This window comes from Streptantibioticus rubrisoli, assembly GCF_024436055.1.
Lineage (GTDB): Bacteria > Actinomycetota > Actinomycetes > Streptomycetales > Streptomycetaceae > Streptantibioticus_A > Streptantibioticus_A rubrisoli.
Genome location: NZ_JANFNH010000042.1, coordinates 1 through 57,356, shown reverse-complemented (window position 1 = coordinate 57,356; position 57,356 = coordinate 1). Strand labels below are relative to the sequence as shown.

The 57,356-nt window shown below is 70.6% G+C and carries 54 protein-coding genes and 1 tRNA gene; 28 read left to right on the top strand and 27 right to left on the bottom strand.

Annotated elements, in window-relative coordinates; all coding sequences use genetic code 11:
- Positions 1–156: 156 nt before the first annotated feature.
- Positions 157–396 (bottom strand): Imm32 family immunity protein, encoded by a 240-nt coding sequence (locus tag NON19_RS26430; protein WP_255931592.1) that lies wholly within the window; start codon positions 394–396, stop codon positions 157–159.
- A gap of 1,041 nt (positions 397–1,437) precedes the next feature.
- Here NON19_RS26430 and NON19_RS26425 point away from each other — a divergent pair.
- The gene (locus NON19_RS26425; protein ID WP_255931591.1) at positions 1,438–2,004 is read left to right on the top strand and encodes a hypothetical protein; all 567 of its coding nucleotides are present in this window, start codon (positions 1,438–1,440) and stop codon (positions 2,002–2,004) included.
- A 202-nt stretch (positions 2,005–2,206) separates the two neighbouring features.
- Here NON19_RS26425 and NON19_RS26420 read toward each other — a convergent pair whose 3' ends face one another.
- From NON19_RS26420 to NON19_RS26410, 3 genes are all read right to left on the bottom strand, one after another.
- On the bottom strand, positions 2,207–2,434 hold the full coding sequence (locus NON19_RS26420) for a hypothetical protein (protein WP_255931590.1): 228 nt from the start codon (positions 2,432–2,434) through the stop codon (positions 2,207–2,209).
- Between the two features lie 565 nt (positions 2,435–2,999).
- The gene (locus NON19_RS26415) at positions 3,000–3,392 is read right to left on the bottom strand and encodes a hypothetical protein (RefSeq protein ID WP_255931589.1); all 393 of its coding nucleotides are present in this window, start codon (positions 3,390–3,392) and stop codon (positions 3,000–3,002) included.
- A gap of 1,337 nt (positions 3,393–4,729) precedes the next feature.
- Positions 4,730–5,194 carry an NUDIX hydrolase gene (locus tag NON19_RS26410; RefSeq protein WP_255931588.1) on the bottom strand — a complete coding sequence of 155 codons (465 nt, stop codon included), beginning with the start codon at positions 5,192–5,194 and terminating at the stop codon, positions 4,730–4,732.
- Positions 5,195–5,212: 18 nt separating this feature from the next.
- Here NON19_RS26410 and NON19_RS26405 point away from each other — a divergent pair, with 18 nt between their 5' ends.
- The 12 genes from NON19_RS26405 to NON19_RS26350 all read left to right on the top strand — a co-directional run bounded on the left by NON19_RS26405 (position 5,213) and on the right by NON19_RS26350 (position 12,792).
- Positions 5,213–5,992: a GntR family transcriptional regulator gene (locus NON19_RS26405; RefSeq protein WP_255931587.1), complete on the top strand. Its 780-nt coding sequence runs from the start codon at positions 5,213–5,215 to the stop codon at positions 5,990–5,992.
- Between the two features lie 138 nt (positions 5,993–6,130).
- The gene (locus NON19_RS26400; protein ID WP_255931586.1) at positions 6,131–6,487 is read left to right on the top strand and encodes an SCO3933 family regulatory protein; all 357 of its coding nucleotides are present in this window, start codon (positions 6,131–6,133) and stop codon (positions 6,485–6,487) included.
- A gap of 2 nt (positions 6,488–6,489) precedes the next feature.
- Positions 6,490–7,845, top strand: a complete 1,356-nt coding sequence (locus NON19_RS26395; protein WP_255931585.1) for an FtsK/SpoIIIE domain-containing protein — start codon at positions 6,490–6,492, stop codon at positions 7,843–7,845.
- A gap of 87 nt (positions 7,846–7,932) precedes the next feature.
- Entirely contained in the window at positions 7,933–8,109 is a 177-nt protein-coding gene (locus tag NON19_RS26390) for a hypothetical protein (protein WP_255931584.1), read from the top strand.
- Positions 8,109–8,783 (top strand): DUF2637 domain-containing protein, encoded by a 675-nt coding sequence (locus NON19_RS26385; protein ID WP_255931583.1) that lies wholly within the window; start codon positions 8,109–8,111, stop codon positions 8,781–8,783. Before NON19_RS26390 ends, NON19_RS26385 begins: the two co-directional genes overlap by 1 nt.
- Positions 8,784–8,803: 20 nt before the next feature.
- Positions 8,804–9,031 carry a hypothetical protein gene (locus NON19_RS26380; protein WP_255931582.1) on the top strand — a complete coding sequence of 76 codons (228 nt, stop codon included), beginning with the start codon at positions 8,804–8,806 and terminating at the stop codon, positions 9,029–9,031.
- Complete coding sequence (locus NON19_RS26375; protein WP_255931581.1) at positions 9,001–9,192, top strand: mobile element transfer protein; 192 nt, start codon at positions 9,001–9,003, stop codon at positions 9,190–9,192. Before NON19_RS26380 ends, NON19_RS26375 begins: the two co-directional genes overlap by 31 nt.
- 13 nt (positions 9,193–9,205) lie before the next feature.
- On the top strand, positions 9,206–9,361 hold the full coding sequence (locus tag NON19_RS26370; RefSeq protein ID WP_255931580.1) for a hypothetical protein: 156 nt from the start codon (positions 9,206–9,208) through the stop codon (positions 9,359–9,361).
- A 24-nt stretch (positions 9,362–9,385) separates the two neighbouring features.
- On the top strand, positions 9,386–9,700 hold the full coding sequence (locus tag NON19_RS26365) for a SpdD-like protein (RefSeq protein ID WP_255931579.1): 315 nt from the start codon (positions 9,386–9,388) through the stop codon (positions 9,698–9,700).
- Positions 9,701–9,827: 127 nt separating this feature from the next.
- Positions 9,828–11,195, top strand: a complete 1,368-nt coding sequence (repSA, locus tag NON19_RS26360) for a replication initiator protein RepSA (protein ID WP_255931578.1) — start codon at positions 9,828–9,830, stop codon at positions 11,193–11,195.
- Positions 11,192–11,392 carry a helix-turn-helix transcriptional regulator gene (locus NON19_RS26355; protein ID WP_255931577.1) on the top strand — a complete coding sequence of 67 codons (201 nt, stop codon included), beginning with the start codon at positions 11,192–11,194 and terminating at the stop codon, positions 11,390–11,392. The genes repSA and NON19_RS26355 overlap by 4 nt, the downstream gene beginning before the upstream one ends.
- Complete coding sequence (locus tag NON19_RS26350) at positions 11,392–12,792, top strand: tyrosine-type recombinase/integrase (protein ID WP_255931576.1); 1,401 nt, start codon at positions 11,392–11,394, stop codon at positions 12,790–12,792. Before NON19_RS26355 ends, NON19_RS26350 begins: the two co-directional genes overlap by 1 nt.
- Before the next feature lie 181 nt (positions 12,793–12,973).
- Here NON19_RS26350 and NON19_RS26345 read toward each other — a convergent pair.
- Positions 12,974–13,046 (bottom strand) — tRNA-Arg (locus tag NON19_RS26345).
- A gap of 363 nt (positions 13,047–13,409) precedes the next feature.
- Between NON19_RS26345 and NON19_RS26340 the strand changes: the two genes are divergently transcribed.
- From NON19_RS26340 to NON19_RS26305, 8 genes are all read left to right on the top strand, one after another.
- Positions 13,410–15,047: a dynamin family protein gene (locus NON19_RS26340; RefSeq protein WP_255931575.1), complete on the top strand. Its 1,638-nt coding sequence runs from the start codon at positions 13,410–13,412 to the stop codon at positions 15,045–15,047.
- A 5-nt stretch (positions 15,048–15,052) separates the two neighbouring features.
- Positions 15,053–16,657, top strand: a complete 1,605-nt coding sequence (locus NON19_RS26335) for a GTPase (protein WP_308213736.1) — start codon at positions 15,053–15,055, stop codon at positions 16,655–16,657.
- 173 nt (positions 16,658–16,830) lie between these two features.
- Positions 16,831–17,391, top strand: a complete 561-nt coding sequence (gene ssb / locus NON19_RS26330) for a single-stranded DNA-binding protein (protein WP_255931573.1) — start codon at positions 16,831–16,833, stop codon at positions 17,389–17,391.
- An 85-nt stretch (positions 17,392–17,476) separates the two neighbouring features.
- Positions 17,477–17,644: a hypothetical protein gene (locus NON19_RS26325; RefSeq protein WP_255931572.1), complete on the top strand. Its 168-nt coding sequence runs from the start codon at positions 17,477–17,479 to the stop codon at positions 17,642–17,644.
- Positions 17,645–17,728: 84 nt separating this feature from the next.
- On the top strand, positions 17,729–19,147 hold the full coding sequence (locus NON19_RS26320; protein ID WP_255931571.1) for a Cys-Gln thioester bond-forming surface protein: 1,419 nt from the start codon (positions 17,729–17,731) through the stop codon (positions 19,145–19,147).
- A 191-nt stretch (positions 19,148–19,338) separates the two neighbouring features.
- Positions 19,339–21,003, top strand: coding sequence for an energy-dependent translational throttle protein EttA (gene ettA / locus NON19_RS26315; RefSeq protein ID WP_255931570.1), 1,665 nt, complete (start codon positions 19,339–19,341; stop codon positions 21,001–21,003).
- Between the two features lie 17 nt (positions 21,004–21,020).
- The gene (locus NON19_RS26310) at positions 21,021–21,455 is read left to right on the top strand and encodes an acyl-CoA thioesterase (RefSeq protein WP_255931569.1); all 435 of its coding nucleotides are present in this window, start codon (positions 21,021–21,023) and stop codon (positions 21,453–21,455) included.
- Positions 21,452–22,147 carry a DUF8010 domain-containing protein gene (locus tag NON19_RS26305; RefSeq protein WP_255931568.1) on the top strand — a complete coding sequence of 232 codons (696 nt, stop codon included), beginning with the start codon at positions 21,452–21,454 and terminating at the stop codon, positions 22,145–22,147. Before NON19_RS26310 ends, NON19_RS26305 begins: the two co-directional genes overlap by 4 nt.
- A 259-nt stretch (positions 22,148–22,406) precedes the next feature.
- Here the strand turns inward: NON19_RS26305 and NON19_RS26300 are convergent, their stop codons facing one another.
- Positions 22,407–22,811: a globin gene (locus NON19_RS26300; protein WP_308213735.1), complete on the bottom strand. Its 405-nt coding sequence runs from the start codon at positions 22,809–22,811 to the stop codon at positions 22,407–22,409.
- A 106-nt stretch (positions 22,812–22,917) separates the two neighbouring features.
- On the opposite strand from NON19_RS26300, the gene NON19_RS26295 reads away from it, so the two are divergent.
- The gene (locus NON19_RS26295) at positions 22,918–24,051 is read left to right on the top strand and encodes a methyltransferase domain-containing protein (RefSeq protein ID WP_255931566.1); all 1,134 of its coding nucleotides are present in this window, start codon (positions 22,918–22,920) and stop codon (positions 24,049–24,051) included.
- Positions 24,052–24,227: 176 nt separating this feature from the next.
- Here the strand turns inward: NON19_RS26295 and NON19_RS26290 are convergent, their stop codons facing one another.
- The 14 genes from NON19_RS26290 to NON19_RS26225 form a co-directional block, all read right to left on the bottom strand.
- The gene (locus NON19_RS26290) at positions 24,228–25,145 is read right to left on the bottom strand and encodes an FHA domain-containing protein (RefSeq protein ID WP_255931565.1); all 918 of its coding nucleotides are present in this window, start codon (positions 25,143–25,145) and stop codon (positions 24,228–24,230) included.
- Between the two features lie 44 nt (positions 25,146–25,189).
- Entirely contained in the window at positions 25,190–26,515 is a 1,326-nt protein-coding gene (locus NON19_RS26285; RefSeq protein ID WP_255931564.1) for a vWA domain-containing protein, read from the bottom strand.
- 79 nt (positions 26,516–26,594) lie between these two features.
- A complete protein-coding gene (locus tag NON19_RS26280; RefSeq protein ID WP_255931563.1) occupies positions 26,595–27,875 on the bottom strand; it encodes a PP2C family protein-serine/threonine phosphatase in 1,281 nt (426 codons plus the stop codon).
- A gap of 3 nt (positions 27,876–27,878) precedes the next feature.
- A complete protein-coding gene (locus NON19_RS26275; protein WP_255931562.1) occupies positions 27,879–30,506 on the bottom strand; it encodes a serine/threonine-protein kinase in 2,628 nt (875 codons plus the stop codon).
- The gene (locus tag NON19_RS26270; protein WP_255931561.1) at positions 30,503–31,813 is read right to left on the bottom strand and encodes a hypothetical protein; all 1,311 of its coding nucleotides are present in this window, start codon (positions 31,811–31,813) and stop codon (positions 30,503–30,505) included. The genes NON19_RS26275 and NON19_RS26270 overlap by 4 nt, the downstream gene beginning before the upstream one ends.
- 50 nt (positions 31,814–31,863) lie before the next feature.
- Positions 31,864–32,889: a glutamate ABC transporter substrate-binding protein gene (locus NON19_RS26265; protein WP_255931560.1), complete on the bottom strand. Its 1,026-nt coding sequence runs from the start codon at positions 32,887–32,889 to the stop codon at positions 31,864–31,866.
- 38 nt (positions 32,890–32,927) lie between these two features.
- Positions 32,928–34,289, bottom strand: a complete 1,362-nt coding sequence (locus tag NON19_RS26260; protein WP_255931602.1) for a GlnX family signal transduction membrane protein — start codon at positions 34,287–34,289, stop codon at positions 32,928–32,930.
- A gap of 285 nt (positions 34,290–34,574) precedes the next feature.
- Entirely contained in the window at positions 34,575–35,621 is a 1,047-nt protein-coding gene (locus NON19_RS26255; protein WP_255931559.1) for an N-acetylglucosamine kinase, read from the bottom strand.
- Entirely contained in the window at positions 35,612–36,889 is a 1,278-nt protein-coding gene (locus NON19_RS26250; RefSeq protein ID WP_255931558.1) for a 6-phospho-beta-glucosidase, read from the bottom strand. The genes NON19_RS26255 and NON19_RS26250 overlap by 10 nt, the downstream gene beginning before the upstream one ends.
- 8 nt (positions 36,890–36,897) lie before the next feature.
- Positions 36,898–37,791, bottom strand: a complete 894-nt coding sequence (locus NON19_RS26245) for a carbohydrate ABC transporter permease (protein ID WP_255931557.1) — start codon at positions 37,789–37,791, stop codon at positions 36,898–36,900.
- Positions 37,792–37,797: 6 nt separating this feature from the next.
- Positions 37,798–38,739 carry a carbohydrate ABC transporter permease gene (locus NON19_RS26240; RefSeq protein WP_255931556.1) on the bottom strand — a complete coding sequence of 314 codons (942 nt, stop codon included), beginning with the start codon at positions 38,737–38,739 and terminating at the stop codon, positions 37,798–37,800.
- 5 nt (positions 38,740–38,744) lie between these two features.
- Complete coding sequence (locus NON19_RS26235) at positions 38,745–40,079, bottom strand: ABC transporter substrate-binding protein (protein WP_255931555.1); 1,335 nt, start codon at positions 40,077–40,079, stop codon at positions 38,745–38,747.
- Between the two features lie 65 nt (positions 40,080–40,144).
- Positions 40,145–41,341: an ROK family transcriptional regulator gene (locus tag NON19_RS26230; protein ID WP_255931554.1), complete on the bottom strand. Its 1,197-nt coding sequence runs from the start codon at positions 41,339–41,341 to the stop codon at positions 40,145–40,147.
- Between the two features lie 211 nt (positions 41,342–41,552).
- Complete coding sequence (locus NON19_RS26225; protein WP_255931553.1) at positions 41,553–42,635, bottom strand: mechanosensitive ion channel family protein; 1,083 nt, start codon at positions 42,633–42,635, stop codon at positions 41,553–41,555.
- Positions 42,636–42,933: 298 nt separating this feature from the next.
- Here NON19_RS26225 and NON19_RS26220 point away from each other — a divergent pair, with 298 nt between their 5' ends.
- The gene (locus tag NON19_RS26220; RefSeq protein ID WP_255931552.1) at positions 42,934–43,470 is read left to right on the top strand and encodes an HNH endonuclease; all 537 of its coding nucleotides are present in this window, start codon (positions 42,934–42,936) and stop codon (positions 43,468–43,470) included.
- 73 nt (positions 43,471–43,543) lie between these two features.
- Here NON19_RS26220 and NON19_RS26215 read toward each other — a convergent pair whose 3' ends face one another.
- The 3 genes from NON19_RS26215 to NON19_RS26205 are packed head-to-tail and all read right to left on the bottom strand — an operon-like array spanning position 43,544 to position 44,380.
- A complete protein-coding gene (locus tag NON19_RS26215) occupies positions 43,544–43,732 on the bottom strand; it encodes a hypothetical protein (RefSeq protein WP_255931551.1) in 189 nt (62 codons plus the stop codon).
- 13 nt (positions 43,733–43,745) lie between these two features.
- A complete protein-coding gene (locus NON19_RS26210; protein WP_255931550.1) occupies positions 43,746–44,126 on the bottom strand; it encodes a PIN domain-containing protein in 381 nt (126 codons plus the stop codon).
- Positions 44,123–44,380: a hypothetical protein gene (locus NON19_RS26205; RefSeq protein ID WP_255931549.1), complete on the bottom strand. Its 258-nt coding sequence runs from the start codon at positions 44,378–44,380 to the stop codon at positions 44,123–44,125. Before NON19_RS26205 ends, NON19_RS26210 begins: the two co-directional genes overlap by 4 nt.
- Positions 44,381–44,532: 152 nt before the next feature.
- Here NON19_RS26205 and NON19_RS26200 point away from each other — a divergent pair, with 152 nt between their 5' ends.
- Positions 44,533–44,691 (top strand): DUF397 domain-containing protein, encoded by a 159-nt coding sequence (locus NON19_RS26200; protein ID WP_255931548.1) that lies wholly within the window; start codon positions 44,533–44,535, stop codon positions 44,689–44,691.
- Here the strand turns inward: NON19_RS26200 and NON19_RS26195 are convergent.
- Entirely contained in the window at positions 44,648–45,154 is a 507-nt protein-coding gene (locus tag NON19_RS26195) for a hypothetical protein (RefSeq protein WP_255931547.1), read from the bottom strand. The two genes, NON19_RS26200 and NON19_RS26195, sit on opposite strands and share 44 nt — an antisense overlap.
- A 79-nt stretch (positions 45,155–45,233) precedes the next feature.
- Entirely contained in the window at positions 45,234–48,683 is a 3,450-nt protein-coding gene (locus tag NON19_RS26190; protein ID WP_255931546.1) for a beta-N-acetylglucosaminidase domain-containing protein, read from the bottom strand.
- 583 nt (positions 48,684–49,266) lie between these two features.
- Between NON19_RS26190 and NON19_RS26185 the strand changes: the two genes are divergently transcribed.
- The 4 genes from NON19_RS26185 to NON19_RS26170 all read left to right on the top strand — a co-directional run bounded on the left by NON19_RS26185 (position 49,267) and on the right by NON19_RS26170 (position 53,490).
- Positions 49,267–50,712, top strand: a complete 1,446-nt coding sequence (locus NON19_RS26185) for an amidase (protein ID WP_255931545.1) — start codon at positions 49,267–49,269, stop codon at positions 50,710–50,712.
- A 71-nt stretch (positions 50,713–50,783) separates the two neighbouring features.
- On the top strand, positions 50,784–50,987 hold the full coding sequence (locus NON19_RS26180; RefSeq protein ID WP_255931543.1) for a hypothetical protein: 204 nt from the start codon (positions 50,784–50,786) through the stop codon (positions 50,985–50,987).
- Positions 50,987–53,059: a 4-alpha-glucanotransferase gene (gene malQ, locus NON19_RS26175; protein ID WP_255931542.1), complete on the top strand. Its 2,073-nt coding sequence runs from the start codon at positions 50,987–50,989 to the stop codon at positions 53,057–53,059. Before NON19_RS26180 ends, malQ begins: the two co-directional genes overlap by 1 nt.
- Positions 53,060–53,256: 197 nt before the next feature.
- On the top strand, positions 53,257–53,490 hold the full coding sequence (locus tag NON19_RS26170) for a hypothetical protein (RefSeq protein WP_443729344.1): 234 nt from the start codon (positions 53,257–53,259) through the stop codon (positions 53,488–53,490).
- 67 nt (positions 53,491–53,557) lie between these two features.
- Here the strand turns inward: NON19_RS26170 and pepN are convergent, their stop codons facing one another.
- Positions 53,558–56,140, bottom strand: coding sequence for an aminopeptidase N (pepN, locus tag NON19_RS26165; RefSeq protein WP_255931541.1), 2,583 nt, complete (start codon positions 56,138–56,140; stop codon positions 53,558–53,560).
- 86 nt (positions 56,141–56,226) lie between these two features.
- Positions 56,227–57,231: a hypothetical protein gene (locus tag NON19_RS26160; protein ID WP_255931599.1), complete on the bottom strand. Its 1,005-nt coding sequence runs from the start codon at positions 57,229–57,231 to the stop codon at positions 56,227–56,229.
- Between the last annotated feature and the right edge of the window lie 125 nt (positions 57,232–57,356).

Sequence of the window (57,356 nt, the reverse complement as noted above, 5' to 3'; positions counted from 1 at the left end):
CGTTGGTGAAGCTCTCAGCTTGGGAAGCTAAGGACATCCAGGGCTGGCTCCGATCCTGACCTGCGGCGGAGAGACGTAGACGCTTGGTGGACGGCAGACGGGTTCCCCGCTGTTCCCCGTGGTTCCCCGCACGATCTGGCACGCGTCTGGCACGAGTCATTCGTCGTCGCATCGTTCCAGGACCAGGCTCGCGGACCCCTCTTCGAGTCCGTTGTTCTCCTCCAGGTGGAGGTGTGCGCCGTCCGGTGTGCCGTCCTGGGCGAGTGTGAGGAGATGGTCGGCCAGGGTCCTCAGCCCGGCGGCGTTGGCTTCGATGACGATCTCTCGGCCGAGGTTGCGGACCTCGATACGTGCGTCTTCCTCCCAGGCGAAGACTCTGGTGGTTCCGTCGGTCACCGCACTCACCTGAGTGGTCATCGACGGTGCGGCGCTAGGTTCAGGGGCCATACCCAAGCATCGCGTACTCAGGGACCGTCAGGCACCGAGGGCGCACGCTTTCCAAGTCTGTTGGTTGGCGGCGGGGCGCCGTACGGAGGCGTTCACCTGCGTTCATGGTTGGCTGGCCACCGCTGCGGGGACGGCTCGGGGTCCCGCATGAACGGCCGTGAACGGGGCTGAATGAGACGGAAACTGAGACGGCCCACGGCACGCCTCATTCGAGGAGCTCGGACCGCTCTCGAACCTGGTCGTCAAGCTTGCCTTCCTCGAGATCGCTAAGCGCGGCTGCGTACCCGGCCATGACTGCCTCGTGTACGACATCGTGGAGGTCTACGGGGATCGTGTCGAAGACGCCGGAGCAGATGTTCGCGGCTGCATCGTACGCAGGTCGGTAGTGCGGATCGCGTATGCCGGAGCCCAGCTGGCTGACGAGATCGCGTAGCTCTTTCCTCTGGTCATCGCTCAGGCCGACCTCACTACCCTCCTGCCTAAGCCGAGAACCGCGATTCCGTAAGCCTCAGCCGACGAAAGTCAGCCACGACGGCGCGTATGACGACCGATCAGGCGCGCGTATGCCTCGCGGTACCGACCACCGGCCTCAGCCACTCTGCCAGGTACTTGCCGTCGACCAGGCCAGCCCACGATGGCCAGCCCGGCGTCACGGGCCCGCAGTGCCTGCTTATCCGTTGCTGTAAGCCCTGAGCTTGGGAATCAGAGGTCCCAGCGGTCCAAAGTGAGGCGCGAGCTGGGAGGATGTGGCTAACCGATCTCCTTAGTACGGGTCGTTCGTCTCCGCCGTTTACCGCGATTGACCGCCCGATCTGGTGCGCATCTAGTGCGGCCGGAGGACCGCCCGGTAGTCGCACCGCCGCCCTCGAGGTTACGCACTTCGCCGAGGCGTCCGCGGTGTCAGCCTGAAGGTCGATCCGACCGTGGGATCTGTGGCCAAGTACCCAAAATCGGCTATGAGTTAGCGCGCACCGGACCCACACTGGGCGCATGGACGGACTGTACGTGGTGAGGCACGAGCCGACCTGGCGGGAGGAGCCAGAGCCGGAGCCGGACGACGGGTACGACAACGGCACAGACGAGAAGACCGTCTACGCCCTCTTTGGCCTGGCCATCTACCGGGCCAACTGCCTCGAACACTCGCTCGTCAACATCCTGGCCGCGGCGAAGCTCATCACGGCGCGAGAGCAGGGGGAACAGCTCATCCGTGACCCCTGGACTCAGGGCTTCAAGGACATGATGGGCAAGCTCATCAGGCGCGCCGAGGTCCACACCGGCGCCCACCCCGAAGTCGTCGCAGACCTGGCGCGGAGCCTTGAGAGGCGGAACTTCCTCGTTCACCACTTCTGGCGTGAGCGGATTCAGGACATGGTGACCGAGGCCGGCCGGGCGAAGATGTGCTCCGACCTGAAGGCGGACTGTCGGCTCCTCACGCAGGCCGACGAACGGCTGAGCGAACAGGTTGTGACCCCCATCCTGGAACGGCTCGGGGTCACGGCCGAGGCCATCCAAGCCCAGTACGCAGAGGAGAGGCGCAAGGCCATGAAGCGCAACTGAGGGAAGCCTCAGGGACTCCCTCGTCCTGGCCGACAGCTATAAGCCCCTTGACCCCCAGATCATGGGAGTAGGCGTTTCCACAGGTCAGAGAGCACGTGGTGCACGCAAGGCCGTTCTGGTGAGCTGGCGTTGTTCGCTCGCGTGCGTAGCGTGTGGTCCCAAAGTGGTCCCAGTCAGCACCATAGCGAGCCTGCGTGTGCGGCTACCTGGGAGAAGTGGGCTCCGGATCATCCAGCACCTGAGCCGCTGCTGCGAGGAACTCATCCGCTCCGCGGAAGACATCGCGCCACTCTGCGTCCACTCGATGGATTGCCTCCATTTCTGGCGTCGAGCTGGCTTTCAATTGCGCAACTTCGTCCAGCGCGATATGCACGGCCTGATCCAAAGCAGCTGCCAGCGCTCGCATCTCTTCCGGCCCTTCGACATACACGGCCCCTCGCGCTCGCCTAATGGGCTCAAACTCGGCACCCGCAATTTGTCTTGCTTCATGTAGAGATACGGGCACGTGAGGTGGCGTCAACGCCCCTTGGAGTGACATTTCTTCGAGTATGTCCCAGTTCCTGTTGTATGCATCCTCGACAAGGGCGTGAAAGGTCAGGTACGTGTCGCGCCGGACTTGCCGTCTCCACTGTGCATGCTCAGCCCTCGCTTGAATGCGGGCCTGCTTGATAGACGCCACGAAGGCGAGGCACGCCCCGATGCCGGTACCGACCGCTCCAACTGCCGCTCCCAGCAGGGCAGCAACTCCCCCATCCATGACATGGAGTCTAGGGAGTGGCGCCGGTCAGCGGGGCGGCTTCGTTAGGCGACCACGACGCCCGCTCGGTAGAAGGCGGCCAGGTATGGGTTGATCGCTGGGCTATGTCTTCTTGCCCTGGGTCTTACGGGCGCTGCGCGCGACCTGCGCTTTTGCTGGTCCAGACGCTGCGCACCGACAACTGAGTGGCCGTCATTTCTAGCGCATTCGGGCACGGCGTACCGCAACTGGGAGAGCGCTAACTTCCGCTGATTGCGAGTTCATGCACTGCTTGCGATGCCCGGTCTACGATCTCCCGACGACTCAGCGGCAAGTCCTGGTCACGAGCTAGCATCAGCGCTTCGAGCAAGAACCTGAGCAGCTCTTTCCTGAGCTGGGGGCGGCCGTGCCCCCCTGGCAACAGCCACTCACGCTCAAAGAACAGTCGGTTGTCCTCGGCTACACCCACCGTCACGTAGCGCTCTCGGTGCGAGTCGAAGATCAAACCCTCGAGAAGATCCGCTGGACTGCAATTGTCGAGGTGATCGACGTCGGCTGCGTTGAGTGGCACGTAGATCCACACTGCAATCCGGGCTGGCACGTACCCCATCGCCCGCCAGAACAGGTGGTCACTCCCCTGGACCTTGAGCACTCCAAGAGTGGGTACACCGTTGAATCTGTCTAGAATCTCGACTCGTTCAATGGCGGCATACGGAGCCCAAGCCAGGTTCCCCAATACGGGCATAAGGGACTCATCCACTCCAGTCACCTCCAGCTGCGTCCTCTTCAGTGAAGCATCCGTTGAACCGGTCGGCCATAGCTTCGTCCCAGTCGGCGGGCTCTCCCGGCCTGATGTCAGGCGGGAAGACGCTCACATGTAGAGGGTTCCCCCTGGTAGGTGAATGTACGACCTGAAAGTTACGTTCTCGTAACCGTCCGGCAGTTGTTACCCGTCGGTCCGCTCCAGGCTGGACCATTTTGGTTACGACGTATGACGCAGCCAGTGCGTCCAGATCGCCCCAGATCAGCGACATCTCCGTCTCGCCGATCTCTGGCCGCAGCTTGTCGCGAAACCCTTCTCCGAGTGGCGGCTTCTCACCGTACTGAGTGAGACGGGCGGTGTCTGGTATGTCCTGGGGTTCACGGCTCTGCGCCAACAAGCACCCCCCTGAGCGCTAGCCATCGTCTGGACTACAGCCGAGCAGCCGCGGCCGATCAGGACGCTAGGCTTTGGGGAGTGAATCCAGACTGTGGAACTGTATTTTTCACTCGTTCGAGGTACTGGCACAAGGGTGCTGCTGCACCTTGGTCCCAGTGATGCTGCGCTGCGGCTTCTTCGGCCGCGGAAAGCATGCAAGTGAAGGTCACTGGGAGTTTGGCCGGCGGCCAGCCCGTTCTGGGCTCGGAGCACCATCAGAAGTCGTCGCACCTGACGGCCGCTGGTCTCCGGCAGGAAGCACACCTGTCCCGGCTGCCATCCCGTCTGCCGTCGTCCCACACGTAGTGGAGCGGGCTTGCCCCCCGGGTGTCCAGGTGGAGCGCGCCACTGTACGAACGACCTGGACACCCGGGGGCAAGGCTGCTCGGCTTTGCCTTGGGCGTCGGCGGGCGGGATGGCAGCTCCCTACCTCAGCCACAAATTGGCTGGCAGTCGCCGACAAGATCGCCATCCCGGAGTCGGAGCTCCCCCGCCGGAGGCATGGTCTTTGACCTCAGAGTGGGCTGCGTGGCGTGCCGGGTGGGTCAGCCGTGGAAGCTGTGCTCCCCCAGCCCCGGCACGTGTTTCCGCCCCTTGTGGGCGTGCGCCGGACGCCGGCCGGCGCCGCCGCGCTGTGCGCGGCTCCTTTCGATCGACGTGAGAAGACTTCTCGAAGTCCTTGAGGTGCCGGGAACCGTAGGCGCTTGCGCCGTCGATGTGTTCTTCCCCTGCGGGGTCTGCCCGCCTGGTGCAGCGAGCGCAGCGAGCGACTTGATGAAGGAGAGAAGGTTTTATCCCGCTGGGATGAGGCGCTTGCCATCGTGGCTGCGTACGTGGGGGCCGTTGCCGTCCAAGGCGTCCAGGAGTCTGACTGCGAAGACCTCGGCCATGCGCTCGCTGACCTCGCCGGGTGTGAGCCAGGAGACGGCCGTGGACTCGCTTGAGGTGCGTTCGGTGCCGCCGGAGGGCTTGCAGCGGAAGACCAGGGCGACGATGCCGCGGGTCAAGTTCTTGTAGACGCCGGTCAGTTCGTCGACCTCAACGTGGATGCCTGTCTCCTCCAGGACCTCGCGGGCTACGCCGGCCTCGGGGGTCTCGTTGAGTTCGAGGATGCCGCCGGGGAGTTCCCAGGTGCCGTTGTCGGCTCGGCGGATCGCCAGGAGGCGGCCGTCCTCGCGCACCACCACTCCGGCCACGGATACGGAGTGCAGGGGAGACGGCGTCGCTTCCTGTGCTTGACTCATGTAGAGGAGCATAGGAGGCAGGGAAGGACTATGGGAACTGCGGCTGGAGGGGTCGGATCCGGGCCTCGGTACGTGCAGATCGCGGATGAGATCGTGCAGCAGATCCGGGCGGGGGTCCTGAAGCCTGGTGACATGGTGCCGAGTGAGTCTGAGCTGGTGGATCGCTATGGCGTGTCCGGCGGGACGATTCGTAAGGCCATGGTCGAGGTGCGGGCGAGTGGGCTGGTCGAGACTCGGCACGGCAAGGGCTCGATCGTGAAGAGTCGGCCTCCGGTGCGGCACCGTTCCTCCGATCGCTTCCGGCGTTCGCTCCGGCAGGGCGGTCAGGCGGCTTACCTGGCGGAGTCCGCGCAGTCCGGTGCGGCTGCCAAGGTCAGCGTTCTCTACATCGGGCCCATGGAAGCGCCCGAGGATGCCGCCCAGCGCCTGGGCGTCCCGGCCGGTGCGCAGGTGCTGGCTCGCCGGCGCCTCTACTTCCGTAACGGCACCCCGGTCGAGACCGCGACGTCGTACCTGCCCTGGGACGTCGTGAAGGAAATCCCGGAGCTGTTCACCGAGAACCCCGGCGGCGGTGGTATCTACGCCCGACTCGAAGACCACGGGCATGAGTTCGCGGAGTTCGTCGAGACGTTGCAGGCGCGGCCGGCCTCGAAGGCGGAGGCATCGGAGCTGGCGCTGAGTCCGGGTGCGCCGGTGGTTCATCTGATCCGTGAGGCCCGTACGACCGAGGGTCTCGTGGTCGAGGTGTGCGACACGCTCATGGCTGCTGACCAGTTCGTTTTCGAGTACAGGATCCCTGCCGCCGACTGACGCCCGCTCAACTTCCTGCAACCCGTCGGGAGTTCCTCTTCGCGGCGGGTTGACTCATGTACAGGAGTGAGGCACTCTTCTTCATGTCACTCATGTACATGAGTGACGGAGTTCGGCATCTATAGAGGAGTGATTTCTGTGCGTCAGATTCCCGTCGACACCGCCGGTGCGGTCGTGATGGTCGCCAAGTCTCCGCAGGTCAAGGTGCGTGACCGTCGTACCGGCGAGATCGCCACCGACACCGAGACCGGGGCGAAGCTGATAACGGTGGACGTGATGTTCGCGGCGAACGAGGAGGTGGAGATCCTCTCCATCACCGTCCCGGAGCCCGGCATCACCGGAGAGCTGGCCATGGGCACGCCGGTCGCGCTCACCGGGCTGATCGCCCGGCCCTGGGAGAACGACTTCAACGGCCAGAAGCGGCACGGCATCGCGTTCCGCGCGGTCGCGGTCACCTCGCTCGCCGATGCCGCCGCAAGGCCCAAGGCGGCCTGATCATGACCGGCTTCACGGTCTCCCTGGTGCTGGTCGTCGCCGCCGTAGGTCTTCTGCGGTGGCGGCGACCCGCCTGGTACTGGTTGACCTTCGGGGTCACGCTGGCCGTGGTGCGGGTCCTGGTCCGGTACAGCTCCGTCATGGACGCGTGCGGGTTAACCGTGCCGCCCGCGCGGTGGCGGCTCGCTCTCGCCCGTGCCACCAACCGGCCGATACCGGGGCCACGCGTCCCGCGCATCCTGCTGCTGCGGCCCACTCGCACTGGCTTGATCCTGCGGCTCAAGCTCCGTCCCGGGCAGGACGCCTTCGACATCGCCGCCGCCTCGGACCGGCTCCGGCACTCGTTCTCGATGTACGGCGTGACCTCGCGGGAGCTGCGCTCCGGTGTCGTAGAGGTGCGGATGACCGGCTACGACGTCCTCAAGCGGGTGCAGATGCCGGCCAAGACCGACACCCGGCCGATGCGGGTACCGGTCGCCCTGCGTCAGGACGGCTCGGTGCACTACCGCGACTACCGGGCGATACCCCACGCCCTCACCCTCGGGGCCACGGAGTCCGGCAAGTCCGTCTACCAGCGCAACTTGGTCGCCGGGCTCGCACCGATGGACGTCGCCCTCGTAGGCATCGACTGCAAGCAGGGGGTTGAACTGTTCCCGCTGGCCCGCCGGTTCTCCGCGCTGGCCGACGATCCCGACACCGCCGCCGAAGTACTCGACGCGCTCGTGGTTCGCATGGAGCGCACCTATCAGGTCATCCGGGCTCAGCAACGGATCGCTGCCGACGTGTCAGACGCCGAGATCGCCGCCGACATCTGGGATCTTCCCGATCAACTGCGCCCGGTCCCGGTCGTGGTCCTGGTCGACGAGGTGGCCGAACTCGCCCTGTACGCCAACAAGGAGGAGGAAAAGCGCCGGGACCGCATCATCACCGCCCTGGTCCGCCTCGCCCAGCTCGGCCGCGCGGCCGGCATCTACCTCGAAATCTGTGGGCAGCGCTTCGGCTCCGAACTCGGCAAGGGCATCACCATGCTCCGCGCCCAGCTCACCGGTCGCACGGCCCACCGCGTCAACGACGAGACATCCGCCAACATGGCCTTCGGCGACATTGCCCCGGACGCCGTCCTCGCCGCCATCCAGATCCCGGCTGAAATGCGAGGGCTGGCCATCTCGGGCGACTCCTCCGGCGGATGGCACCGCATCCGTGCCCCGCACACCTCGCTTCGCCAGGCCGTGAACATCTGCAACCGGCACGCCGACCGTACGCCGGACCTGCCCGAGCTGGCTCCGTTCCGGCCCGTCCTCTCCGCCACGGCTGCCGCTCCCGTGTCGCTGACTAAAGCTTCCTCAGCCGCCGTTTGAGCCCCTCGCGGATCCCCACCGGTCGGCGCGACCCGCCTTCGCGCCAAGTCCCTACCACCGCCATGCCCAAAGAAGGGAGACCCCGCCGTGTGCCCCAACTGCGAGGACTTCGCCCGGACCGTGCTCCTGCTCGGCCAACTCGCCTTGTACGCCGACATGGTTGGCGCCGACCTCGACTTCGTGGAAGCCGTCAGCGCGTCCCTCGCCGTCTCACTGCCCGAGCCCCCGCCCGACGGCGGCCCCGCCTACCCCGGTGACTCCTGATGGGTCCCCGTCACGGCCTCCGTGTCGATGCGGTCCTAGTTCAGGCTGTCATCGCCGGTGCCCTGTCCTTCGCCCACCTGCACGACCTGGCCTCCGCTGCGGGACAGAACGGCTGGAAGGCGCGGGCCTACCCGGTCAGTGTCGACCTGCTGTTGGTCGCTGCCTGGCGGCGCCTGCGCAGTGAGGGCCCGTCTCGGCTGGCCTGGTGCTGGTTCCTAGTCGCGCTGTTCGCCTCGCTCGGCGCCAACGTCGCCACGGCCGGGTTCCTGGATCTGGCCGACCCGCCCGCCCTGCTCCGCCTCGGCATCGCCGGATGGCCCGCGCTCGCCTTCCTCGGCGGAACGCTCCTCGCGCACTCGTCGGCTGCGGAGTCGGGGCCGGTGCCGCCGACATCCGTCGCGGACGTGGAGGAGGTCGTGTCTCCGGTCGAGCAGCCGGCCCCGGACGCCGAACGCGCATCGGCAACTGAGCCCGTGCCCGAGCCTGACGCGGCCCCCGCATCTCCGGCCCCGGCCCCCGCTCCTCCGGTCCCCGCCGTCCTGGTCGACCACGCCCGCAAGGTCGCCGACGAGTACCGCGCCCGTACCGGTGCCCCGATCGACGCGGACACCCTGCGCTCCCGCCTCGGCGTCCCGCCCCAACTCGCCGACGCCATCGCCGCCCACCTCACCTGATCAGCAAGAGAGGAAGCCCAGTGACCCGCGACCCGGCCGAACTGACCGCCTCCGACTACCTCGACGGCGCCCGCGAGATGGCCTCCGCCAACCGGTCCTTTCTCGCCCACCTACTTGCCGAGGAAGCGGCTCGCCTAACCGCCGACCCGGCCACCGCCGCCGGTATCCGGGCCAGCTTCCCCGCCCCGGCCACGACCCGAGAGGAAGACCAACCGACATGCCCGCCCGCGACCACTTCCACTCCGTGATGCGGATCGGCCCGGTGCAGATCGGCACGCACCGCGACCGCAACGGCCAGACCAAGCACGCAGCTGTTTGCACCTCCGACGACTGCGGCTGGTCCGCCGACTACTCCAGCCAGTCCGCGGCCCAGCTCGCCGCCCGCACCCACCGCTGCCGCGTCCGCTAGGAGACCCACCGCCATGCAGGTCCCGCTCTGGCTCGCCCTGCTCGTCGTCGGCTACCTCGGCGTCAAGCTCATCCGCCCGCCCGCCTGGCTCATCGCCGTACTCCTTCTCGGCGGCTTCCTCCTCGCCCACAGCGTCCTGGCCCCGGCCATCAACGCCCTCGTCCATTAGCCCGCCTGCGAGAGGAGACCACCCATGTTCCGCCCGAAGATCCCCACCATGCCGATGCCGACGGGCCTCACCACCCCGCCCGCTGTCATCAAGCCGACCACCGTCACCCGGAACGCAGGCATCTCCCCGGCCACCACGCCTACTCCGCCGTCCCGGCCCACGGCCCAGCTCACCCCCGGCGCCGCGCTCGCCCTCGTCGGCGGCGGCACGGCCGTCGTCCTGGTCCTCGGCGCCGTCCTGGCCTCCCTGCTCCTAGCGGTCGCCATCACCGGCGCCTCGGTCGCCGTCTGCGCGGTCGTCCTGCGCTCCCTGATCGCCTCCGACGCCAAGCGTCGCTGACCGGCACCCGGGCGGCCTCGATACCGCCAAGCATCCGCCGCCCGGGCGCAGTCCCTGTCCGATCTCGCAACCGGAAGGAACCCCAAGCATGGCCCACCGCGCCTCACCCGCGACACCGAGTGCGCCCATGCCCGACACATTGCTTGACCCGATCACCCTCGGGGACGTGCTCCGGGTGGCCTCGGCCTCCGACTACGCCCGCTGGGAAGACCAGATCCGCCGTACCGGTGGCTGCTCCGACCCGATCCACCTCACCGGCTGGGTCATCCACAAGGACAAGACCAGCGGCGAGACCCTGCACCACTACTCCACCGAGAACGAGCCGGGCGGACGCCTCCGCCTCGCCTGCGGCAACCGCCGCGCGTCGCGCTGCCCGTCCTGCGCCTGGACTTACGCGGGCGACACCTACCACCTGATCCGCGCCGGACTGGCCGGAGACGACCGCCGCGACATTCCCGCTACCGTCCGCGATCACCCGCGCGTCTTCGCCACCCTCACGGCCCCCTCGTTCGGCCCGGTACACAACCGCCCCGACCACGGCGCTTGCCGTTGCGGCACGCAGCACGCGCCCGACGCCCCGGAGCTGGGCACCGCCCTAGACGCGGACACCTACGACTACGCGGGCGCCGTGCTGTTCAACAACCACGCCGGACAGCTCTGGCAGCGCTTCACCACCCGACTCCGCCGCGAACTCGCCGCCCGCGCCGGCCTGCCTCGCCGGGAACTCACCGACCATCTTCGCGTCTCGTACGGCAAGGTCGCCGAGTTCCAGAAGCGCGGCGCCCTGCACTTCCATGCCGTCGTACGCCTCGACGGCCCGGAGGGGCCCGGGACACCCCCGCCCGCGTGGGCCGCGGTCGACCTCCTCACGGACGCCGTACGTGCCGCCGCAGCGCACTCGTACACGTCCGTCTCGGTCCCGGCTGCCGGTGACGAGCCCGCCCGTACCTTCCGCTGGGGCCGACAACTCGACGTCCGCCCGGTCAAGGCCTTCGGCGACGGCTCCGACATCACCGAACAGGCCGTCGCTTCGTACGTGGCCAAGTACGCCACCAAGGCCGCCGAGAACACTGGCACCCTCGACCGCCGCATCGGCGAACTCGCCGAACTCGACCGCCACCAAGTCCCCGACCACACCCGACGACTCATCACCGCGTGCCGCGACCTGGACAGCCTGTACCCGGACCGGCGCCTCTGGGTCTGGGCCCACATGCTCGGCTTCCGCGGGCACTTCTCGTCCAAGTCGCGCACCTACTCCACCACTCTCGGCGCCCTCCGCCAGGAACGCGCCGACTACCGCGCCGCTCAGGAGGCATCCGTCCTCGGCCTCGACGACCGCGAGCCGGACACCGTCCTCGTCCTGGCCGACTGGCAGTACGCCGGCCACGGCCACACCCCGGGCGAAGCCGCCCTCGCCGCGACCATCGCGCGTGGCCTCCAGACCAACCGCGAGACCGCGCGCGACGCCCTCCTGAACGAAGGGAGCACGGAATGACCACGGCCATCCGGCCACGACGCACCATGCTCACCCTCGCGGAGGTCTGCGAGGAACTGGCCATCTCCCGCTCGACCTTCTACGACTGGCGGGCCAAGCGCCGTGCGCCACGCTGCATCAAGCTCCCGAACGGCGACCTCCGGATCCGGCGGAGCGACCTCGATGACTGGCTCGACGACTGCGAGGACGCCGCCTGATGGAGACGACGTACGACGTGAAGATCTACAAGATCCTCACCTACAAGGGCGCCAGGAAGACGACTTACACCGTGCGTTGGGTGGTTGCGGGCAAGCGCTGGCGTGAGCCCTTCAACACCGTCGCGCTTGCCGAGGGCTTCCGTTCTGAACTCATCCGGGCCACGGGTAAGGGCGAGGCGTTCGTCGTCGCCACGGGTCTCCCGGTGTCTCATCGCTCCAAGTCGGCTGCCATGAGTTGGTACAAGTTCGCCGTCGAGTACGTGGACGCCCGTTGGTCTCAACTCGGCGGCAACAGCCGCAAGAACATCGCGAAGACCCTGACCGCGACCACCATCGCTCTGCTGCGGGCCAAGCCCACCCAGTTCGCGCCTGCGGCCGTGCGGGGGGCCCTCCGCGAATGGGCGTTCAATACCAACCGGCGCCCGGACGCGCCCCGAGACGTGGTGGCCATCCTCAAGTGGGTGGAGCGGAACTCCCTTCTCGTCTCGGCCTGGGAGGACCCCGAGAAGGTCGACCAGGTCCTGCTTGCCATCGACACCCGCCTCGACGGCAAGCAGGCGGCAGCCTGGTCCCGTAAGCGCAACCGCCGGATCCTCAACGTCGCCATGAAGTACGCGATCCGACGGCGCATCCTGCGGACCAACCCCCTTCCCAAGGGCAAGGATTCGACGGCGGCCACGAAGACCACGAATGCCGTCGACAAGCGGTCTTTGCTGAACCCCGAGCAGGCGGCGGCGATCCTCGAATGGATCCGGCGCCGGCCGCACGGCGGCAAGCGGCTCCACGCCTTCTTCGCCACGCTGTACTACTGCGGCCCGCGCCCCGAAGAAGCCGTAGCCATGCGGGTGGAGGACGTGACCCTGCCCGAGCCCGACGCCGACGACCAGTGGTGCGAGCTGCTGATCCACACAGCGACGCCGGAGATCGGGAAGCAGTGGACCGACACTGGGGAGATCCACGAACAACGCGACCTGAAGGGCCGTGCTGAGGGCGAGACACGCACGGTGCCGGGGCATCCGGCCCTCACGCGCATCCTGCGCCAACACATCGAGGACGAACAGCTTCAGCCGGGTGATCTCCTCTTCCAGGGGGAGACCGGTGGCATCCTCGCCGGCTCTGTCATCCGCCGGGCCTGGCGCACCGCACGTAAGGCCGTACTGCCTCCGCATGTCTACGACTCGCCCACCGGGCGCCGCGTGTACGACAACCGCAACACGCGCCTGACGAAGTGGCTCAACGACGGCATCCCACCCGCCCAGGTGGCCGAGTGGGCCGGGAACAGCGTCGCCGTGCTCCTGGCGACCTACGCTCGATGCATCGACGGGCAGCTGCCAGACCTCAAACGACGGCTGGAAGCCGCAGGCGATCTCTCGGAGCCGGAGATGCCGGGCGCTGGCTGATCCTTTTCGGGTCGAGAACTTCGACACGTATTCGACACGGCCACCCGCGAAAACCCGGTGACAGCCGGACAGCCCCGGAGTCTGCCCTTGATCATCATGGGGGCGTCCGGGGCTGCCTCGTGTCGACCGGAACCCGCCCTGACCAGCAAAAAGCCCTCCCAAGCGGGAGGGCGGAGACTTGTGCCCCCGGCAGGACTCGAACCTGCGGCCAAGCGCTTAGAAGGCGCCTGCTCTATCCGCTGAGCTACGGGGGCCGGGCTGCGGCCGCGGCTGTGTCCGTCCCCGGTGTGCCTGCGGTTCCGACCGTGCGGGCCGTGGTACTGGCGGGCTCGGTGGTTCCGTGACCTTGCCGGGGACAAGGATAGAGGGCTGCGGACCTCAGGCCGGTTGCTTCACGTCCACGACACGTTGTGTAGGTTCGGTGAAGCGATCTGATAATCGCAGGGTAGTCCGAATTTCGCAGCGTTTTTGACGTCTCGCGTGGCGGGTGTTGTGCACTCGTTATGCCGGCGCCCCAGGAGTCACCGGCGTGTCAAGGCTCGGCTGGGTGGGTCGAAGGGGGCGGACAGGGGCAAGACACGCTTCAAAAAGTGGACAAAATTGGGCATTCTTCGCATGTGGCGATCCTCGACGTACGGCCTGGACTGATCGAAGCGCTGTCGCTGATGCGCGACCACGTCGACGCCGCGCGATTTCCGCTGCCGCTGCCGGGCGCGTCGCGGGCACGGCGGGACCGGCAGGAACTGCTGGCGCAGCTGGACGACTACCTGATGCCGCGGCTGCGCGCGCCGCAGGCGCCACTGCTCGCGGTGGTCGGCGGATCGACTGGTGCCGGAAAGTCAACGCTGGTCAATTCCCTGGTGGGACGGCGGGTGAGTGAGGCCGGGGTCCTGCGCCCCACTACCCGCACGCCGGTGCTCGTATGCCATCCACGGGACCGGGAATGGTTCGCGGACCCCCGGATCCTGCCGGGCTTTGCGCGGGAGGGCGTAGCGGGTCTGCCGCGTCAGGACTGGTGGGACCCGGACCACCGGCACAAGCGGCAGGAAGCCGCGCGCCGCGCCGCCGGGCAGCCGTACCTGCGGCTGGAGACCGCCGATGCGCTGCCACCGGGGCTGGCCCTGCTCGACGCGCCCGACGTCGACTCGCTCGTCACCGCCAACCGCGAACTCGCCGCCCAGCTCATCTGCGCCGCCGACATCTGGATCCTCGTCACCACCGCCGCCCGCTACGCGGACGCGCTGCCCTGGCACCTGCTGCGGTCCGCCAAGGAGTACGACGTGGCTCTGGGCACCGTGCTCGACCGGGTGCCGCACCAGATCGCTGACGAAGTCTCACGGCACTACGCCGCGCTGTTGACGAAGGCCGGACTCGGCGACGTACCCCGCTTCACGGTCCCAGAACTCCCGGAATCGGCCGACGGCGGCGGGTTGTTGCCGCGTACCGCCGTGCACGGACTGGGCGAGTGGCTGCGGCACTGCGCGCAGGACGCCGTCGCCCGGGACGCGGCGGCCCGCCGTACCGCCAGGGGGGTGCTGAACTCGCTGCGCCGCCGGATGCCCGCGCTGGCCGGGGCGTCGGCGGCGCAGCACGCGGCCGTGGTGCGCCTCACCGGTCATGTGGCCGCGGCCTACCGCGGCGCCGCCGAGCGGGTCGCCGAGGCGGTGGCGCGCGGTGATGTGCTGTGCGGGGCGGCGCTGGCGCGCTGGCGCGGGTACCCGGCCTGCGGGCCCGAGGCGCTGCGCGGCGCGCTGGCCGACGGGTGTGCGGCGCTGCTGCGTACGGCGGTTGACCAGGCGGACGAGACCGCGGCGCGGCGGTGGCGGCTGGATCCGGCCGAGGTGGTCTTGCCAGTGCCGCGGGACGACGGCGAGGACGGCCTGACGGAACGTATCCGCGATGCGGTGGAGCGGTGGTGCACCTCGCTCATCGACCTCGCCTACGAGGAAGCGCGGTTCGCCCGGGACGGGGAGCGGGCTCCCGTCGACCCAGAGGACACCGCCGTGCTGCTCGGCGTGGCGCTGCTGGGCGGGCGGCGCGGCCGGGGCGCGGGGGAGCGGCTTGCCGAACGGCTGGGCGCGCTGGCGGCGTTGCGGATGCGCGATCGTGCGGCGGACGAACTCACCACCATGGTGGACGAGTTGCTGCGCGCGGAACGCGAACGGCGGCTGGCCCCGCTCGATGCCCTGGAGGTCTCGCCGCGCCAGCAGGCCGCCTTGATCGCCACGTTCTCCGTACTGCGGAAGGTGAGTTGAGCACTGTGCGAGCGGCTGTTGGGAACTCCGGTGACCTGTTGCAGCAGCGCGTCGACGCGCTGGGTGAGCTGCTGGGGTTGTCCCGCAGCCGGGTCGATGCGGACATGTTGGCCGACGCGGGCACGCTGCTGGACCGGGTGGCCGAGCGGCGCAGGCTCTCCCTCGGCCACACCGTCGTCGCCCTGGCGGGCGCCACCGGCAGCGGCAAGTCCTCACTGTTCAACGCCCTTACCGGCTTGGAGCTGGCCGAGGTCGGCGTGCGCCGGCCGACCACGGCTTCACCCCTTGCCTATGTTTGGGACGCGCACGGCGCAGAACCGCTGCTCGACCGGCTGGGCATCCCGCACGACTCCCGCTTCGCGCGCCGCAGTCTGCTGGACGGAGTGCACACCCGACTGGGAATGGACAGCGCGGGCAACGACGCCATGAAGGGCCTCGTGCTCCTCGACCTGCCTGATCATGACTCGGCCGCGTTCGGCCACCGCCACCAGGTGGACCGGCTGTTGCAGCTGGTGGACGTGGTGGTGTGGGTAGTTGATCCGGAGAAGTACGCGGACGCCGTGCTGCACGAGCGCTACCTGCGCCCGATGGCCGGACACGCCGACGTCACCCTTGTGGTGCTGAACCAGGTGGACCGGCTTCCGGCGCACGCCGCGGAGCAGGTACTGGACGACCTGCGCGGGCTGCTGGATGAGGACGGCATCGCGGTGGGCGAGCACGGCGAGGCGGGCGCGGTCGTGCTGGCCGCCTCGGCGGTCACCGGAGCGGGCGTCGCGGAGGTACGGGCGGCGATCGGTCAGCTCGTCGCGGAACACGGCGCGGCCAACCGCCGGTTGGCGGCCGACGTCGACCGGACGGCGGCGGAGCTGCGCCCGGTCTACGTCGGTGACCGCGCCGAGGGGTTGACGGAGGCGGCGTGCGAGGTGTTCGCTGACCGGCTCGCGGACGCGGTCGGCGCGGCGGCGGTCGGGCAGGCGGCTGAACAGGAGTGGCATACGGCCGCCGCACGGGCCTGCGGGGTGCCGTGGACCCGGCTGCTGACCCGGCGCCGCGGATCGGCCGCCCCCGGCCAAGGTCGGTGCGACGAGCCGCTGCTGGCGGCCCGCCCGGTGGTGGCGCAGGCGGTACGGGACGTCGCGGACGCGGCGGCGGACGGGCTGCCCGAGCCGTGGGCGCGGGCGGTGCACGAGGCCGCGCTGCGGGGGGCTCGGGATCTGCCCGAAGCGCTGGACGAGGCGGCGGCTCGCGCGGAGGAAGCGGAGTTGGAGCTTCCGCGGTGGTGGTCCACGGCCGCCGCGGCGCAGCGGGCGCTGCTGGCGCTTGCGGTGGTCGGGGTGCTGGGGGTCGTGGCGGGCGCGCTGTGGGGGTGGGTGCCGCTGTGGGTCGCCGAGATGGTTTTGGGGGTTGGCGTGTTGGGCGGGCCGGTGCTGGCGTGGCTGTGCCGGGTGGGCGGACGGGGGGCCGCGCGGCGCTTCGGGCGGGGTACGGAGGCGCGGTTGCGGGAGGCGGCTGCCGAGTGCGGCCAGGCGCTGGTGCTGGAGTCGATGTCCGCCGAGCTGCTGCGGTACCGGGAGGTACGGGAGCGGTATGGCGTGGTGGCGGGGCGCTGACGGGGTGGGAATTGCCGCTGGGCGGGGCGGTGAACCACCCCTTCGGGTAAGCGAGTTATCCACAATCGGTCGGTGATCCACAGATTTCCCCTCACCCGCCGCGGGTGCCTTCCGGCGGGTGCACGCTGGTGCCAACCACTCGGCAGAGGAAGAGCACAAGGAGGGACGCAGTCATGAGTCTGGGCGAGACGCTGGTGACGGTGGTGGGAAAGGCGGCCACGCGGCCGGAGTTGAAGGTGACGGCGACGGGCGCGGCGGTGACCCGCTTCCGGCTGGCTACGACGGAGCGGCGCTATGACCGCGCGGGGGAGCGGTGGGCCGACGGGCACACCAGTTTCTACACGGTGTGGGCTTGGCGGTCGTTGGGCGAGAACGTGGCGGCCTCGGTGGGCATCGGTGAACCGCTGGTCGTGCAGGGGCGGTTGCGGGTACGGGAGCGGGAGGACCGGGGCCACAGCTATGTGTCGGCGGACATCGACGCGGTGACGGTCGGCCATGACCTGACCCGGGGGACGGCAGCGTTCCGACGGATGGTCAAGTCGCGCCAGACCGCGCCGGAAAGGCAGCCGGATCAGGCAACTGAGCCCACGCGGACGGAAGCGAAGCCGCCGGATCTCGAAGGCCCTGAAGCCGAACGGCCCGACCCCGAGCAGACCGAGCCCGCCCGGACCGGGACGGAGCGGCCGGAAGCCTCACCGGCGGAGACCTCGCAGCTGGAGCTGGCACCGTTCTGAGAGCTGGCACCGCTCCGAGCGTCTGGATCATCACCTAGATCCACTTCCACACCGTTCGTCAGCAGATCAAGCGTTGAATGCAGTCATGCAGAATTTGGAGGCCATTTGCGGCAATTCTTGGGAAATAGCTGAGGTGAAGCTGCCCGGCGGATTTATCGATAATTCCAGGATCATGCGTGATTTGGATAACGATTCAGATTCGGATCGATTATCGAATGGGATTGGCGGTGGTGCCGGTGCGTTTGGTTCCTAGGATCCGTCGGGTAGCCACGGGGGATCGGATCTGGCTGGCGAGACAGCCCCGTCAACACTCCTGTCTCGCCCGGAGGGGAAATCCATGTTCACTGTAGGGAGGCGGCGCACTGCCCGCCTTGCCGCCGCTGTGCTGGCATCCGGCCTGGTAGCCGCTGGTTCGATCATGGGCGCTGGTCCGGCGGTCGCTGACGGTTCCGCCTCGGCTGCGGGCGGCGCCACCGCCACGCTCGGTGGTCTGAAGACCGCCGACACGGCCACGATTCACGAGAACGGCCACGACGAGCATGTCGGTGCCGGTCTGTTCGAGATGTCAGTCGACGGCGGCGGCTCCATCCAGACGTACTGCATCGACATCCACAACCCCACGCAGGACAGCGCCAAGTACCAGGAGGTCGCCTGGGGCGCCTCCTCGCTCGGCGAGAACCCCGACGCGGGCAAGATCAAGTGGATCCTGCAGAACTCCTACCCGCAGGTGAACGACCTCAACGCGCTGGCGCAGGAGGCGGGCGTCCAGTCGCTCACCCCGCAGCTCGCCGCCGCCGGTACCCAGGTCGCCATCTGGCGGTACTCGGACCACATGAACACCGACTCCTCGTCGGTCACCGCGGACAACCCCGACGCGGAGAAGCTAGCCGACTACCTCTTCGGGCACGCCAAGAACAGCTCGGAGCCCCAGGCGTCGCTGTCCCTCACGCCCGCTGTCTCCGGTAAGTCCGGCAGCCGGATCGGCCCGGTCACCGTGCACACCGACGCCAAGACCGCCCAGGTCAGCCTGAACCCGCAGGCCGCGCCGAGCGGTGTGAAGGTGGTCGACAAGAACGGCAAGCCGGTCACCACCGCGACCGACGGCTCACAGCTGTACTTCAACGTTCCGGCCGGTACGCCGGACGGCAACGCCTCGCTGACCGTGCAGGCGACCACCCAGGTCCCGGTCGGTCGGGTGTTCACCGGCGTGGGCCAGTACAAGGTCAGCCAGGTGCAGATCCTGGCCGGTTCCAGCGACAGCACGGTCAGCGCGCAGGCCACCGCCACCTGGGCCAAGAAGGGTGCGATCCCGGCGCTGTCCGCCATGGTCGACTGCGCCAAGGGCGGCGTGGACGTCACCGCCAGCAACAAGGGCGACCAGGCCTTCACCTTCCAGCTCGCGGGCAAGCAGTACACCATCGGCGCGGGCAAGGAGCAGACCGTCACCGTGCCGGTGAAGGAAGGCCAGAGCTACAAGATCACCATCACCGGCCCGAAGGGCTTCTCCAAGACCTTCAGCGGCACCCTCAACTGCAAGACCGCTGGCAGCGGCAGCGGCAGCGGCACCAGCCCGTCCCCGGCCCCGAGCACGCCGTCCTCGACCGGCGGCAACAGCACCGGTGGCGGCAACCTCGCCGAGACCGGTAGCAGCAACGCCACCCCGTACATCGCGGGCGCGGCCGTCGCCCTCGTGGTGATCGGCGGCGGCACGGTCTTCTTCCTGCGCAAGCGGAAGTCGCCCACGGCCGACCAGTGATCACTGACCGGTAATCCGGCCCGGTAGGCCAAGGCCCCGGCACACTCCACGTGTGCCGGGGCTTTCGGCGTTCTGGGCCCGCGGAAGCCGACCACCGCGGCACCGCTCCCGATCGCGTTTCCGCCCCGCCCAGCGCGTACGGCAAGATGGGGTGTATCTGCCCACTCCCAGATCTGCCGGACGGTTTTAAGTTGGCTGAGTACATCTACACCATGCGCAAGGCGCGTAAGGCGCACGGCGACAAGGTGATCCTCGACGATGTGACCCTGAGCTTCCTGCCCGGAGCGAAGATCGGCGTCGTGGGCCCGAACGGAGCCGGTAAGTCCACGGTGCTCAAGATCATGGCCGGTCTTGAGCAGCCCTCCAACGGCGACGCGTTCCTCTCGCCCGGTTACTCGGTCGGCATGCTGCTCCAGGAGCCGCCGCTGGACGAGACCAAGACCGTGCTGGAGAACGTGCAGGACGGCGTGGCCGAGACCAAGGCCAAGCTCGACCGGTTCAACGAGATCGCCGAGCAGATGGCGACCGACTACTCCGACGCGCTGCTGGAGGAGATGGGCAAGCTCCAAGAGCAGCTCGACCACGCCAACGCCTGGGACCTCGACGCCCAGCTGGAGCAGGCCATGGACGCCCTGGGGTGCCCGCCCGGCGACTGGCCGGTGACCAACCTCTCCGGCGGTGAGAAGCGCCGGGTCGCGCTGTGCAAGCTGCTGCTCGAGGCGCCCGACCTGCTGCTGCTCGACGAGCCCACCAACCACCTGGACGCCGAGTCCGTGCAGTGGCTGGAGCAGCACCTGGCCAAGTACGCGGGCACCGTCGTCGCCGTCACCCACGACCGGTACTTCCTGGACAACGTCGCCGAGTGGATCCTGGAGCTGGACCGCGGCCGCGCCCACCCGTACGAGGGCAACTACTCCACGTACCTGGAGAAGAAGGCCTCCCGCCTCAAGGTCGAGGGCCAGAAGGACGCCAAGCGGCAGAAGCGCCTCAAGGATGAGCTGGAGTGGGTCCGCTCCAACGCCAAGGGGCGGCAGGCCAAGTCCAAGGCGCGACTGGCCCGTTACGAGGAGATGGCCGCCGAGGCCGAGAAGATGCGGAAGCTGGACTTCGAGGAGATCCAGATTCCGCCGGGCCCGCGGCTTGGCAATGTGGTGGTCGAGGTGAACAACCTCTCCAAGGCGTTCGGTGAGAAGGTACTCATCGACGACCTGTCGTTCACCCTGCCGCGCAACGGCATCGTCGGCGTCATCGGCCCGAACGGCGCGGGCAAGACCACGCTGTTCAAGATGATCCAGGGTCTGGAGACCCCGGACTCCGGCGACATCAAGGTCGGCGACACGGTCAAGATCTCCTACGTCGACCAGACGCGCGCCAACATCGACCCGAAGAAGACGCTGTGGGCGGTCGTCTCCGACGAGCTGGACTACATCAACGTCGGCCAGGTCGAGATGCCGTCCCGCGCCTATGTGTCGGCGTTCGGCTTCAAGGGCCCGGACCAGCAGAAGCCCGCGGGCGTGCTGTCCGGCGGTGAGCGCAACCGGCTCAACCTGGCGCTCACCCTCAAGCAGGGCGGCAACCTGCTGCTGCTCGACGAGCCGACCAACGACCTGGACGTCGAGACGCTCTCCTCGCTGGAGAACGCGCTGCTGGACTTCCCCGGCTGCGCCGTGGTCGTCTCCCACGACCGCTGGTTCCTGGACCGGATCGCCACCCACATCCTCGCCTACGAGGGCAACTCCAAGTGGTTCTGGTTCGAGGGCAACTTCGAGTCCTACGAGAAGAACAAGATCGAGCGGCTTGGCCCGGAGGCGGCGCGTCCGCACCGTGCCACCTACAAGAAGCTCACCCGGGGCTGAGGGGCGGAGACAGGGGGATGGCCCGTCACGTCTACCGTTGCCCGCTGCGTTGGTCGGACATGGACGCCTTCGGCCATGTCAACAACGCGGTCTTCATCCGCTACCTGGAGGAGGCGCGGATCGACCTCACGTTCCGCCTGGCGCCCGGCGAAGGCAGTGACTCCTTCGCCGGGGGGTCCGTGGTGGCCCGGCACGAGATCGACTATCTGCGTCCGCTGGTCCACCGGTACGAGCCGGTGACCGTGGAGACCTGGGTGACGAAGATCAGCGCCGCGTCGGTGCACTACTCGTACGAGGTCAAGGACGAGGAGCACGTGTACGTGCGGGCGACGACGGTCGTGGTCCCGTACAACCTCGCCGCGGGGCGGCCACGCCGCGTCACGGCCGAGGAACGCGCCTTCCTGGAGACCTACCGCGACGACGAGCGCACGGAGGAGGCCGTCGCGGTATGACGCAGCTGCCCAGCCAGCTGCGGCTGGCCGACACCGGGGAGGCGGCGGATCTCGCCGCCTTCCTGGTCCGCCTGCTGCGCTGGGACAAGTCCGCGGTGGTACGGCTGCAGGTGGCGGGCCGGGCGCTCGCGGTCTTCGGCCAGCCGCCGTTCGGCGGCGTACTGGCGGTGCGGACCTGCGCGCTGGCCGATCCGTGCGAGTGCGACGCGACGGTCTCGGCGGGCCAATTCCTGGACGCCGTCGACGAGTCGGCGGCCACGGCCACCGTACCGCCGGGAGTGACCGGCCCGTCCTGGGCCGGTGTGCTGCCGCCGCGCCGCGGTTGGCGGCGGATCGCCGAGCTGGACGCGGAGCAGCTGCGGGAGGCGGCGGCCGGGGTCATCGCCGAATTCCGGGCGCGCACCGAGGCGTTGGACCCGGAGAAGCGGACGCGCGGCGAGCTTGACGCGCTCGCCGCGCAGGTTTGGTCCCGGAGCCTCGGGGAGACGGAGTTGCCGCTTCGGGCGGTGCATGCCGCGCATGCGCTGGGGTTCCTGCGTCCGGTGCGGGTTTCCGCCGGAGGCGGCGGGGCGGCACCCGCCGACGGCCCGGGACTCTTCACTTCCGGGCCTTGGTTGCGGCTCGGTACGGCGTACGGGTCGGTGGTCGTTCGGCGTGCCTCCGGCCTGGGGCTGGTGGTCAGTCCGGTTTAGCGGCCGCGACCGCGTTGGTGGGCCGCCCCTTGTGGCCTTTGCGCCCCTGAGGCCTTCCCTTTTCGCCGCTTGGCGCCTTTTGTGGCCTGTTCGCCTCTCTGCGGGCTGCGGCTGGTCCGGCACCGCCGGGCTCCGACGTGGTGGTTGTGGTTGCTCGGTGTCTCGGCGGGGCGGCTGAGAACGTGCGGCTCCGCCGCAGGGGCCTGGGGCTTGCCCCGGACAAGAGGCTGGGGGCATGCCCGCGGTGGGAAGGAGCCGCTCAGCCGGGCGTGTTGATCATGGACGCGGCCGCGTAGACCAGGTAGTCCCACAGCTGGCGCTCATGCTCGGGGGCCAGCCCGGCCTCATCCACCGCCACCCGCATGTGCGCGAGCCATGCGTCATGCGCGGCGCGGTCGACCTGGAACGGGACGTGCCGCATCCGCAGCCGGGGGTGGCCGCGGTTCTCGCTGTAGGTGCGGGGACCGCCCCAGTACTGCATGAGGAACAGCGTGAGCCGCTCCTCCGCCGGGCCGAGGTCCTCCTCGGGGTACATCGCGCGCAGGACAGGGTCCTGCGCCACCCCCTCGTAGAAGCGGTGCACCAGGCGGCGGAAGGTCGGCTCACCGCCGACGGCCTCGTAGAACGTCTGCTGCTGTACCGTTCCGCGCGGGATCTCGGTCACTGAAACCTTCCTTGCCATCGCTTTCCGATTCGCGGCGTCCCTCCATGGTCGCAGATGGCGCGACGGACGACTTGGGTCCTGGGTCCGCCGGTACCACAGTGGAAGCGTGGACTCGGACCGTTGGGCGCGCACCGCGGGCCTGCTGCGGGCACGGCTGGTACGGCGGATCTTGGACGCCGGTACCCTGCGTGACCCCGCGTGGCGCACCGCGTTCGAGCAGGTGCCGCGGCATGTGTTCGTGCCGTACTACTACCGCCCGTACCCCGGTGGCCGGGGCTGGGACCGGCTGGCCGCGGACGATCCGGACCCGCGCCGCAGGGCCCGCTGGCTCGCCGGGGCGTACGAGGACATACCGCTGGTCACCCGGGTCCAAGAGGGCCAGTTGGTCTCGTCGAGCAGCCAACCGTCGTTGATGGCGATGATGCTGGAGGCGCTGGAGGTACAGCAGGGCCAGGCGGTACTCGAAATCGGTACCGGGACCGGCTACAACGCGGCCCTGCTCGCACACCGTCTCGGCGGCTGCGCGGTCACCACCGTCGACCTGGAGGAGGAGATCACCGACGCCGCCCGCGACCATCTGGCCGCTGTCGGCTTCGTCTCCCAGGGACGCGGCCGGGTCACCGTGCTCACCGGGGACGGCGCGCTCGGCTGCCATGAACGGGCGCCGTTCGACCGGATCATGGCGACCTGCGAGCTGGCCTCGGTGCCCGAAGCCTGGCTGCGGCAGTGCCGACCGGGCGGCATGGTGCTGGCGCCGATCGCGGACGGGCTGGCCGCGCTGCGGGTCACCGACGCCGCGCACGCCGAGGGGCGCTTCCTGGACACTCCCGCGTACTTCGTGGCGCTGCGCGGATCCGGCGCCCCACCGCATCCGCTGCCCGCGCCGGTGGGGGAGGACGGGCGGGTGCGCGGCACCAATGTGCCGCCGGTGGTGCTGGACGACGACGTGTTCCGGTTCGTACTGGCGTTGTCGGCGGGGGAGTTGGAGGTCAGTTGGGCCTTCGGCGGTGGCGGCGTGGCGATCGCCGCGCCGGACGGCTCCACGGTGCGGGCGCAGCGCGACGGCACGGTGCTGGTCTCCGGGCCGCGCGATCTGTGGGCGGTGGTCGAGGACAGCTACCGCCTCTGGCGGCGGGAGCGGTTTCCGCGCCGGGCGCGGTTCGGGGTGAGCGTTTCCGGCTCGCGCCAGTGGGCGTGGCTTGACGCGCCCGACGGGCCGTGTGTGTGGCCGCTTGGCTGAGGATGGTTCGGCACCGCCGGGCTCCGTCGTTGCGGTTGCTCGCCCGTTGTGGTTGCCCCCCGCCGCGGGGGATCTTCCGGGGGCTGCGGCCCCCAGACCCCTCGCCTCCCACCCCCGCGCGGAGGCCGAACTCCGGCGCTGCGCCCCCGGCCCCCGCCAGCGTGGAACGCCGGAAGCTATCCCCGCCGCAGGGTGATCGTCGTCCAGGCGCCGACGTGGACCCGGTCGCCGTCCGCCAAGTCGACCGGCTGGTACGGCGTTATGGGGTCGGCGCCCCCGTTCAGCGTGGTGCCGTTGGTGGAGTTCTGGTCGACCACCGACCAGCCGCCGTCCGGCTTGCGGACCAGCACGGCGTGCTTGTGCGAGACGCCCGGATCCTCCGGGGGACGCGACAGGTCGATGTCCGGCGCCTCGCCGGTGCTGTGCCTGCGGCGGCCGATGGTGACCTGGGCGCTGGTCAGCGGGACGTACTGCTCCGGCGAGTAGGTGGGAAAGTACAGCCCCGAGCCGTCGGCCTCGCTGCGCGCCATCATCGCCGTGAAGTACTCCCGGTCCGCGGCCACGATCGCGGTCCACGTGGTGACCGCCGGATCCCGCCCCGGCAGCACGGACTGCTCCTGCCGTACCGGCGGTTCGGGCGCCGCGGCGGCGGAGGCGCTGCCACCGCTCGGTGGGGACAGCAGGAAGTCGCCGTCGTCCCCGGACTCGACCTCACCGGAGATCGTGGCGTTCGGCGGCAGCGGTTCCGCGGGGCGGTTCATCTGCGAGGGCCGTGAACTCGTCCGCTCGTACGGCGGCGGATAGTCGGGCCGCACGTACGGCGGAGGGGGCGGTGGCGGTAGGGACGACGCGGTGTGGCTGAGGAAGTTGTAGCGGCACTCCTCGCAGAACGCCGCCTGCCCCTCGCGCAACGTGCCGCAGCTCGGGCAGTGCTCGGCGGCCATCGTCGCTTCCGGGTCGGCCGTGACGGTGGCGGACGGCGAAGAGGCTGGCGCGGGCACACCGGGGCCGGCCGCGGGCGCGGACATGCGCAGCCCGCACACCTCGCACCAGTCGTCGCTCAACGACTGGTGCCCGTTAGGACAGGTCGGCATGTGGTCGAGTCCCCCTCCCATCGCACCCAAGTGTGCCCAGGTGCCTACTTCTTCACTCGGACGGTCTTCGTGGACCGCGTCTCCAACGTCATCTCGTCGGCGTCCGCGACCTTCTGCTTCAGCCGCACAGTACCTGTCGCCACATCGACCACGTCCACCACCTTCGCCAGCAGCTTCGCGGTGTCCTCATTGCCGGATTCCGTGGCGAGTTGCACCGCGCGTCCCAGTTTGGAGGTGGCCGTGTCGAGATCGCCCGCCTTGCGGGCTTCCAGGCCCTGTTGGATCACCTGGGCCAGTTCGGCCTGGCCCGTGTAGTGCGCGACCTGTGCGTTGATCTTGGTGGAGGCGGCCATGTCGTCGGTCCACACCGCGCGCACCAGGCCCTGGCTCAGCACCTGCGGCGCACCGCCGTCCGCCGACGGCAGCACCAGTGAGACCCGCGCCGCCAGCATCTCCTGTCCCACCCCGGCGGGCGGCACCTCCACGCAGACGTGGTAGTCGCGCGACTCGTCGCCCCAGGAACCGGTCGGGTAGTCCCCGGCCCGTGGCCCGGCCTCGACCCGCCGGTCGGTCAACTCCTCGACGGTGGGGGCCACTTGCTTGACGTACTTGATCCGGGTGCCCTTCGGAGTCCACAGCCGCAGGCTGACATCGGCGACCTCCTTGCCCATCGCGGTCTCCATCATCTGCCGGAAGTCCGCTTCCAGACCGGACGGATCGGCGACGATGTCGGCGGTGCCGAGCAGCGCCGAGGCGATCCCGGTGACCTCCTTGACCTCCCAGTCGGTGCCGACGCCGCGGCAGTCACAGGTGAAGCGTCCGGCGCAGTCGTCCAGCGCGGCCCGCAACTCCTCCGGCTTCTCATGCTCGTTGCGGCCGTCGGTGAGCAGGATGCCGTGGCGTATCGCCACGTCGGCCGAGGACAGCAGCCGGTCGGCGAGCCGCAGCCAGGTGCCGATCGCGGTGCCACCGCTCGGCTTGAGCTTGCGCAGCGCCTGCTTGGCCTGCTCCCGGGTGGCCGGATCGGCGATCGCCGTCCGCCCGTTGCCGGGATAGACCTCCTCGGCCTTGTGGGTGCCCGCGACCACCGCGAACGCCACGCCGTCGCGAATGGTGTCGATCGCGGCGGCGGTGGCCTCCCGGGCGTTGCGCATCTTGGTCGGTGGGTAGTCCATGGAACCCGAGCAGTCCACCATGATCACCACGGCGGCGCTGGACGCGCTGGCTCCCGGGTGGCTGCCCGTGGTGCCGCCGCCGGTGGACGTCACGGTGACGATCGCGTTGACCTCACCGGCGCCTTCCGGCAGGTACTCGTTCTGGTAGACCTCGGCGGTGAACTGCGGAACGGGCGACTTGGAAAAGTTGGCCATCGACGGGCTCCTTGACCCTTGTGTCAGCGAGTGGCGCATCAGTGCGCGGCGGGGTACGGAAACGGAACGCACACCGCGATCAGCCGGGTTGCGGCGTGGGGAACGGCAGCACCGCGACCGTGACGTTGTCGTGGCCGCCGCCGTCGAGCGCCACACCCACCAGGGTCCGCGCGCTGCGCAGCGGATGCTCGCGGGCGTCCGCCGGAACGACGGCGGCCAACTCGGCCGCGGACTCCGCGTAGTTCCACAGCCCGTCGGTGCACACGATCACCACACCGGGCCGGTCGGGCTGGAACGACGCGGTGTGCGGGTCTAGTTCCACCGCGTCCGCGCCGAGCCAGCCGGTGATGGCGTGGGCCCTGACATCCGCGTACGCCTCGGCCTCGGACATCAGTCCTGCCTCGACCATCCGGGCCGCCCAGGAGTCGTCCTCGGTGAGCCGGGCGGGCTGCTCGCCGGTGCGGTCGTCCGGGATCCAGTACGCGCGGCTGTCGCCGATCCAGCCGACGGTGAGCAGATCACCGGTGGTGATGGCGCTGACGCAGGTACAGGCAGGAGCGTTCGCGTCCGGGTCCGGATCATGGTCGTCGGCAAGGGAGTTGACCGCCTCGGCGGCCGTGAGCAGCGCCTGGTGCATCGCCTCCCGTGGCGCCGTGCCGTCCGCCAGCGCGGTGCGCAGCGACGCGCTCGCCGACCGGGCGGCGGCGGCCGACGCCTCGTCCGGGCGGGCCGCGGAGGACACACCGTCGCAGACCACCGCGACCACCGCCGGACCGCCGTCCGGCAGGTCGACCGTGCAGACCGCGAAGGCGTCCTCGTTGCGGTGGTGCCTCAGCCCACGGTCGGTGACCGCGGCGACCCCGGCCAACTCCTCCTCCATGTGGTCGCGTTCGCGCGGCTGGGCGTGCCCGCAGTGCCCGCAGTAACCGTCGGGGTCCACCGTGCCGGTGCCGCAGGCCACGCACGGCCGGGCCGGGGAGTCCCCCTCGGTCAGCAGCACCTCGCGCGGATCGGTGGCCCCCGCCCGCGGCACCACGCCCGGTGCCGAGTGCTCCGGCCGCGGCGCCTGGTACGGCGTGGCGGCCGCGGACAACTCGGGCGGCGCCAGCCCGTAGTCACCGGGCGCGGTGTCCGGCTCCTGGCGGGGCGGCGGCGGACCGTATCCCGGTGCCGGGCGCCCGGCGGCCGGCTCGCCGGTGCGGGGGGCGACCAGCGAGCCGTCCGCGTGGGCTGGCGGCTGCCACGGTTTGCGGGCGGACGCGACCGCCGCGGCGGCCAGGTCCGTACCGCAGTTGCCGCAGAACTTGTCCTCGGGTTCCAGCCGTTCGGCACAGGACGGGCAGACGGTCAGTTGCGGCATTGGCTACACCCACGTCCGGGGGCGGAAGCGGTTGGCCCGCTCCACCAGTTCGATCCTTTCCTCGCCGCGCTGGGCGAGCCGGGCCAGGACACGGTACGAGCGTTCGAGGCCGAAGCGCAGTTCGCGCTCTTCGACGGCGTTGCCCAGCAGGGCGATCTGCACCGTACCGCTCGGGGTGCCGTGCCGGCCCGCCAACACCCAGTCGAGGGCGCTGCCCAGCACCTCGGTCGCCAACTCCTCGCGGCGTACCGCGTCGAGACCCAGTGTGCCCAGCTTCTCCACCTGCCCGGAGGCGGCGGCCAGATCGTCCAGCAGCGGGTCCTGGGCGCAGCGGGCGCGCAGCCGGGCGCGCACCGCGGCCACCCGGGCCGCGGTGTAGTGGATCGAGGACTCCGGGATCGACTCCAGGGCGCGCACCGCGGCGGCCCGGTCGCCCGCCGCCAGCCGCACCCGGGCGAGACCGAACGCCGCGCTGACGTACGCCTGGTCGGTGGCCCACACCAGTCCGTAGTACTCGGCGGCGTTGTCCAACTGGCCCAGCACCTCGGCGCAGATGCCCAGCGCCAGCTTGGGCGCGCACTCGCCGGGGAACGCGTCGTAGACCGCGTCGAAGGCGAGCGCCGCGGTCTCGTGGTCGCCCTCGGTGAGCGCCCACAGCCCGCGGTACCACACCACCCGCCAGTCGTCCGGATGCTGCTCCTCCAGCGCGCTCAGGGCCTGTGCGGCGTTGGCCCGGTCGCCCATCTCCAGCCGGGCGCGCAGTTCCCGCAGCCGCTTCTCCACCGAGTCGGTGGGCGCCGCGCCCAGCGCCGCGATCAACTCGCCGGGCGCCGCCGCCAACAGACCGGCCAGGAAACCGGCGTTGGGGTCGCCCGGGTCCACCAGCGGTACCGGCAGCGTCAGCGCGGCGGCGTGCGCGTCGAGCGGCACGGTGATGGCGGGGGCGCCCGCGCCGCCCCCGCCGCCCGCGTTGAACATGTGCGGGCAGTTGGGGCCGAAGGCCTCCGGCGTGGCGGCGCCCGGCAGTTGGCCCGCCGCCTGCGCGGTGGCGCCGGTTCCGGCGGCGGGGTACGAAGCCGCCCGCTGCCCGGGTACCGCTGGCGGCTGGCCGCCACCCGCCGGTGCCTTGCCCGCGCGGGGCAGCCGCGGCAGACCGAAGCCCGTGGCGGACAGCGGCCTGGCACCCAACACCGACACATCGCCCTCGCGCGGCGCCACCAACTCGGTGTCCACCACCCGCAGTTCGGTGCCGAACAGCGTGGACAGCGCCGGGCGCGGCTTGCCGGTGCGCAGCGCCACGACCTCGCGCAGCACACCGGTGAGCTGCTCGGCCATCTCGTCCGCCGAGGAGAACCGCCGCCCGGGGTCGGGGTCGGTGGCGCGCACCAGCAGCCGGTAGAACGACTCGTACCTGGAGAAGACCTCGATGTGCTCCGGATCGGGCAGGCTGTCGGCGAAGACGTTGGTGTAGCCCTGGAAGTCGAAGGTGAGCACGGCGAGGGTGCGGGCGACCGTGTAGAGGTCGGAGGCGACGGACGGGCCGACCTCGGCGACCTCCGGCGCCTGGTAGCCGATGGTGCCGTAGATCGGGCTGTCCGTGTCGTCCATCCGCCGGACCGCGCCCATGTCGATCAGCTTGAGCCGGTCCTCCTGCTGGATCGCGTTGTCCACCTTGAAGTCGCAGTACAGCAGGTTGCGGCTGTGCAGATGGCCGAGGGCCTCAAGTGCCTCGATGCCGTAGGCGATCGCCTGCTCCACCGGCAGCGGCTCGCGCCGGCCGTCCGCGGCACGGCGGTCGTTGGCGATCTCCTTGAGCGACTTGCCGCCGACGTACTCCATGACGATGTAGCCGTCGAGGGTGCCGGTGCGCTGGTCGAGGTGTTCCACGAAGTTGTAGATGCGGACGATGTTGGGGTGCTCGATCTCGGCGAGGAACCGCCGCTCGGAGACCGCCGCGGCCAGCGCGTCCTCGTCCCCGGTGTCCAACAGGCCCTTGAGCACCACCCAGCGGTCACTGACCGCCCGGTCCACCGCCAGGTAGATCCAGCCGAGGCCGCCGTGCGCGAGGCAGCCGACCACCTCGTACTGCCCGTGCACCACATCGCCCGGGCGCAGCTTGGGGGTGAACGAGTACGGGTTGCCGCACTTGGTGCAGAAGCCCTCGGTGCGTCCCGGCCGGTCGCCGCGCGAACGGCCCACCTGCGCCTCGCACTTGCTGCAGTACCGCTTGCGCTCCGGGACCTCCGGGTTGGCCAGCACCGCGCTGCGCGGATCGGGCCGCGGAATCGTCGGCACCGACACCAGACCCGCGCCCAGCCTGCCGCGCGCCGAACCGCTGCTGCCGGACCGCGAACTGCGCACCGACACCGAACGCCCGGAGACGGCGCCGGACAACCGCCCGGACACCGAACGCCGCGAAGAACGCGACGAGGTGGAACCGGAGGTGCGCGACGAGGGCGCTGAAGAACCGCTTCCGCTACTGCTGCGGGCGGACGGTACGGAGGGCGCGGAGCCCGCGGTCGCGCTGTTGGCCGGGGTAGCGGCCGGGGCCAGTCCGCAGGTGTCGCAGTACAGCTCGCCGCCGCCGACGTCCTCCAACGTCCCGGCGCAGCCAGGCCGTCCACACTTCATCGGGTCTCTCCTTCACGGTCCGACGGACCGCCTTGTCCTCCGGGAACCAGCACTTCCGCGACCGCCTGCTGGTAGCGCCGCACCGCGTGCTCCGCCGCCCGCAGGTCGCACGGCGCGCTCCACAGCAGCCGTCGTGCCTGGTCGTACCGCTCCACGAGCAGCGGATCCTCCGCCACCCGGTGCCGCGCCGCCTTCGCCTTGTACGCGTCCAACCGGCCACGCAACTCGGCCCGGACCGCGAGCGGCGCGGTGACCGCGGTCAACGACGCGCGGGCCCGGTCGAGTTCCTCATCCGCCCGTTGCTCCAGGTCGTCGAGCAGCGGGGAGAGCAGGTGCCAGCGGGCCGCCCGGTGGTGCTCGGCCGCCGCCGCCAACTGCTCGCGCAGCGCCGTGGCGGGGCCGTTGACCGCCGGGACCTCCGAGGCGGCGATCTTCGCCAGCACCTCGCCGCGCGCGGCGCGCGCCTCGGCGAGCGTACGGTCGGCGCGCGAGAGCACGTCCCGCAGCCGCAGCAGCCGGTCCTCGGCGTCATCCCGTACGTGCAGTACCGCCTCGACCTCGCGGCGGATGTCCTCCAGCTCGTGCTCGGCGCGGTCGTAACGGCCGGTGTCCGGGCGGCCGTTGCCCCGGCCGCCCCTGGGCGGCAGCCAGAAGGCGAGCGGGTCGGCCACCACCTCGGCGCGCAGCGCGGCCAGATCGGCGAGCAGCCGCTCCAGGTCGTCCCCGGCCGGGTGCTCGCCCGGCGTCACACCCACCGAGCGGGCCAGCGACCGTACCCGCTGGGCCTCGGCGGAGAGCAGGTCGATGCGGGCGGGCAGCGCCGACCAGACCGCGTCAGAGGCCGAGACCACCTCGATGACCTGCTGGTACCAGCCGTTCATCCGCTCCACGAGCTGTTCCAGGCTGATCTGCTCGCTCAGCCGGGCCGGGCCGGTGAGCGGGCGGGCCAGATCCGGCAGCGCGCCGCCGGAGACGGTGACCCCGGTGCCGCGCAGCAGATCGGTCAGCTCGGCCAGATCGCCGGGCGACGGCCAGCGGCGTCTGCCGCGCAGCTCACGGGCGGCGTTCAGCGCGGTGCCGTACGCGTCGAAGTGCGCCCACAGCAGTGGGATCGCGGGTTCGGCGGCGGCCCACCGTTCCTTCGTCTCCCCGGTCAACTCGGCCCCCTCGAGCAGCCTGCGGCCCGCATGGTCCTGGAGCGCCAGCAGCGAGGACTCGATGGCCTCGTACTCCGAGCCGAGTCGCGCGAGTGCGCGGTCCACCTCCTCCCGGCTCATCACCGGACCACTAGGACCCGCTGCGGCCATCGAACTCCCCTCTTGTCCCTGTCATCCGCACCACCGTCATCCCGAACGCCTCAGTCCTTGTACAGCGGTGCCGGAGGGCCGGTGACGCCGGGCAGGTTGTGCGCCAGCCACTTGCCGTACGCCTGCATCCAGGGGCTGCTGGCGCCGCCCGAGCGGTAGTCGTCCAGCACCTTGTTCACCCGGCGTACCAGGTCCGTGTCCGCCAGGTTCATCGCCACGCCGTAGGTCTCCTGGGTGAGCGGCTGGCCGATCAGGTGTACGGCGGGGTCCTGGGCGGCCTGGCCCGCGGCGAGCGCGTTGTCCGTCAACACCGCGTCGGCCTGGCCAAGTTGCAGTCGCACCAGGCAGTCGAGTTGGTTGGGCACCCGCAGGACGCGCGAGCCGTGCGGCTGGCTGTTCAGCAGAGCCTCGGCGGTGGAACCCGAGGCGGCGCAGACCGTCTTGCCGTTCAGGCTGTCGTCGAAGCCGGTGACCGTGGTGCCGGTCTTGGGCACCAGCAGTTGCTGGCCGATCTGGAAGTACGCGGTGGAGAAGGCCACTTGCTTGATCCGGTCGCAGGTGATCGACATGGTGCGCACCACCATGTCCACCGTGTGGTGCTGAACGGCGCTGATGCGCTGGTCGGTCGGGATCGTCCGGTAGACGATCTTCGCGTCGCTGCCCAGGATGTCCCTGGCGATGGCCTTGACCAGGTCGATGTCGAAGCCGACGATCTGGCCGGTCTCCGGGTCCCGGTACCCCCACAGATAGCTGTTCTGGTCCACGCCGACGGTCAGATAGCCCTGCTGCTGTATCCGCTTGACCGCGTCACCGGACGCCGACGAAGGACGCAGGCTGGCCTCCGGGTGGCTGCACGAGTCGTCCACCGAGACCTGCCGGGCCTGGGTCAGACCAGGGCCGCGGGACGGCTCGGCGCCCAGCGGCGCCGCGTCGCACGGCAGCAGGGGGAGCAGCGTGGCGGTGACCGCGACGGCGCACGCGCTCGCCATGGCCGCCACGCCTCCCCAGCCGCGCAGCCGCGGACGCCGGTGCGGAAGGCGCCGCCAGGTCCTTCTGGTACCGCTCGCTCCGTTCATCGGCTCGCTCCCTTCGCCGCTTCGCCGCCGTGGCCTGCTCACCTGTACTCCGAGAGCCGTCGGCCGATGCCCAGCACCGCGCCCGCCGCACCCAGCACCGCGAGCACCGCGGCGCCCTCCGGCAGCCCGGTCAGCGAGTCCCGGGCGTCGCCCGCGGCGCGCTCGAACTCGCCGGTCTCATGGTCGACCGCCTGCTGCAGGCTGCGGTCCACCGTGTCGAAGGACTGCCCGGTGGTCTGGGTGACCTCCGTGCCCGAGGAGTCCTTGCCGCCGATGACGTACGCCAAGGCGGAGTCGTAGTCGCCGTTGTTGTCATCGTTGTTGGCCACGTTGTGCCGGGAGCGCCACTGGGCCACCCCGTCGGCGGCCTGCTGGACGGGGGTACGGCCGCCGGGGTCGTCGGCGAGCGAGAGCGCCTGGGCCAGCAGGCCGCCCGCGCCCTGCTGGCCGCGCGGCCCGTCCAGGGTGCTCATGCCCTGCTCGTAAGCGTCCTCGTAGGTGGCGCCCGCGCCGCGCGCCACCAGCGTCAGGTTCTCGTTGCCGCGGGCCTGCAGGGCGTCGATCCGGGCCTGGTTGAGGACCTGCAGCGACCTGCCGCTGTGGTCCCAGGAGTCACCGAGGTCGCTGCGGGCCACCGTGTGACCGGCCACCAGCCACACCAGCGCCAGTCCGGCCGCCGCCGTGCCCGCCAGCAGGCCGGGGTTGAGCACCCGGTTGGTGCGCAGGTACGTGCGCCGCTGGGCCCACACCAGGGCGCCCAGGGCGAGCAGGCCGAGTATCCAGGCGGCCCAGGGCAGCGACTCGGCCGCCGCGTAGTCGCCGTTGAGCCTGCCGGTCTCGGTCTGGTACAGCTTCTGGGCGGCGGGCAGCAGGGTGCCGGTCATCTGGTCGTTGGCGTACCGCAGATAGGCGCCGCCCAGCGGCAGGCCCTGCCGGTTGTTGGCGCGCGCGGTCTCCACCAGGCCGGTGTAGACCGGGAGTTGCTGGTTGAGCAGGGTGACCTGGTTCTGGGTGTCGGCCGAACCCTGGCTGTTGGCCGCGGCGTTGGCTATCAGCTGGGCCGCGGTGTGCACGTCGCTCTCGTAGCGCTGGCGCACGGCGGCGGGTTCCTGGCCGCTGACCAGGAAGCCGTCGGCCGCCGTGGTGTTGGCGTCCGCCAGCGAGCGGTAGATCTCGGCGGCGTCGGCGCTCAGCGGCTCGCTGCGGGAGGCCACGTCACGGGCGGCCGAGGACCGCTCGGTGATCTGCCAGGCGGTCACCGCGCCGAACGTCACGACCAGCAGCGCCAGCACCGCGCCGATGATCCGCAGCCGTCCCGGCTCCGTGGTCGCCGCGTCCCGCAGCCGGTCGACGCCCTCCGCCCAGGCGGCCCGCCGCGGCCCGGGCAGCCACGCGGACATAGCGCCACCGCTGGTCTGCGTATGTGTCACCCTGACCCTCCCCCATGGGCGCTGACCGCGCATCGCCCCCTCTCCGCCCCGAGGGAACAACTCTTCTCAGCCAGCCAGTATGGACACCACGACTGACATCTACCTAGTGATTCTTACGATCTTGCCCTGACCGCAACACCCACGCGTCTCCTCCGTGCTATCACGCCGGGTAGCCGCCTGGTGGTTCCCCGGTGCGGTCAGCCAGCAATAGAGCAGCATTTAGCCGGTTTCAGTCGGTGTTAGTGGCAACTTGCGTCATTTTTCGGCTGATTGGGTAGCTTTCGGTTGTGGGACGTCCGCCGCGTAGTGCCGCCGCAGCCGGGCGCGGGCCTCCTCGGGCGCCGCCAGCCGGTCCAGGCCCAGCAGGGCCGCACCCAGCACCGGGGGAGCGTTGACCAGGTGCGGTACGGCCCTCGGCGCGGCGGCGGCGAGCCGGTCGGCGATGCCGTCCATCAGCAGCGGATGGCGCGCCGCCAGCACTCCGCCGCCCAGCACCACCGCCACCTCCTCGGCCAGCAGCCCCAGCCGGTCCAGCGCCACCGACGCCAGGGCCACCACCTCGTCGGCCTGCCGCCGCACGATCCGCACCGCCACCGCATCGCCCTCGGCCGCGACCCGGAACAGCAGCGGCACCATCTCGTGCTTGCGGATGGCGGCGATCTCCGCCATGTGCAGCGCCTCGATCAGCGCGTACATCGAGCCGAGGCCGAAGTGCGCGGGCAGCGCCGCGGCCAGGGCGGTCGGCTCGCCGCGCCCGTCGGCGGCCCGTGCCGCCCACCACAGCGCCTCCTCGGCCAGCTCCACACCGCCGCCCCAGTCACCGGAGATCCGGCCGACCGCGGGGAACCGGACGGTCCGCCCGTCCGGCAGCATCCCCACACAGTTGATGCCCGCACCGCACACCACCGCCACCCCGCGCGGCTCGGCCACCCCGGTGCGCAGTATCGCGAAGGTGTCGTTGGCCACCCGGGTGCGACGGCCCCAGCCGTAGCCGTGCAGCGCCAGTTCCAGCCGCCGCTCCTCGACGGGGAAGTCGGCGTTGGCCAGGCAGGCGGAGACCAGCTCAGCCAACGGCCGCCCGTCCGGCGCCAGTCCCGCCTCGTGCGCTGCCAGGGCGATCAGCGGGGCGAGCCCCGCGACCGCCTTGGCAGCGCCGATGCGGTGCGGGTGGAAGCCGCCGCCGCGCGCGGTGCCGAGCACCGAGCCGTCGGCGGCGACGATCGCCACATCGGTCTTGCTGTTGCCCGCGTCGATGGCGAGCACGCCGCCCGTAACGAGCGGCTCGGAGGTGGTCAGGCCCACGCCAGGTGCTCCCGGTTGTGTGCGATCAGGCGGTCGGTCAGCCGCTCCGCGTACTCGTACTGGCCGATCAGGGGGTGTGCCAGCAGCGCCTTGAACACCCGGTCACGGCCGCCGTGCAGGGCCGCCCGCAACGCCAGGTCCTCGTACGCGGTGACGCCCGCGATCAGCCCGGCGTATAGCGGATCGAGGGCGGGCACCGGCAGTGGCCGCACGCCGAAGGCGCCGACGGCGGCCGGTACCTCGATCACCGCGTCGTCGGGCAGGAACGGCAGCGTGCCGTTGTTGTACGCGTTGACCACCTGCACCTCACCGCCTTGTTGAACAGGTGCTGTCCGCAGCAGCGCGGCGGCCAGGGCGACGGCCGCCTCGGAATAGAAGGCGCCGCCGCGCCGGGCGAGCAGTTCCGGTTTCTCCTCCAGCGCCGGATCGGCGTACAGGGTCAGCAACTCCCGCTCCATCGCGGCCACTTCGGCGGCTCGGGACGGCTTGCCGTCCAGTTCGCGTACCACCTCGTCGTGGGCGTAGTAGTAGCGCAGGTAGTAGGAGGGGACCGCGCCGAGCCGCTCCAGCACGGTGCGCGGCAGCCGCAGTTCGCCGGCGATCACGGCGGCGTGCTCGGCGAGCAGTTCGGGCAGCACGTCCGCGCCGTCCGGCCCGCCGAGGCGTACGCCCAGCTCCCAGGTGAGGTGGTTGAGTCCGACGTGGTCCAGGTGCAGCCGCTCGGGCGGTACGTCCAGCAGTGCGGCGAACTTCCGTTGCAGGCCGATCGCCACGTTGCACAGTCCGACCGCCTTGTGGCCCGCCTGGAGCAGGGCGCGGGTGACGATGCCGACTGGGTTGGTGAAGTCGATGATCCAGGCGTCCGGGGCGGCGCTACGGACCCGTTCGGCGATGTCCAGCACCACCGGGACGGTGCGCAGCGCCTTGGCGAGGCCGCCCGCACCGGTGGTCTCCTGGCCGACGCAGCCGCACTCCAGCGGCCAGGTCTCGTCCTGCTGGCGGGCCGCCTGGCCGCCGACGCGCAGTTGCAGCAGTACGGCGGCGGCGCCCTCGACTCCGGCGGCCAGGTCGGCGGTGGTGCTGACGGTGGCCGGGTGGCCCTGTTTGGCGAGGATCCGGCGGGCCAGGCCGCCCACCAGTTCCAGGCGTTCGGCCGCGGGGTCGATCAGCACCAGTTCGCTGACCGGCAGGGTGTCGCGCAACCGGGCGAATCCGTCGATGAGTTCGGGGGTGTAGGTGGAACCGCCCCCCACGACCGCGAGTTTCATGTCCCAGATCAGCCCTTCACTCCTGTCAAGGTGACGCCTTCGACAAATGCCTTCTGCGCGAAGAAGAAGACGATGATCACCGGGGCCATCACCAGCATGGTGGCCGCCATGGTGAGGTTCCAACTGGTCTGATGCGCGCCTTTGAAGGACTCCAGTCCATAACTGAGCGTCCAGGCGGCCGGATTCTCGCTGGCGTAGATCTGCGGGCCGAAATAGTCGTTCCAGCAGTAGAAGAACTGGAACAACGCGACCGCGGCGACGGCCGGTTTGGCCATCGGCAGCACCACCCTCAGCAGCGTGCGCAGTTCGCCGCAGCCGTCCACCCGTGCCGCGTCCACGTATTCGTTGGGAATGGTCACCAGGAACTGCCGTAGCAGGAAGATGGTGAACGCGTCGCCGAACGCCATCGGAATGATCAGCGGCCACAGTGTGCCGGTCAGATGCAGTTGGTTGGCCCAGAACAGGTACATCGGCACCACGATGACCTGTGGCGGCAGCATCATGGTCGCCACCACCAGCATCAGCGACAGGTTCCGGCCGCGGAAGCGGAACTTGGCGAGCGCGTACGCCACCGGAATGCTGGAGCACACCGTGAGCGCGGTGCCCGCGCCCGCGTAGATCAGGCTGTTCTTCCACCAGGTCAGGAATCCCGGAGTGCGGAACACCGTGACGTAGTTGTGCCAGACGAACGGATGTGGCCACAGCGCCCTGGTCAGCGCCTGGTTGTCGCTCATCAACGAGGTGAACGCCACGAACACGAACGGCAGCACGAAGAACAGCGCCGCCGCCACACCGATGGCGTGTACCGCTATCCAGCGCAGCACCGCCTTGCGGCGTACCGCTCGGGCCGGGCCGGAAACGGATCGGGAAACCGTTCGGGGCGGGGTGAGGACATCGGTCATCGCGGGTCAGTCTCCCGCCTGGATCAGGCCGCCGCGGCGCCGCATCAGCAGTGCGGTGCAGGCCATGGCGAGGGCGAACAGAACGAGGGCGACCACGCACGCCGATCCGGTGTCGAAGCGCTGGAATGCCAGGTTGTAGACCAGTTGCGGCAGGGTCAGGGTGGACTGCTGCGGATATCCGGGTTCGAACTGCTGGCCCGAGTTGCCGATGATTCCGCTGGCCACCTTTCCGGCCACGATGGGCTGGGTGTAGTACTGCATGGTCTGGATGACCCCGGTGACCACCGCGAACACCACGATCGGCGAGATGTTCGGCAAGGTGATGTACCGGAACCGCTGCCAGGGTCCCGCGCCGTCCAGTTCCGCCGCCTCGTACTGGTCCTTGGGCACGTCGAGCAGTGCGGCCATGAAGATGACCATCAGGTCGCCGATGCCCCACAGCGCGAGCAGCGTCAGCGCGGGCTTGGACCAGGACGGATCGTTGAACCAGCCGGGCTGCGGTAGCCCGATGCCGCCCAGCAGATGGTTGACCGGGCCGGTGCCGGGGTTGAGCAGGAAGGCGAAGGACATCGTCGCGGCCACCGGCGGGGCGAGATACGGCAGGTAGAAGGCGGTGCGGAAGAACCCGGTACCGGTCTTGATCCTGGTGATCAGCAGTCCGACGCCCAGTCCGAAGACCACCCGGGTGCCGACCATCACCACGACCAGCCACAGGGTGTTGCGCAGCGCGGGCCAGAACAGCGGGTACCGGGTGAAGACGTAACTCCAGTTCCTGCTGCCGTTCCAGGTCGGCGGCCGGAATCCGTCGTAGTGCATGAACGAGAAATAGACCGTGGAGATCAGCGGATATGCGAAGAACACGCTGAAACCGATGATCCAGGGAGCAAGGAATCCCAGGGTGACCAGCGTGGAGCGGCGGCGCTTGGCCGCCTGCGTCATGGTGGTCATGGCCGCTACTTCGTCTGGGCGATGTCGCGGTCCACCTGCTGGTCGACGCCGCGCAGCCCGGCCTGGAGATCGGTGGCCTTTCCGGATTCATAGGAGTAGGCGAAGTCCTGGAGGGTGACCTGGTATTGGCCGCCGTTGGGGCTGGCCGGGGTGGTGTTGCTGTGCGGGTTCTGGGCGATTTCCAGGAACGTCCGGAAGTTCGGATCGAGCTTCAGCCTCGGTGACTTCAGGGCGGCGAGGGTGGACGGCACGTTGTGGATGGCGTTGGCGAAGTCGACCACCGCGTTGGTGTCGGTGGTCAGGAACTTCACCAGTTCCCAGGCCGCGTTCTGTTTCGCGCTGTGCGCGGCGACGCCGACGACGGTTCCGGTGATGTAGCCCTTGCCGTAGGTGTCCGCCTGGTCGTCCGGTACGGGCAGCGGCGCGACGCCGATCGGGAACTTCACCCCGGCGTCCTCGGCCATGCCCAGGCGCCATTCGCCGTCGATGGCCATGGCGACCTGACCGGTGTGGAACGGGTTCTTGGCGCCGAACTCGTCGCCGAAGGTGCTGCGGTACTTCTCCAACTGGGCATAACCGCCAAGCGAGTTCACCAGATCCTTCTGGAAGGTGAACATCTTGGCGAAGGCGGGGTCCTTCGCCGTCTGCGATCTGCCCTGGGCGTCGAAGTAGGTGGGGCTCCACTGGGCGACGTAGTGGGCGGGGGTGGATTCGTAGCCGTGGAAGTCCGGCATGAAGCCGAGTCGCGCATAGGAATCGCCCTGCGACTTGGTCAACTTGACCGCGTCCGCCTTGAGCTGGGACATGGTCCTCGGCGGTGCGGTGATTCCGGCCGCCTTGAACGCGTCCTTGTTGTAGTACAGCCCGTACGCGTCGCCGAGCAGCGGCAGGGTGCAGCGGGTGCCCTGATAGGCGGTGTAGTCCAGCATCGGCTTGGGGAAGGTCCTCTCCGGGTCGATGCCGGATTTCCTCAGGAACGGCCCGAGGTCGACCAGCGCTCCGGAAGAGCAGAACTTCCCGACGTTGTCGGTGGTGAACGAGGAGATGACGTCCGGGGAGTCCGAACCACCGGTGCGCAGCGCCTGGTTGATCTTGTCGTCATTGACGTTGGGCACTACACGCACATGAATGTTGGGGTGCGCCTTCTCGAACGCGGCGATGTCACCGTTGATCGCCTTGAGCTCGTTCGGCTGGCTCCAGCCGTGCCAGAAGTTGATGGTGACGTCTTTGTTGGGATCGTCCCCGGCCTGCCCGGTGCTCTGGCCGGTGCAGGCACCGGCCGCCAGGGCGGTGGCGGCTATGACCGCAACGGCGGAACAAACTCTATGAAACCTGGACATATTGCCCTCCAGAAGGCGTGTGAAACGGGGGGCTGGGGGCTGGCTTGCCCCCAGTACAAGCAGCCCTAGCCAGCCGTGGTGTCGAACAACTCGTCGCGGGCGTCCGAAAGCGCCCGTGACACCGCTCCGAGCAGCACCGGATTACCCTCCACCGCGCTGAGCAGCAACCGCGGCCGTGGAATGGCCAGTTGGTGGAGCTGGTCCGCGATGCGCGACCGCAACTCCTCGCCCCCCGCGGCGAACACGCCACCGGAGAGCACCACGAGCTGCGGGTCGAGCACGGCGACGATCGAGGCCAGCCCGGTGGCGAAGCGCACCGCCAACTCGTCCAGCACCGCCAGCGCGTCCTGGTTGTCCGGGTTGCCGGTGGCCTCCGCGACCGCCCTGGCGACCGCCTCCTGCGGGGTGCGGGCCTTCAGTCCGCTTAGCCGGGCGAGCTTGACGACGGCCTCGCCGCCCGCCAGTTCCTGGAAGCCGCCGGTGTTGGCGCGCCTGACGTTGTGCAGTACCGGCGCCCCGGGCAGCGGCATGTAGCCGACCTCGCCCGCGCCGCCGGTCGCGCCGCGGTGCAGCCGGCCGCCGAGCACTATGGCCGCACCGAGCCCCTCCTCGGCCCAGAACAGCACGAAGTCCTCGCAGCCGACGGCCGCGCCGATCCGCTGCTCGGCGACGGCGGCGAGATTGACGTCGTTCTCCACCGCGAGCGGCACGCCGAGCGCCTCGCGCAGTTCGTCGAGCAGGGTGGGGGAGTGCCAGCCGGGCACATGGCCCGCGTACCGCAGCTTGCCGGAGACCGGGTCGAAGGCGCCGGGGATGCCGATGACCGCGCGGTTGAGCCTGGACCGATGAGCCCCTGCGGCCTCGGCGGCGGCGTCGACGGCCTCGGTGACCAGGCTGACCGTCCCGCCGGTGCGCCGCCCCCTGGTGGTGATGGTGTGCTGGCCGCGCAGCTCGCCGCTGATGTCGGCGACGGCGGCGAGGATGCGGTCCGGGGTGACGTCGAGCGCGGCGACGTATCCGGCGTCCGGGTTCACCCGGTAGAGCTGGGCGCTCGGCCCGGGGCGCCCGGCGGTGGTGCCGGTGGCGACGACCAGGCCCGCGTGCTCCAGCCGGGCGAGCAACTGGGAGGCGGTGGGCTTGGACAGGCCGGTCAGCTCGCCGATCCGGGTGCGGGACAGCGGGCCGTGCTCCAGCAGCAGATCGAGGGCAGCACGGTCGTTCATGGCGCGCAGCACGCGCGGTGTTCCCGGTGTCCCGGTCACGGTCCTGATCCCTCCCTCACGGGTCCCTGGTGATCGTAGGTGAAGCGGCGCTTGGTGTGCGGCGCACTATTAGGAAACTTTCCTAACGGTGACTGGAAAGTTAGGGCCCGCCGATTGCCCCGTCAAGGGGCGTGCGTCCGTGAATCGAAGCGTTGCGGATACGCCAGTGGCGCCCGGCATCGTGCCGGGCGCCACTGGTCGCGGTGGAGGGCTACTTCTCCAGATGTGGGACCGTCGACGGCTCCGGCGGCAGCGGAGCGGCGGCCGTCGACTGCGGGGAGTGGGGGTTGGACAGCGCGGAAGGGGCGGCGACGGCGGCCGACGGGTCCGGGGTGACGTCCTCGCTGAGCGCGGTCGGTGTGCCGCCGACGATCACTATGCCCTCGGCGTCGAACGCCTTCTTGATGCGCCAGCGCAACTCGCGCGCGACGCCGGCGGCCTTGCCGGGCATGGTCTTCGCCTGGGCCTGGATCACCACCGAGTCCGCGGAGACCGACTCAAGGCCGAGTACCTCCACGGGCTCCCAGAGCGCCTCGTCCCACGGAGCGTCCTTGCCCATCTCCTCGGCGGCCCGGCCGATCACCGCGCGCGCACGGTCCAGGTCCTCGGAGTAGCCGACCTGGACGTCCACCACGGCCGTCGCCCAGCCCTGGCTGAGGTTGCCGATCCGCTTGACCTCGCCGTTGCGCACGTACCAGATCTCACCGTTGTCGCCGCGCAGCTTGGTCACTCGCAGGCCGACCTCGATCACCGTGCCCTGGGCGACCCCGGCGTCGATCACGTCGCCGACGCCGTACTGGTCCTCAAGGATCATGAACACGCCGGACAGGAAGTCGGTGACCAGGTTGCGCGCGCCGAAACCGACGGCCACACCCGCCACACTGACGCTGGCCAGCACCGGTGCGAGGTCGATCTTCATCAGCGAGAGCACCATCAGCGCCGCGGTGCCCATGATCAGGAAGGACGCGACGCTGCGCAGCACCGAGCCGATGGCCTCGCTGCGCTGCCGCCGCCGCTCGTTGTTGACCAGCAGCCCGCCCAGCCCGGCGATCTGCCGGTGCTCGGAGTGCTTGTTCATCCGGGCGATCAGCTGGGTGATCATGCGGCGGACCGCAGCCCGCAGCACCATGGCGATGACCACTATCAGCACGGCCTGCAGGCCGGTGGTGAGCCAGCTCGCCCAGTTGTTCTCCACCCAGGTCGCGGCGTTGGAGGCCGTCTTCTGGGCGTGGTCGAGGCTTGCGGCGCCGGGCGTGGAGTCGGCAGCCGCGATCAAGGACCAGGGCCGGAGCACAGCAGAAACCTTCCGTACGGGACGCGCCCGGCCGTCTGGGCCGGACCGGACCGCCACGCTGGGCGGACCGAACAACCACCCTAACGGGGTAATGCGGTCAACCTAGCGCATTGACTGTGGCTGATCGGTGATGGTCGCTTGGTGGACCGTCCGTAATGCTCGGATGTAAGGAAGTGTGCGGGAAAACACCCTGAGGTCGTTACCCGGTCATGGTGGCGCCATGACCAGGCTTGCGGCGACACTGGGAGAGATCGTCCCGGCGCGAGCCACGCGCCGCCGGCGTATAAGGGAGGCATCCGTGCCGCATGTCCTTGTCCTCAACGCGTCGTACGAGCCGCTCGGCGTCGTACCGCTCCGCCGCGCGCTCATCCTCGTCCTCAACAACAAGGCCGTATGCCTCGAGGAGTCCGGCGCCCTGATGCACAGCGCGACCCGCGTCCTTCCGGCGCCCAGCGTCGTCAAGCTCACCAAGTTCGTACGTGTCCCCTTTCGGGGGCCTGTTCCACTCACCCGTCGTGCGCTGTTCGCGCGTGACGGCGGCAAATGCGCCTACTGCGGGTGCGCCGCAACCAGCGTCGACCACGTCATTCCGCGCAGCCGCGGTGGTCAGCACTCTTGGGACAACGTGGTCGCGGCCTGCCGCCGCTGCAACCACGTCAAGGCCGACCGCCATGTCGCCGAACTCGGCTGGCGGCTCCGTCACCAGCCGGCTCCGCCGTCCGGCCTGGCCTGGCGGATCATCGGCACGGGCCATAGGGACCCGCGCTGGCTGCCATACCTGCAGCCATACGGCGCGGACGACGCCATGGCCCGGATCGACGGCATCTCTGCCTGAGTATCCGGGCCTTTGTGTGTCCGGCGATCCCCGGACCGCAGCGGGTGCGGTCCGGGGGTTTTGCCTGTGCGGGTCAGCCCGCGGCTGACCGACGCGACGCGGTGCGCGCGATGCTCACCCTCAACATGCGATCGGCCTCGGCCAGCTCCTCTGTAGTGAGCTCCACGCCGCCGAGGAGGTTGTCCACGATGTACTGGTACATCTCGTCCGCCGCCCGCTCTCGCTTCGCGCGCTCGCCGTCCGGCTCGGCTTGGTTGTCCAATGGGGTCGTCTCCTCATTGGGACAGGTCGATGACGCGGACGGGCTGGCCCTTCCAGCGGTCCGGGGCGGTGGTGGCGATGAACGCGCCGTTCGGGAGGTCGGCGGCGGGTTCGGCCGCGTATCGGGTGTGGGCTTCGGCCCAGGTGTGCTCGCGGGCGACCGCCAAAGCGGCGGGTAGGTCGAGTTCGAGGATCGTGATACCAGGTAGGGCGGCGATGTGCTCGGCGGTGCCGGGGCGCGCCCGATCGGCCTCGACGAGCGCACACGCCGTGGCGTACAGGAAGCAGCCCGGTCGGGTGTGCGCATGGTGGATCAGACCGGAGACGATGATGTTGCCGTGGCCTGCCGCGACCATGGCCGTGTCGTCCAGTACGACGTGCAGCTCATCGCTCACCGGGCGCCCGCCTCGGCCAGTCGCCGGTTCAACTCGGCGTCGATCCATGCCTGTTCGGCCTCGGTGGGGTCGTATCCGTTCCACTCCCGCAGCACCTGGCGGGCGGTGGCGGCCCGCTTCTCGCGCTCGGCGGGGGTGAGCAGGGTGTCCGCGAGGCGGGCGAGGTAGGCGCGCAGCGAGAGCCCCTCGGCAGCCGCTATCTTGGCGAGCCGGTCTCGTGCTTCGGCGGGGATACGGATGTTTGCGTCGGCCATGGCGGGGCTCCTTTCGCTCCTTCCCAAAGGGTACGGGTACGCACCCGTACCCCACAGGCATATTGGAAAGCCCTCACATGGCATTGCGAGCGCACGCTTGGATCAAGAACCATGGCGGCGGGCCGTGAAGTCGTTGAAGGGGAAGGGAACCCGTGGCGCTTGAGGTCACTACCGGGGAGGACGGGATGATCTACATCCGGGAGACGGATGAGCCGGAGGTCGTCGCCGTGACCACGCCTGAGAAGTGGGACGCCTTCGTCAAGGGGGTCAAGGCGGGGGAGTTCGATCACTTCGTGGAGGATGCGGAATAGGGCACGCAAGGCCGGGGTCCGCGCGGTTGGGTGAGCAACTGACCACCGCCACCGACAGGAACATCGGCCGGGTCAGGTAGTAGCCGAGCGAGACGTCGCCGCCGTGCGCCAACGTCTCGGCGGCGCGCGCCACTTGGCGGGCGAGCCGCCGCGGGTCCCGGTCGTGCGCGGTGGCGAACCGGGGCCGGTGCTCGCGCAGCACCCCGTCCAGCCAGGCGGCTGCCTCGGCCGGGTCGTCCCAGGTGCCCCGGACCAGGGACGGGGACTTCAGCAGCCAGTGCGCCGTCACCAGCGGCGGCACCTCGGAGCCGGTGAAGGTCTCCGTCCACGCCCGGTACGCGGCCTGCCGCTGCACCGTCTCCTCCGGGTCGTCCGCCGCCCACGGCGCCACCGGCATCCGGCGTAGCCCGTCGTTGTCGAAGACGGCCTTGTCGCCGACCCAGAGGTAGCCATGGTGGTGCACGCTGACCGATGGTGCACCGCGCCGACCGCGCGGACGGCCGACGCGCCCGCGCCCACCCGGCGAATGGCCCGGGTGGCAGCTACGAGGCGCCCTGCACCGCGTACGCCTCCAACTCCCACAGCGAGATCCCGTACGGAGTGGCCCGCTGGTCGCACTGGACGCGGATGAACCGGGTGTCCGCCTCGTCCATCCGCACCGTCTCCGTGCCGCCCCGCCCCGTGGTGACCGTCGCCGCCGTGCGCCACGACCGGCCGTCCGGCGAGACCAGCACGCGGTAGGCGCTGGCGTAGGCGTCCTGCCAGTGCAGTACCACCCGGCCGACCCGGGCCGGACGGGACAGCTCCACCTGAACCCACTGGCCGTCCTTGGCCGGTGAGGACCAGCGGGTGTCCGCCCGGCCGTCCGCCACCGCCGAGGCCGGGAACGCCGCCGTCTCGTCACCGGACGAGCTGGCCCGGGCGCCGCGCACCAGGTCCGGCCCGCCGGTGCGCGGATACGCGCGAACGGTGACCGTCTGGGTCACCGTCCGGCCGTCCGCGGTGAACGACACGGCGATCGGGTACGCGCCCGCCTTGGCGTCCCCGGCGACGGACACCGCCAGCGGTACCGTCTGGGTCTCCCCGCGCCGCAGCACCAGTTGACCGGGCGCCCGTACGCTCACCCCCTTCGGGGCCCTCACCTCGACCGTGCCGCGCACATCGCCCGGCCGCAGGGCGGACAGCCGCGCGGCCACGGTGACCTGGCCGCCGATGTCGGCGTCGGCGGCGGGCTGGTCGACGTTGAGCCGGGCGGCCGGGGCGTCGCCGAACCACGGCACCACCGCGTAGACGGCGGGCGGTGTCGCACCGGATGGCCAGCTGATCCGCACCGCGTCCGCGTGAATCCCGCGGGCGGCCAACTCGGTCCAGCCGTCGCTCAGTTGCCCGACCCGCTGCCAGCCCCGGCCGTCCACCCGCGCCTCCACCGACCCCCCCGCCCCACTGCCGGGCGCGGTGAGCACGGTGAGCCCGTCCAGTGCGCGGGAGGCGCCGAACGCCACGCTCAGCGCGCCGCCGCCGCGGTCGGCCGCCTGGTACGGGACCGCCGGATCACCGCTGGCCACGGCGGCCGGTGGGGTGCCGTCGGCGGAGGCCGGGCCGTCGACCCGGGGCTGGAGGGCGCCGATGGTCGTGACGTCGAAGCTGCGTACCGCCACCGCGTTGGGCTGTGCGGAGGCGGCGCGCAGTCGCAGGTAGCGGGCGGTCGTGCCCTTCGGGAAGACGGCGGTGATGGTCTGCTGGTTCTGGTACGTACCGGCGGTGCGCCAGGTGCCGCCGTCCGCCGAGTACTCCAGCACCGCGTCCCGCAGGGTGTCGTCGGCCGCCGGGGAGTCGTCGCCCGAGCCCATCGCGATCCGCACCCGGCTGACCGGGCGGGCCGAGCCGAGGTCCACGCCGAAGGTGTCTCCGGGCTGCGGCGGGCGGTCGCTCCACCAGTACGTGGCGTCGTTGCCGTCCGTCATCAGCGACGGATCGGTCGAGTGCGCGGAGCCGAGCGAGGTCATCGCCTGCGGGCGGTCGGCGCCCACCCCCGTCCACGCGCTGGCGGCGCCCAGCGCCTTGTTCAGGAACGGCCCCAACACCCCGTCGCCCACCGTGGCGGTGGACCGCGCGATGACGTTCTGGGCGCGCTGTACGACGAGTTGTCGCTGCCAGCCCCGCGCACCGTCGCCGTGCCGCTGGGCCAGCAGCATGTCGACACTGGCCGCCCCCGCCTGCCCGTACAGCCCCAACTGCCGCAACCACGGCCGCACTTCGCCGCCGAAGGCGCCACCCGCGAGTCCGCCCAGCCGCTGTGGGGCCTGCGCCATGGTGTCGAAGGCGGCCCGCAGCCGGTCCGCCGCAATGCCCAGCGCGGAGTCGTCGGTGCCCGCGTAGGCGCTCCAGAAGGCGTCGATCAGCGGCCGCAGATAGGCGGACTCGCCGTTGGCGTCCAGCGCGGACGAGGCGTCGTTGCCAGCCAGCGCGGTCAACGCGGCGCGGGCACCCGGGTCCTGGCCCGCCAGGTCGTCGACGGCCGCCTGCCAGGACTGCTGCGGCTGGTAGCCGTTGGGGTTCCAGGCGTAGTCGGCGGCGGTGAACAACGGGAGGCGGCCCGCGGACGGTTGCCGCATGGCGTTGGCCAGCAGCCCGGCCGAGGTGGCGGCGACGGCCGGGTCACGACCCGCGTAGGGACCGAGGAAGATACGGTCCTGCGCATAGTCGTTCACCGGATAGTTGTCCATGGTCAGCAGCGGATGCCGGAACGTGGCCTGGGCGTCGGCGAACTGGCCTCCGGTGATCTTCGCGGGCAGCACGCCGACACCGGTCCAGGCCACCTCGATGCCGGGGGCCAGCGCGTTGGCCAGTGCCCCGCGGTAGACGGTGGCGCCGTCCTGGTAGTACTCGGTGGGCAGCACGGAAAGCGGTGGCGCCGCGCCGCCGTAGCGCGACGACAGGTGCTGGGCAAGGGCGTTGGCCACCTTGGCCTGGGCGCGGGCGGCGGCGGCCGGGCCGTTGCCGAAGGCGGCGGCGTCCGCCGGGCAGTGCCACTCGGTGTAACTCACGTCTGTGAACTGGAGTTGGAAGGCGCGCACCCCCAACGCCCACATCCCGTCCACCTTGCGGATGAGCGCCTTGAGGTCGTCAGCGGAGGAGAAGCACAGGGACTGGCCGGGCGCCACCGCCCAGCCCAGCGTGACGTGGTTGCGCTGGGCGCTTGCCGCCAGCCGCCGCCAGTCGTCGCGCGCCGCGGCGGGGTACGGGGCGCTCCACCGCGTCGTGCGGTACGGATCGTCGCCGGGGGCGTAGAGGTAGAAGTCCTGCTTGGTGCGGCCCATGAAGTCCAGTTGGGCCAGCCGCTGTCCGGTGGTCCACGGCTGGCCGTAGAAGCCCTCGGTGATGCCGCGCAGCGCGGTGGACGGCCAGTCGCGGACCACCACGCCCGCGAAGCCGCGCTGCGCCCCGCTGCTCTGGGCGAGTTGGCGCAGCGTCTGCGCGGCGTGGAACAGGCCGTCCGGGCCGACCCCGGACAGCGCCACCGTGTCCCGGCCGCCGTCGCGGCCGACGGCGAGCCGGTAGCCGCCGGACGGCAGGTCCCCGCGGTCGGGCGCGCCCAGCGCGCTCAACGCGGAGTCGGCGCCCTGGCCGTCCGCGTAGACCACCAGGGCCTGCGCGGGCAGCGGCGCGCCGGGCGCCGTGTCGCGGATGTCGCGGGCGCCCGCGGTGCGCAGGGTGTCTCGCAGCGAGTCCAGCGCGTAGGGGTCGGCGCCGCCGTCGGCGACCAGCGCGACGGTGGGGGTGACGGGCGCGAACTGGCCCTGTGCGCGCAGTGACTGCGGTTTGGGCCACACCGCGGGCGGCTGGCTCGCGGTGGTTTCGCCGTCGGGGGTGGTCAGCGGGGTCAGTCCGGTTGCCGGTGTGGCGACCGCGCAGGGCGCACCACCGAGCACACTGCCGATGACGGCGGCGACGAACGCCGCCACGGCGGGCTTCTGGCGCCGGGGGAGCACGGTTCCTCCTAGCGGAGAGCGGGGGGAAGGAGGGGCGCGTTCACGGACGCGTGAGGCTGGGGGACGGTTTCACATTGACGTGACGCGCGCGTCGAGCCCATCACTGGGCTCGACGCAGTGTCAATGCGGCTGATCATTATGTCTCTTACGTCCCGGTGTGGGTGCGCTAGGTTCTCATTCCGCCGGACCCTCGCCTTTGGGGTTGCTCGCCGTCGCGGCGGTTCAAATCGGGGGCAGCCCCCACACCCCCGGATTTTGCGGGCTTCCAACAGACGCTGCTGTGGAGAATCGACCGCCGCAGCGGCGAGCAACCCCCGCGGCGAGCGGTACACAACGACGACGTGAGGGGCCGGGGTCGGAGGGGTGGGGGTCCTGGACGCCGGGGTTCCCCATGCCGAAGGCCAGGGGCGTGTATTTGTGGGCCGAACTTCCGGTCAACCGAAGGCAGGGCTGCAGGGCCCGTAAATATACGGTCCAGGACCCCCACCCCGGAGGCCCCGGCCCCGCCCGATCGAGACATGCCGTACCCCGCAACGCCCCCACGCCAACCCGGCGCAGCCGGGGAAGGCGTACCGTCAAGCTCATGGCGGAACCGCACGAGTTGACGATGCTGGAGCAGGCCGCGGCCATCCGGTCGGGCGAACTGTCGCCCGTGGAACTGACCGAGCACTACCTGACCCGCATCGATCGGCTGAACGGCGCCGTGGGCGCCTACCTCACCGTCACCCCGGAACGGGCCCTGGGCGACGCCCGCCGTGCCGAGCGGCGGCTCGCCGAAGAAGGCGACCCGCCCCCGCTGCTGGGCGTGTCGGTGCCCGTGAAGGACCTCACACCGGTGCCCGGCGTGCGGTTCACCATGGGCTCGGCCGTCTTCGCCGACCACGTCGCGAACACCTCCAGTCGCCAGGCCGAACTGCTCCAGGACGCCGGAACGGTCCTGCTGGGCAAGACCAACACGCCCGAGTTCGGGCTGCCCGCCTACACCGAGAGCCTGGTCGGCCCGCCCGCCCGCACCCCGCACGACCTCAGCCGCGGCGCGGGCGGATCGAGCGGCGGCGCGGCGGCCGCGGTCGCCGCGGGGCTGGCGTCCGCCGCGCACGGCTCGGACGGCGGCGGTTCCATCCGGATCCCGGCGAGCTGCTGCGGCCTGGTCGGGCTCAAGCCCAGCCGGGGTCGGATCAGCCCGGCCCCGCTCGGCGACGTCAGCGGACTCGGCGTGCCCGGAGCTCTGGCCCGTACCGTACGGGACGCCGCCGTGCTGCTGGACGTGATGTCCCCGCAGGTACCGGGCGACCCGACGCCGCTCGCCCCACCCGAGCGCCCGTTCCTCGACTGGTGCGACGCGCTGCGGCGCACCCCGCGCAGGCTGCGCATCGCCCGCTGGGCGCGCCCGGACGTCCCAGGTGTGACCGTCGACACACGGATCCTGGAGGTCTACGAGAAGACCTCAACGCTGCTCGCCGAACTCGGCCACGAGGTGGTCGACGTACCGCAGCCGCTGGACCCCGGGGACCGGGACGCCTTCACCCCGGTGTGGGCGGTGCTGTCCGCGCTCCCCCCGGTGCCCGCCGAGCGCGAGCCGGAGTTGACGCCGATGACCCGCTGGCTGCGCGCCCAGGGGCAGGCCGCGAGCGGTCTGGACTACGTACGGGCGCTGGCCGCCATGCAGGCCGTCGGCCGGAAGTTCGCCACCGCCATCGCCGGGTACGACGCCGTGCTCACCCCGACGCTGGCCCAACTCCCGCCACCGGTCGGAGCGTTGCGCGACGACGCCGACCCGGCCGCGGACTTCGCCGCGCAGGTCGCCTTCACGCCGTTCACCGGGCCGTGGAACATCGCGGGACTGCCCGCCATCTCGCTGCCGGTGGGCTGGTCGGACTCGGGGCTGCCGATCGGCATGATGCTGGGCGCGGCACACGGCGCGGAGGGGCCGCTGCTGGCGCTCGCCGCGCAGGTGGAGGCGGCCACGCCATGGGCCGGGCGGGCAGTGGTGGAATTCGGGACGGATGGCACGGCGCCGATTGGGTAGAGCTGACGTGTCCGCCCCCACCGACGGCCGGAGGATTTCCGGTCGTCCCTAGCGAGCACCGGAGGATCTCCGTGGCCGTTCCCACCGATCTACTTCCCTTCGATCTCCCCGACGCCAAAGGCGGCGGCCCCGAGCAGCCGCTCACCTCGGAGCCCGCGCTGGTCGAGGACGCGCCGCTGACCAGCGAGCCGCCACTGCCCGCGGAGCCCGCGCTGACCAGCGAGCCGGTGGCCTCGGTGACCACCGTGGCGAGCCTGGGGCCGATGGAGATCTGATGGCCGCGGCGATCGGGGAGGCGGCGGACGCCGACTGCCATCCGGTGGCGCGCCTCGCCGCGCTGCACGGGGTCGACACCCGCTACGAGCCCGCGCCCGGCCGGGTGGTCCGGGTGCCCGAGGCGACGGTGGTCGCGGTGCTCGCCGCGCTCGGCGTGGACGCCTCGACCCCGCAGGCGGTGCGCGACGCGCTCGCCGCGCACGAACAGCGGCTGCGCGCCCGGCTGTTGCCGCCCTGTGTGGTGCTGCGCGAAGGCGCCGCGTTACCGCAACTGCCGGACGGTACGGTGTGCGCGGTCGAGTTGGAGACCGGCGAGCAACGGCCGGGGGACAGCGGTTCGCTGCCGCTCGGCTACCACCTGCTACGGGTCCGGGTTCCCGACGGGCGCACCGCCGTGGCGCCGCTGATCGTGGTGCCGCAGCGGATCCCGGAACCTCGGCACCGCTCCTTCGGGTTCATGGTGCAGCTGTACTCGCTGCTGTCCGACCGCTCCTGGGGCATGGGCGACCTCGGGGACCTCGCCGACCTCGCCTCCTGGGCCGGGCGGTCGCTGGGCGCCGGATTCGTCACCGTCAACCCGCTGCACAGCGCCGTGCCCGGCGCCGACCCCTCTCCGTACCGGCCCTCCTCGCGCCGCTTCCCCGACCCGGTCTACCTGCGGGTCGAGGACGTCCCCGAGTACGCCCACCTGCCACCGGCCGCCCGGCAGCGGGCCGCCGAACTGCTCGCCAAGGCCGCAGCACTGCGCGAAACCGTGGTGGACAAGCGGGAGTTGATCGACCGCGACGCGGTGTGGCGGCTCAAGAGCGCCGCGCTGGAACTCGTCAGGACCGTGCCGCTGACCCCCGGACGGCGCGCCGCGTACTGTGACTTCCTCGCCGAGTGCGGGCAGGCCCTGGACGACCACGCCACCTGGTGCGCGCTCGCCGAGGTCCACGGCCCCGACTGGCGCTCCTGGCCCACCGGCCTGCGCGATCCGCGCTCACCGCAGACCGCCCGCGCCCGCACCGAGGTGCTGGACCGGGTCGACTTCCACTGCTGGCTGGCCTGGCTGACCGACAGCCAACTGCAACTCGCCCAACTCGCCGCCAGCGAAGCCGGAATGGCGCCGGGCATCGTCCATGACTTGGCGGTCGGCGTCCACCCCTGCGGCGCCGACGCCTGGGCGCTCCGGGACGCGCTGGCGCCGGGGATGTCGATCGGCGCGCCACCGGACGCGTTCAATCCGCACGGCCAGGACTGGGCGCTGCCCCCATGGCGCCCGGACGCGCTGGCCGCCACCGGCTACGCGCCGTACCGCGATGTGCTGCGCGGTGTGCTGCGCCGGGCGGGCGGACTGCGCATCGACCACATCATGGGCCTGTTCCGGCTGTGGTGGGTGCCCAAGGGCCGTCCGCCCACCGAGGGCACCTATGTGCGCTACGACCCCGAGGCCATGCTCGGTGTCCTCGCCCTGGAGGCGCACCGCGCCGGGACCGTGGTGATCGGCGAGGATCTGGGCACCGTGGAACCGGGGGTGCGCGAGGCGCTGGCCGAACGCGGCGTGCTGGGCACCTCGGTGCTGTGGTTCGAACGCGACCACGACGGCGACGGGCAGCCACTGCCGCCCGCGGCCTGGCGCTCCGGTTGTCTAGCCACCGTCACCACCCATGACCTGCCCAGCACCGCCGCCCGGCTCACCGGAGAGCATGTGGAGCTACGGCACCGGCTCGGCCTGCTGTCCCGGCCGCTCGCCGTGGAGCAGGCCGAGGACGCCGCCGAGGTCGCCCAGTGGCTGGCGCTGCTGCGCAGGCTCGACCTGCTGCCCGAGGGCACCGGCGACGAGGAGGGCGCGATCAAGGCCGTGCACCGGTTCCTGCTGCGCACCCCGGCCCGGATGATCGGGATCTGGCTGCCGGACACCATCGGCGACCGCCGCCCGCAGAACCTGCCGGGCACCTTCGACCAGTACCCGAACTGGCGGCTGCCCATCGCGGACCCGACCGGCCGCCCGGTCACCCTGGACCGGCTCGCCGCCTCGCCCCGGCTGCACGCTCTGGTCGACGAGGTACGGGAGGGGCTGCGCCGGTAGGTCAGGGCGCGAAGTCTGCTGCGTTTCGGTAGCGCCCTGAAGGGGCGCGGGGCTGTGTTCATGTGCGGCTCCGCCGCGTGGGCGCGACCAGCCACAACGGTGCCGCGGACGAGCGACGGCATATCGCCGCACTCCAGCGGAGCGCGTGGTGCACCCCCGGCCGCGCGGTGCTCAGGAAGGCGCGCTACTTTTGGACCGTGGTCAACAAGAACGCCCTGCGCGCCGGTGCGATAGCCGCCGGTACGACGCTGATGCTGCTGATGTCGTCCCCCGCCTTCGCGCTCATCCACGACGACGGTGAGGACCCCGGTCCCGGCCTGAGCATCGGCCAGACCCTCGGCCTGTACGTGGGTATTCCGGTGCTGCTCTTCCTGGTGATCGCGGGCCTGGTGACCGCCTCGGACAAGAGCCGCAAGAAGGCGAAGGGCTGAGCGGGTTCGGGGGCGAAGCCCCCGAGGAAACCTGGGGTGCGGGGAAGGTTCCCCGCACCCCGATTGCTTAGCTCCGCGCGGCGCCCGCCGCACGGTCCGCCGCCTGGGCCCGCAGGGCGCGCTCCACGCCCGCGCGGGACTCCACGACCAGGCGCCGCAGCGCGGCGTTCGGCTCGGCGGAGGCAAGCCAGGCGTCGGTGGCGTCCAGCGTCTCCTGGGAGATCTGCAGCGTCGGGTAGAGGCCGATCACGATCTGCTGCGCCATCTCGTACGAGCGGCTCTCCCACACGCCCTTGACCGCGGCGAAGTACTTCTCGGTGTAAGGCGCCAGCAGTTCTCGCTGGTCAGCCTGGACGAAGCCGCCGATCACCGCCTCCTGCACCGCGTTCGGCAGTTTGTCGGACTCGACCACCGACTGCCACGCGGCGGCCTTCGCCTCCGCCGTCGGGCGGGCCGCCCGCGCGGTGGCCGCGTGCCGCTCGCCCGCCGCCGTCCGGTCCCGCTCCAGCTCCGCGTCGATCGCCGCCGCGTCCGCCCTGCCGGTGGCCGCCAGCCGCTCCAGCAGCGCCCAGCGCAACTCGTTGTCCACCACCAGCCCGTCGATCACCTGCGAACCGTCCAGCAGCCCGGCCAGCAGGTCCAGTTGCTCGTCGGTGCGCGCGGTGGCCGCGAACGCCCGCGCCCACGCCAGCTGGTGGTCGCTGCCCGGTGCCGCTGCCCGCAGCTGCTCCAAGGTGGCCTCGGTCCAGCGGGCCAGACCCGTCGGCCGCCACTCGGGGTCGGCGTACAGGTCGAGCGCCAGCTTGACCTGGCGGTGCAGCGACTGCACCACGCCGATGTCGCTCTCCTTGGCGGCGCCCTGCAGCACCAGTTCCAGGTAGTCGCGGGTGGCCAGCTCGCCGTCGCGGGTCATGTCCCACGCCGACGCCCAGCTCAGCGCGCGCGGCAGCGACTCGGCGAAGTCCGAGATGTGCCGGGTCACCACGGCCAGCGAGTCGGAGTCGAGCCGGACCTTGGCGTACGACAGGTCGTCGTCGTTCAGCAGCACGACCGCCGGGCGGTGCTGGCCCACCAGCTGCGGGACCTCGGTCAGCTCACCGGTGACGTCCAGCTCGATGCGCTCGGTGCGCACCAGCTTGCCTTCCCGCCGTTCGTAGACGCCGATCGCGATCCGGTGCGGGCGCAGCACTGGCTCGCCCTTGGCGCCCTGCGGCAGCGCCGGGGCCTCCTGCTTGATGTGGAATGCAGCGATCCGGTCATGCGCGTCCAACTCGATCTGCGGGCGCAGGACGTTGATCCCCGCGGTCTCCAGCCACGCCTTCGACCAGGCCTTAAGGTCCCGGCCGCTGGTCTCCTCCAGCGCGGTGAGCAGGTCGGTCAGCCGGGTGTTGCCCCAGGCGTGCCGCTTGAAGTACGTGCGGACGCCCTTGAAGAACTCCTCCATCCCGACATAGGCCACCAACTGCTTGAGCACGCTGGCGCCCTTGGCGTAGGTGATGCCGTCGAAGTTGACCAGGACGTCGTCCAGGTCGCGGATCTCCGCCATGATCGGGTGGGTGGACGGCAGTTGGTCCTGCCGGTAGGCCCAGGTCTTCATCGAGTTGGCGAACGTCGTCCAGGCGTGCGGCCAGCGGCTGTTCGGCGCGTACGCCTGGCAGGCGATCGAGGTGTAGGTGGCGAACGACTCGTTCAGCCACAGGTCGTTCCACCACTCCATGGTGACCAGGTCGCCGAACCACATGTGCGCCAGCTCGTGCAGGATGGTCTCGGCCCGGGTCTCGTACGCCGCGTCCGTCACCTTGGAACGGAAGACGTACTGGTCGCGGATGGTGACCGCGCCCGCGTTCTCCATCGCGCCCGCGTTGAACTCCGGCACGAACAGCTGGTCGTACTTGGCGAACGGGTACGGGAAGTCGAACTTCTCCTGGAACCAGTCGAAGCCCTGCCGGGTGACCTCGAAGATCGCGTCCGCGTCGAGGTGTTCGGCGAGCGACGGGCGGCAGTAGATGCCCAGCGGCACGCTGCGGCCCTCCCCCTCCCAGGAGCTGTGCACGCTGTGGTACGGACCGGCGATCAGCGCGGTGATGTACGAGGAGATCCGCGGGGTGGGCTCGAAGGCCCACACGCCGTCCCCGGTGGGCTTCGGCGTCGGGGAGTTGGAGATCACCGTCCACCCGGTCGGGGCCTTCACGGTGAACCGGAACGTGGCCTTCAGGTCCGGCTGCTCGAAGTTGGCGAACACCCGGCGGGCGTCCGGCACCTCGAACTGGGTGTACAGATAGGCCTGCTGGTCGACCGGGTCGACGAATCGGTGCAGGCCCTCACCGGTGTTGGTGTACGCGCAGTCGGCGACGACCTTCAGCTCGTTGCGTCCGGCGGCGAGCCGCGGCAGCGCGATCCGGCTGTCCTGGAAGGCCTCGGCCGGATCCATTTCCTCGCCGTTCAGTACGACCTGGTGCACGGTCGGCGCGATCAGGTCGATGAACGAGTCCGCGCCGTCCTCGGCGGAGTCGAAGCGCACGACGGTCTCCGACCGGAAGGTGCCTCCCTCCTGGGCCCCGCTGAGGTCCAAGTCGATCTCGTACGAGTCGACAGTGATCAGGCGCGCTCGCTGCTGCGCCTCTTCGCGGGTGAGGTTGGTGCCCGGCACGTGAGCTCCTTCTGGGTGCGATGTGCGGCCTGGTAAGACGTGACGCCATCCTGCCACGGGCGTGTAACGCTTACCGCGTGACGTGATCAGCGGGGTAGCACCGCCACATAGGCGTGCGGGCCGCGGTCGTCGGCGCCCAGCAGGGCGGTCCTGACCACGGTCGCCTGCTGCTCCAGCGACTCGCGCAGCTTCTTCGGGGTCGTGATGATCACGTCGATGCCCAGCCGCTCCAGGTTCTCGCGGGCGCGGGCGTGCTGCTGCCACAGCGCGTCGTCGTCGTGCCGGGGCGCCCTGGCATCCAGCTCCAGGGCGACGGCGTGGTCCGGCCAGTAGGCGTCCACGCTGCCCAGGTGCGGGCCGCCGGGCAACCGCAGGTCGACGTTCCACACCGGCTCGGGCAGCCCGTATTGGCGGACCATCTCGTACAGTCGGCCCTCCGCGATCGCCCGGCCCTCGGCGAGCAGCGCGTCCACGGCGCGCTGTACGTGCGGGCGGGTGAGCAACCGGGCGTTGTTCAATTCCCGTACCACGGAGGCGGCTTCGCAGTCGCCGGTGCGCACCGACTCGATGAGCAGGGCGCGGACGGCTTCGGGGTCGCCGAGTCCGGCCACGGCGTCGGCGACCGCCCGCGGCACGGGGGCGCACGGCAGGCCGAGGATCGACACCGGCCGCGGCAGGGAGTTGGCGCGGCGGATGCGGATGTCGCCGACCGCGCGCAGTCGGCGTTGGCGGGGGATGAGGACGTCGACGCGGTCCAGGGCGCACAGCGGGGGGACGGTGCGGAAGCCGTGCAGGGCGAGGGCGGCCAGGCCGGTGACCATCGCCTGGGCGGCCCGGCCGTCCAGGCCGGAGGACGGTTGACCGGCGTACAGCAGGGCGGCGTGCAGGCGTTCCTCGCCGGTGGCGGGGCCGGAGTGCAACAGGAAGACCCCTGGCAGCAGTTCCTGCCACGGGCCGCCGGGTCGGCACCGGTTGGCCAGCACGCTCGCCGGGACGCCGTGGGCGCGCAGTTCGCGGGCGGTCATCACGCGGCGCTGGGTGCGTTCGAGGTGGACGAGGTGGCGGGGGCCGAGGGGGGTGGTGTCGTTCATGCGGTTCATGCCGTTCATGCCCAGCGAATTTCCCTTGGGCGGGAGGGCACTTAACCCGCTGTTACAGGGTCGTCGACAAATCGGGACACGGTGGGGCTAAAGTGTCCATGTTCGACGTTCGGGTT

Bases quoted from the DNA above. Each gene is read 5' to 3' on its own strand.
- NON19_RS26425 (WP_255931591.1), top strand. From the start codon at position 1,438: ATGGACGGACTGTACGTGGTGAGGCACGAGCCGACCTGGCGGGAGGAG.
- NON19_RS26410 (WP_255931588.1), bottom strand. From the start codon at position 5,194: ATGCTCCTCTACATGAGTCAAGCACAGGAAGCGACGCCGTCTCCCCTG.
- NON19_RS26405 (WP_255931587.1), top strand. From the start codon at position 5,213: ATGGGAACTGCGGCTGGAGGGGTCGGATCCGGGCCTCGGTACGTGCAG.
- NON19_RS26395 (WP_255931585.1), top strand. From the start codon at position 6,490: ATGACCGGCTTCACGGTCTCCCTGGTGCTGGTCGTCGCCGCCGTAGGT.
- NON19_RS26385 (WP_255931583.1), top strand. From the start codon at position 8,109: ATGGGTCCCCGTCACGGCCTCCGTGTCGATGCGGTCCTAGTTCAGGCT.
- NON19_RS26375 (WP_255931581.1), top strand. From the start codon at position 9,001: ATGCCCGCCCGCGACCACTTCCACTCCGTGATGCGGATCGGCCCGGTG.
- NON19_RS26370 (WP_255931580.1), top strand. From the start codon at position 9,206: ATGCAGGTCCCGCTCTGGCTCGCCCTGCTCGTCGTCGGCTACCTCGGC.
- NON19_RS26365 (WP_255931579.1), top strand. From the start codon at position 9,386: ATGTTCCGCCCGAAGATCCCCACCATGCCGATGCCGACGGGCCTCACC.
- repSA (WP_255931578.1), top strand. From the start codon at position 9,828: ATGCCCGACACATTGCTTGACCCGATCACCCTCGGGGACGTGCTCCGG.
- NON19_RS26355 (WP_255931577.1), top strand. From the start codon at position 11,192: ATGACCACGGCCATCCGGCCACGACGCACCATGCTCACCCTCGCGGAG.
- NON19_RS26350 (WP_255931576.1), top strand. From the start codon at position 11,392: ATGGAGACGACGTACGACGTGAAGATCTACAAGATCCTCACCTACAAG.
- ssb (WP_255931573.1), top strand. From the start codon at position 16,831: ATGAGTCTGGGCGAGACGCTGGTGACGGTGGTGGGAAAGGCGGCCACG.
- NON19_RS26325 (WP_255931572.1), top strand. From the start codon at position 17,477: ATGCAGAATTTGGAGGCCATTTGCGGCAATTCTTGGGAAATAGCTGAG.
- NON19_RS26320 (WP_255931571.1), top strand. From the start codon at position 17,729: ATGTTCACTGTAGGGAGGCGGCGCACTGCCCGCCTTGCCGCCGCTGTG.
- NON19_RS26310 (WP_255931569.1), top strand. From the start codon at position 21,021: ATGGCCCGTCACGTCTACCGTTGCCCGCTGCGTTGGTCGGACATGGAC.
- NON19_RS26305 (WP_255931568.1), top strand. From the start codon at position 21,452: ATGACGCAGCTGCCCAGCCAGCTGCGGCTGGCCGACACCGGGGAGGCG.
- NON19_RS26290 (WP_255931565.1), bottom strand. From the start codon at position 25,145: ATGCCGACCTGTCCTAACGGGCACCAGTCGTTGAGCGACGACTGGTGC.
- NON19_RS26285 (WP_255931564.1), bottom strand. From the start codon at position 26,515: ATGGCCAACTTTTCCAAGTCGCCCGTTCCGCAGTTCACCGCCGAGGTC.
- NON19_RS26280 (WP_255931563.1), bottom strand. From the start codon at position 27,875: ATGCCGCAACTGACCGTCTGCCCGTCCTGTGCCGAACGGCTGGAACCC.
- NON19_RS26275 (WP_255931562.1), bottom strand. From the start codon at position 30,506: ATGAAGTGTGGACGGCCTGGCTGCGCCGGGACGTTGGAGGACGTCGGC.
- NON19_RS26270 (WP_255931561.1), bottom strand. From the start codon at position 31,813: ATGGCCGCAGCGGGTCCTAGTGGTCCGGTGATGAGCCGGGAGGAGGTG.
- NON19_RS26265 (WP_255931560.1), bottom strand. From the start codon at position 32,889: ATGAACGGAGCGAGCGGTACCAGAAGGACCTGGCGGCGCCTTCCGCAC.
- NON19_RS26260 (WP_255931602.1), bottom strand. From the start codon at position 34,289: ATGTCCGCGTGGCTGCCCGGGCCGCGGCGGGCCGCCTGGGCGGAGGGC.
- NON19_RS26250 (WP_255931558.1), bottom strand. From the start codon at position 36,889: ATGAAACTCGCGGTCGTGGGGGGCGGTTCCACCTACACCCCCGAACTC.
- NON19_RS26245 (WP_255931557.1), bottom strand. From the start codon at position 37,791: ATGACCGATGTCCTCACCCCGCCCCGAACGGTTTCCCGATCCGTTTCC.
- NON19_RS26240 (WP_255931556.1), bottom strand. From the start codon at position 38,739: ATGACCACCATGACGCAGGCGGCCAAGCGCCGCCGCTCCACGCTGGTC.
- NON19_RS26235 (WP_255931555.1), bottom strand. From the start codon at position 40,079: ATGTCCAGGTTTCATAGAGTTTGTTCCGCCGTTGCGGTCATAGCCGCC.
- NON19_RS26205 (WP_255931549.1), bottom strand. From the start codon at position 44,380: ATGGCCGACGCAAACATCCGTATCCCCGCCGAAGCACGAGACCGGCTC.
- NON19_RS26185 (WP_255931545.1), top strand. From the start codon at position 49,267: ATGGCGGAACCGCACGAGTTGACGATGCTGGAGCAGGCCGCGGCCATC.
- malQ (WP_255931542.1), top strand. From the start codon at position 50,987: ATGGCCGCGGCGATCGGGGAGGCGGCGGACGCCGACTGCCATCCGGTG.
- NON19_RS26160 (WP_255931599.1), bottom strand. From the start codon at position 57,231: ATGAACGACACCACCCCCCTCGGCCCCCGCCACCTCGTCCACCTCGAA.